Below are 57,671 nucleotides of genomic sequence, written 5' to 3'. Positions count from 1 at the left end.
TTTCTGAAAATGATATGGAGAAACTCAGCGAAGAAGTAGATGTGATTTTTTTAGCTTTACCTCATGGTGTAGCATCTAATGTAGTGACGGAAGAACTCTTAAATAAAGTAAAAGTCATCGATTTAGGTGCGGACTTTAGGATTAGAGATGTGGAGGTATACGAAAGTTGGTATACGAAACACGGAAGTGTACCATTGTTAGAAAAAGCAGTATACGGGTTATGCGAATTAAACAGAGAGGAAATTGTAAATACAAATATAATAGCCAATCCAGGTTGTTATACTACTTGCAGCATATTGTCCCTAGCACCTTTAATGGATAAAAGTTATATAGATAAGAAGTCTATCGTCATCGATGCAAAATCTGGTGTAACTGGTGCAGGTAGAGGTTTAGATCTTTCTACTCACTATACGGAAGCAAATGAGTCCATAAAAGCGTATAAAGTAGCTTCACATAGACATACGCCAGAAATTGAAGAACAATTATCTAACATTGCAAGAGAAGATATTAAGCTCCTCTTCACTCCACATCTCGTCCCTATGAATAGAGGGATTTTAGCCACTTCCTATGTGAGATTAAAGGAAGAAAAGAGCATTGATGAAATCTACTCAGTATACGAGGAATTCTATAAAGACAAATATTTTGTAAGATTATTGCCCAAGGGCAAAAACCCAGAGACGAGATGGGTTAAGGGATCAAACTATTGCGATATTGGTTTAAATATAGATAATAGGACAAATACTATAATTATTATCGGAGCGATAGACAATCTAGTAAAAGGTGCTGCCGGCCAAGCCGTACAGAATATGAATCTTTTATTTGGCTGGGAGGAAAAGACGGGATTGGATTATGTGCCAATGTTTCCGATTTAAAATAGGAAAGCAGAATACGGAAAGCGGAACTTGTAAAGTAAGGATGTTGAAAGGTTGGACCACTACCTCGCCTGAAGGCGAGCGTTGTTTTGGCTTACCCCTTACCATCTTGTAGCCTTATTCGAAAATTACAATTCTACATTCAGGGAATGTATTGCTACAAGATGAAATCTACAATTAAAATGAAAGAAGTGTGAAAATATGAAAATAGTTGAAGGTGGTATTATTGCACCTAAAGGATTTAAAGCGGGAGGTAAGTTTATAGGTCTTAAAAAGGCGAGAAAGGATTTAGCTATTTTGGTCAGCGACGCTCCCTGTAGTCTAGCAGCAGCGTTTACTACCAACAAAGTAAAAGCAGCTCCTGTTTTATGGAATCATGATATTTACAAAAATCATTCTACTATAAAGGCATTGGTGGTAAATAGTGGAAATGCCAACTCTTGTACAGGTAAAAAGGGTGTAGAAGATGCCCAAACCATGGCTCAAACTATGGCTAATTTAATAGGGGTTAATGAAAAAGAAATTTTAGTAGCGTCTACAGGGGTCATTGGCGTCTCTATGCCTATTGAAAAAATCGTCAAAGGAATTAGAGAGCTATACCCTGAAGTAGATAATGACGTCTTATCTGGAGTCCATGCTGCAGAGGCTATTATGACCACCGATACAGTTATCAAAACAATCTCCGTTAAAGTTGAAATCGGAGGAAAAGAAGTACACATTGGTGGTATGGCTAAAGGGTCTGGGATGATTCATCCTAATATGGCGACGATGCTCTCTTTTATAACTACAGATGTAAACATTGACCAAGGGTTGTTTAGAGATGCCTTAAAAGAAATTACTCAAGACACCTACAATATGATCTCTGTTGATGGGGATACAAGTACCAATGATATGGTTATGGCAATGTCCAATGGCATGGCAGATAATCCGAAAATAAATGAAAAAAATCAAGATTATGAAGTTTTTTACGAAGCCTTCTTATATGTGAATAAGCACTTAGCTCAATCTATTGTAAAAGATGGAGAAGGGGCAAGTAAATTTATTGAAGTAACAGTAACTGGAGCAAAGAGTAAAGAAGATGCGAAGGCAGTAGTCAAATCCATTCTAACTTCTAATTTAGTAAAAACAGCTATGTTTGGAGAAGATGCAAACTGGGGTCGTGTTATTTGCGCAGCAGGCTATTCGGGAGCAGATTTTGATCCCGATAAATCTACCTTATACTTTATGAGCGGTGGAGAAAAAATATTGCTTACAGAAAAGGGATTACCTGTAAGTTTTGATGAAAATAAAGCTTTTCATATTCTAAAAAACAATGAAATACAAATTCTTCTAGAGCTAAATGAAGGGCAATACGCTGCTACAGGTTGGGGCTGTGATTTAAGCTATGAATATGTAAAGATAAATGGTGAATATAGATCATAACGCTGGTAGTAGAGAATGGTTTTTAGAAATAAAAATAATACAGTATAAACACAATAGATTAGGAGTTTAAAATGGATAAGTCGATTATAAGAGCTAAAACCTTGGTGGAAGCTCTCCCATATATTCAAAAATTTAATAATAAAATCATTGTCATAAAATATGGCGGAAGCGCCATGATTGATGAGGAGCTAAAGATGTCTGTTATTAAGGACATTAGTTTGATGAAATTAGTAGGAATCAAACCTGTGGTCGTCCATGGCGGAGGTAAAAAAATCAGTGAAATGTTAGTGAAAATTGGCAAAGAACCCAAATTTATTCAAGGTCTCCGAGTTACAGATGATGAAACTATGGAAATCGTTGAAATGGTACTCTCTGGCAATGTGAATAAAGAGATCGTCCAGTTGTTTGAAAAGCAAGGCATAAAATCAGTAGGTATTAGTGGAAAGGACGGAAGAAGTATTATTGCTAAGAAAAAACTTCTAGATGGCGTAGATATCGGTTGGGTAGGAGAAATTGACACCATTCAGACAGAGTTGATTACAGCAATAATTGAAAAGAACTTTATTCCTGTCATAGCGCCTATTGCTTGCGACGAAGACAATAACACCTATAATATCAACGCAGACTACGTAGCTGGAGCCATAGCTGCTGAATTAGGTGCAGAAAAATTGATTTATTTAACAGACGTAGAAGGGGTCTTAAGAGATGTAAAAGACAAGACCAGCCTCATATCAAAGATTAAAGTAGATGAAATACAGAAATACAAAGACGACAAAATTATACAAGGTGGGATGATTCCTAAAGTAGATTGCTGCGCAGAAAGCATCAAAAATGGAGTAGCTGGAGTACATATACTAGATGGGCGGGTCGAACACAGTATTCTATTAGAACTTTTTACAAATTCCGGTATAGGAACAATGTTAATGCCGTAAAAAGTGCCGAAGGCACTTTTTAGGCGGTAAGGTGGTCAAATATGCGACTTACGTCGCAATGAATAGTGAACAATGAACGAAGAACAATTAACAGTATAAAATCAAACAAGTAATCGCATATTTGTAATGTTCAATATTCATTTTTCATTGTTCAATTAATATAAATTCTTATAGTATGTGGTGTGTACTTAAATAGCTAGATTGGCGAGATCCTTCGCTAGCGTACTGGATGGCTCCTAACGGAGTCTAAAACTTTTCTCGGCTATAGGCGAGTTTTGCTTTTCCCGTCCAACTATAAATAGTTCAGCTTTCACCAAAAAAATATAAAGTATATATATGTAAACGAAAGGACGATTATTATGGAAAATAAAACCATTACAAAAGGTAACGAATATATTATGAGCTCTTATTCTCGTTTTCCACTAGTATTGGAAAAGGGCGAGGGAGTTTATTTGTATGATGATAAAGGAAAGAAGTACTTAGATTTTGTAGCTGGTATTGCTGTGAATTGCTTGGGGTATGCTCACCCCGCTTTTGTAAAGGCTATAACAGAACAACTTCAAAAGATGAACCATGTTTCCAATCTTTATTGGACGAAGCCACAGGTCGAAACAGCTGAATTGTTGGTAAAATACTCTGGGCTAGATCAAGTGTTTTTCTGCAATAGTGGAGCAGAAGCGGTAGAATCGGCATTAAAATTAAGTCGAATTTACAGCGAAAAAAACAAAGGACAGGATTGTTACGAGATCATCGGCATGAATAAATCTTTTCACGGCAGAACTATGGGGGCTCTTTCATTGACTGGTCAAGAGAAATATCATGCAAACTTAGCTCCTTTGCTCCCAACGGTAAAGAGAGTAGAGTTTAATAATCTTCAAGACTTAAAATCTCAAATTTCAGAGAGGACTTCTGCTATCATCTTAGAGCCTATTCAAGGAGAGGGTGGCATATATCCTGTAGATATTGATTACTTAAAACAAGTAAGAAAAATCTGTGATGAGCAAGATATTGTCTTAATCTTTGATGAAGTACAGACAGGAATTGGACGTACAGGTAGCTTATTTGCTTATCAAGAATTAGGTGTGGTGCCAGATATTGTCACTTTTGCAAAAGGTTTAGGAAACGGAATTCCTATAGGTGGTATTATTGCTAAAAAGAAATTCTCTAAAGAATTTACACCAGGTACTCATGCATCTACTTTTGGTGGAAACTCTATCTCTACTACTGCTGCAAAAGTAGTCTTGACAGAGATTATGGAAAATGGAGTATTAGAAAGTGTTAAAGAAAAAGGAAATCATTTGAAGAAATCCTTAGAAGAATTAAAAAATTCCTTTGACACTATAGTAGATATAAGGGGAATGGGTCTAATTCAAGGAATTGAAGTGACAGCACCTGTTGGAGTTATTGTTAATAAAGCCATGGAAAAGGGACTGCTCCTAGTATCTTCAGGAGCCAATGTAATTCGTTTTGTACCACCACTTATTATTACAATAGAACAAATTGACGAAGGTATAGCAATCCTAAAAAGCGTGCTGGGGGAAATAGAATGAAATCATTCATCTATTTAGAAGATGGAACAAAATTAGAAGGCAAAACTTTTGGCGTTAATAAAACGGTAGTGGGAGAATTGGTATTTAATACGGGAATGACAGGGTATGAGGAAGTCTTGACGGATCCTTCTTATAAGGAACAAGTAGTTATTATGACTTACCCATTAATAGGAAATTATGGCATTAATAAAAAAGACAAAGAATCATCAACAATTCATTTAAAAGCATTTATTGTAAGAGAGTATGCAAAAATACCAAACCACTACGAGAGCTATGAAACCCTTGATCAATTCTTAAAAGAGCATGATATTCCTGGAGTATATGATGTGGATACCCGAATGCTCACAAAAAAGGTTCGCGAAAAGGGCAGTATGAAATGCTTAATTACCTCAGAAGAGCTAAAGAATCCAGAGGCGTTATTACAAGATTATGAATTTCCTAAAGATGTAGTTAAAATAGTATCTCGAAAAAAGAAAGAGTGTTTTCCGGGAAGAGGAATAAAGGTAGGTATTTTAGATTTAGGACTAAAGGATGGAATTATAAATCATTTACAAAAAAGAAATTGCAGTATAAACATTTATCCTTATGACACAAAAAAAGAAGAGATTGTAGAGGATGGCATCGAGGTATTATTAATCTCTAATGGTCCAGGAGATCCCAAGAATTGCACTGAAGTCATTGAATTAGTAAAGCAGTTAACAGGTGTTATACCCATATGGGGGATTTGCTTAGGACATCAAATACTGGCATTAGCATTAGGTGGAGATACCTATAAAATGAAATTTGGTCATAGAGGAACAAATCACCCAGTGCAGGACATTACAACTGGAAAAATACTAATCTCTTCTCAAAATCATGGCTATGCAGTAGAGGAAAATTCGCTTCCTTCCTACGTAGAAAAAACCTACATGAACATTAATGATAATACATTAGAGGGGTTTGCATATCCTAAATTTTCTATAAAGGCTGTTCAATTTCATCCAGAAGAAGGACCTGGCTCTATTGACGGACATAGTATATTTGACGAATGGCTACATAATTTGAAAGCAGGTGAAGACTATGCCTAAGAGAACTGACATTAAAAAGGTTTTAGTAATCGGTTCTGGCCCTATTATTATTGGTCAAGCGGCTGAATTTGATTACGCAGGAACTCAAGCTTGTAAGGCTTTACGAGAAGAGGGAATGGAAGTAGTATTAGTCAATAGCAATCCTGCTACGATTATGACAGATGAAAATATTGCAGATCGGGTATATATAGAACCGATTAATTTAGAAGCGATTACTTATATTATTGATAAAGAAAGACCAGATGGCTTACTTGCTACTATTGGAGGGCAGACAGGGCTAAATATGGCAGTAGAACTAGAAAAAGCAGGTGTGCTAGACAAGTATAAGGTTCGATTGCTTGGAACATCTTTAGAAGCTATTGAAAAAGCAGAAGATCGTGAAAGCTTTAAAGCTTTAATGGAAGAAATAGGAGAGCCTATTCCTAGCAGTGAAATTATCTCTACTGTAGAAGACGGTGTGGCTTTTTCAAAAAAGATTGGATTTCCATTGATTATTCGACCTGCCTATACTTTAGGGGGTACAGGGGGAGGCATTGCCGAGAGCGAAGAAGAACTTCGTGAGATTGTTCATACGGGAATTATGTTTAGCCCTATTAATCAAGTCTTAATTGAACAAAGTGTGGCTGGATGGAAAGAGTTAGAGTACGAAGTCATGCGAGACAGCAACGACACTTGCATAATCATCTGCAATATGGAAAATATAGATCCTGTAGGAATACATACTGGAGATAGCATCGTTGTAGCTCCTTCTCAAACCCTAACAGATAATGAGTATCATATGCTTAGAGAATCTGCTCTTAAAATCATTCGAGCTTTAAAGATTGAAGGTGGGTGCAATATTCAATTTGCCCTAAACCCTAAGAGTAAAGAGTATATTGTCATTGAGGTTAACCCAAGAGTAAGTCGATCTTCAGCCCTAGCGTCAAAAGCGGCAGGCTATCCTATTGCAAAAATTGCCGCTAAGATAGCAGTTGGACTACAACTTCACGAAATTGACAACGCTGTAACAAAAAAGACAAAGGCTGCCTTTGAACCTACTTTAGATTATGTGGTTATTAAGATACCAAAATGGCCATTTGATAAGTTTGAGTATGCTAATCGGAAATTAGGTACCCAAATGAAGGCTACTGGAGAGGTGATGGCTATTGACCGTAACTTTGAAAGTTCTTTTCTAAAAGCAGTTATCTCATTAGAAGGCAATATTATTTCTATGAGAAAACAAGATTTAGAAAAATTAAGCAATAAAGAAGTAGAAGATTTATTTTATGTTGCAGATGACAGTCGAATCTTTACAATCTTTGAAGGTCTTCGAAGAGGTATCTCGATTGATAGAATTCACGAAATTACTGCAATAGATGAGTGGTTTTTAAACAAGTTTAATAACATCATCAATGTAGAAAAGGAAATGATGAACCAGCCATTAAATTACGAGTTACTTTATAAGGCTGAGAAATTAGGATTTACAGATAAGGAAATTGAAATTTTATCTGGTGAAAGCAGCAAGGTCATCGATGCCATTCGAAGAGCTCATCATTTATATCCGGTATATAAAATGGTTGATACTTGTGCTGGAGAGTTTGAATCTTCAACCCCTTACTATTATTCTACTTATGAAACAGAAGATGAAAATGTCATCAGCAAAAAAGAAAAAATCATCGTCATAGGATCAGGTCCAATTCGAATTGGTCAAGGAATCGAGTTTGATTACTGTTCTGTTCATGCAGCTTGGGCTATACAAAAATGTGGCTATGAGTCTATTATTATCAACAATAATCCTGAAACAGTCAGTACAGACTTTGATACAGCAGATAAATTATATTTTGAACCATTATTTATTGAGGATGTGTACAATGTCATTCGAAGGGAAATGCCCAAAGGTGTCATTGTTCAATTTGGTGGGCAAACATCATTAAACTTAGCTGAAAAGCTCATGAATCGGGGAGTTCAGATTCTGGGGACATCAGTTAATGCCATTGACGTAGCTGAAGACAGAGAACGCTTTGACCGATTGCTCCAAGAGTTGAATATTTTACGTCCAAGAGGAACAGCCGTTACAAGTAAAGAGGCAGGGATAGCAGCTGCAAAAGAAATAGGTTATCCTGTACTCGTCCGCCCATCTTACGTCATAGGGGGAAGGGCTATGCAAGTGGTTTATGATGAATCAGAACTCGTTAAGTACCTGAAAGAAGCAGCTCGAATTTCTACAGAACATCCTATACTTATTGATAAATATATTTTAGGTAAAGAAGTGGAAATTGATGCTATTAGCGATGGAACGGATATTTTAATACCTGGTATTATGGAGCATATCGAAAGAACAGGTGTCCATTCAGGAGATAGTTTTAGCGTATATCCTCCACAAAATATGAGTCCAGGTGTAGTAGAAAAAATTGTAGATTATACAAAGCAAATATCACGAGCCTTAAATGTAAAGGGCTTAGTTAATATTCAGTTTGCTATTCAAAATGAGGAAGTTTATATTATAGAAGTCAATCCTAGAGCATCTCGAACAGTGCCAATTATGAGCAAGGTAACAGGTGTGCCAATGATTGATTTAGCCATGAATGTTATTTTAGGAGATAAATTAGAAGATTTATCTTATGGAATTGGACTTAGGGAAGGTGGCAAATTAATTGCTGTAAAAGCCCCGGTATTCTCTTTTCAGAAGCTACTAGATGTAGACCCTGCTTTAACTCCTGAGATGAAATCTACAGGTGAAGTATTAGGGGTAGACCAAAAATATGAGCTGGCATTGTTAAAAGCATTTTTAGGTGCTGGATATAAGTTTGATTTAAAAGGTAAGGTTCTCTTTACAATTAATGAAAGAGATCTAGCAGAAAGCATAGAATATGGAAAAGAATTTAAAACTTTAGGTTATGATATTCTCGCTACAGACCATACTTATAAGTATTTTAAAGACAATGGTTTAGAATCAGAGATTATAAATAAATCTCAGATAGAAGAAATTAAGGGGCAAATCAAGAGTGGGGAAATCTGCGCAGTTGTCAATACGCCAACAATAGGAAAAGACCCAGATAGAATAGGATTCCAAATTCGTTCTTACTGCCAAATGTTAAATGTACCGTGTTTTACGAGCTTTGACACCGTAAATGCGTATATTATAGCATTAAAGGCATTAATGGAAAATAAGGATATTACTTACGATACTATAGGGGAATACCTCTAAGTTGTAAGTTGTAAGATCTACGTTCTATGTAAAAGCCCTTAGGTATTCTTTTGGGGAAAAACAAAACAGCCCCATAAGGGGCTCAAATAATAAGTAGAAGGTGGGCTACATTTAAATGTGGCTCACCTTCTTTATCATTGTGGTCACCATCGGTGGACATATCTTTTACTTAGAACTTAAAACATACAACTTAGAACTGAGCTATGCTCTTTGTGAATGATTTCTATATCTCTTTCGTTCCAGTTCCGTCAATAATTTCTTTCGAATACGAATGGCATCTGGAGTGATTTCTACTAGTTCGTCGTCGTTGATGAATACGAGTGCTTCTTCTAAACTCATGATTTTCGCTGGTGCTAATTTTATAGCATCATCTGAGCCAGAGGCACGGACATTTGTTTGTTTTTTTGCTTTTGTTGGGTTTACAGTCATATCATCGTTTCTAGAGTTTAAGCCGATAACCATGCCTTCGTATACTTTAGTACCTGGTTCAATGAAGAGCTCTGCTCTTTCGGCAAGATTGTTTAAGGCATACCCCATAGCTTCTCCGTCAAATTGAGAAATCAGTACTCCATTTGTTCTTTGTGGAATATCACCTTTATACTCTTCAAATCGCTCAAATCTTCTTACTAATGTTCCTTCACCTCTGGTGTCATTGATGAATTCACTAGCATAGCCAAGTAAGCCTCTTGTAGGCACGAGATATTCGATGTCTGTGTATTCTCCTTCACCAGACATAGATTCCATTACACCTTTTCGTACATTCAACTTTGAAATAACGGTGCCGGAATATTGTTGAGGAACAGAGATTATTACCTTTTCAATAGGCTCTAATAATTTGCCATTTTCTCTTCGCATGATAACTTCAGGCTTAGAGGCACTTAATTCATAGCTTTCTCTTCTCATGTTTTCCATTAAAATGGATAAATGTAATTCGCCACGACCAGAAACCTTGTACCCATCTGTTCCCTCAATGGACTCTACCTTTAACCCTACATTGACCTCTAATTCTTTTTCTAATCTGGCTTTCAAATGCCTTGTAGTGACATATTTCCCGCTTTTCCCTGCAAATGGAGAGGAGTTAACTAGGAAGTTCATAGATAAAGTAGGCTCATCAATATGAATCATTTCCATGGGTTCGATCTTGTCAATTTGGCCAATGGTTTCACCAATAGTAATATCCGGTATACCAGATATTACTACGATATCGCCACATTCTGCCTCTTTTACGGAAGTTCGGCTCAGTCCTCTGTATACAAATACTTGATTTACTTTACCTTTACCAATAGTACCGTCAATTTTTGCGATATCTACAGTTTGTCCTTCCTTAATAACACCTTTATAAACTCGACCAATTCCTAATCTTCCTAAGTAATCGTCATAGGCAAGAGAGGATATTTGTAATTGGAGGTTGTCCTCTGTCAAGTCAGGGTAGGCATCTACGTGTTCTAAAATGGTCTCGAACAAAGGTATAAGTCCATTTGATTCATCATCCATTTCTCTTTTTACAATTCCCTGTTTGGCAATACCATATAGTATAGGGAAGTTTAGTTGTTCATCATTAGCATTTAGATCAACGAACAAATCAAAGACCATATCTACAACTTCTTCTGCACGTTGGTCTTGTTTATCTATTTTATTAATCAAGAGTATTGGCTTTAGACCCATTTCAAGAGATTTGTTTAATACAAAACGCGTTTGAGGCATGGGACCCTCACTTGAATCTACAAGAAGAATAACAGTATCTACTGTTTTGATGATTCGTTCAACTTCAGAAGAAAAATCTGCATGACCAGGAGTATCTACTATGTTTATTTTGATGTCATTGTACATAACAGAACAGTTCTTTGAATAAATTGTAATGCCTCTTTCTCTTTCTAAGTCGTTGCTATCCATAACACAATCTACGGTATCTTCATTATCTCTAAAAACACCGCTAGAGGATAAAAAAGCATCTACTAAAGTAGATTTTCCAGCATCAACATGGGCAATTACAGCAATATTTATTATTTTATTAGACTTCATTAATGTGCTCCTTTTTTTAAATTAACCTTATATAGTGTATACCCTAAGCAGCTTGATTACAAGTTTATTCTATTCAATAGTTGAATTTTTTTAAAAAAAATATAAAAAAATGGGAAATGAAGTAAGTATAGATACATATATATAGGTATACTTATCTATAGACAGCACTGATTTTGCTTACCATATGCGAGTAATGTCCGGTTTTTCTTGTCCCTATCAAGTTTGGCAAGGTATGTAGGGATTTTAAGGATTTAGAAGCCTGCAACCTATGATATTCTACCTTAACTACCTTATAAAAATCATAATAAATCTAATCTATTATGAAAATGTTAAGATTTGCTATTCATATTTTAGATATTTTGTTGTATAATAACAATGTAGAAACAATGAGTTCCTGAGATGTACGGCATACTCTAATATTTTGAACCTACAATTTTTTACCGGGAGTTCTTGTTCTTATGATAATGTCAAGCCCCCTTGAGGGGAAGACAGAGGCATAAGGCGGGACACCCACCTAGACTAGTCTAGGCGTCAAAATTTAGAGGACGGCATTTTGGGACTCAGCATTTAAGCACCTTAGGGTGCTTTTTTATTTTTTGTGTAAGGCAAAAATAAAAAAGCACAGTCGTCATGGATGATTGCTAGGCGCTAGTGCTCTAGGCATCTACGATAGTCATTAATGAATCCAAAGGGAATTCAGATAAGATAGGGACTAATCTTTTCTTTTTTCCTTTATTTGTGTATAATTCTTATAACTAAGGAGGAATTATGTCGAAATATAGTGAAAATTATCGTACTTATGTGTATACAGTAAAACTCCCCGTAAAAATTAGAGCTAGAGATTATCTTGTAGAATACTGTAACTACTCTTCTAGATTAGTTCGCAAGATTAAGAGAGAAGGAGAAATCTTAGTTAATGACCAAGAGGTTACCTTGTCTTATTTTATAACAAAAGGTGATAAGGTCATCGTTTACTTAGGCGAAGAGAATATTGATGCAGAGCCAGAAAATATTCCTATAACTATTGTTCATGAGGATGAGGACATACTGATTTTAAACAAAGAACCAGGTTTTGTAACTCACGCTACATTAGGTCATCCTAGGGGCAATTTAGCAAATGCCATTGCTTATCATTGGCAAAATATAGGTGTACAAGCTAAAATTAGATTTGTCAACCGACTAGATCGAGATACTTCAGGTATTATTGTCATTGCAAAAAATAAATTTGCTCACCAATTTATTCAAGATGAAATGAAAAAAAATAAAGTAGAAAAAATATATTGGGCTATTGTAGAAGGTGTTGTTCAAGCTGAAAAGGATACAATTGATGCAGCAATCGGAAGGTCATATGAAGATTCTATTGAGAGAGTAATCATGCAAGAAGGGCAGAGGGCTATTACCCATTACCAGGTTATAAAGAGATTTAAGAATCACACTTTGATTCTGTTGCAATTAGAAACAGGAAGAACCCATCAAATTCGAGTCCACGCAAAAGGTATAGGTCATCCAATAATTGGTGACAATCTGTATAATCCCCATTCTATGGAATGGATACAAAGACAAGCCCTTCATGCAAAGAGTATAAAATTTCTACATCCCAGGACGAGGGAAATGATGAGGTTTGAGGCGGAGTTGCCTAAAGATATAAGTGATTTAGTTGCAAGTGAAAAATTGTAAATAAGGTGGTTAAGGCTTTTGCTTACCATCTTATAAAAAGGAGGTGCGTGTAATGATAAAAAAATTAATCTTAGTGATTTCCATCATCTTAATAGCAATCTTTGTCGCTTTCGGATGTAGTTATTCTCCTGTAGATGTGCAAGGTTATGAGTATAAACCTAATCAGAAAACTCAATACATATCATCAGATGGGGAACTTATTGAAGAGGCATATAATCAAAATAGAACTTATGTGAAATTGCAGGATATGCCACAGGACCTTAAAGATGGAATTATTGCGGTAGAGGATTCTCGCTTTTATTCACACAAAGGCTATGATCTAATAGGAATAGTTAGGGCTCTTTTTACCAATGTGAAAGAAGGAGAAATAACTGAAGGAGCTAGTACCATTACACAGCAATTAGCTCGAAATCTATTTGAAGATATTACTACAGAACAGACCGTCATGAGAAAAGTAAATGAAGTGTTGGTAGCAAGGCAGTTAGAAAAAAAGTACAGTAAAGATCAGATTTTAGAGATGTATTTAAATGAAATCTACTTAGGTTCTGGGACATATGGCGTTCAAGAAGCTAGTATAAAATATTTTGGCAAGGATGTAAAAGATTTAGATTTGGCAGAAAGTGCTATGCTAGCTGGGCTCCCCCAAGCGCCAAGTGCTTATGCGCCTGATGAACATTTTGAGCTGGCAAAGAAAAGACAAGAAATCGTCCTGAGAAGAATGGTTTCAGGAGAATATATTACGGAAGAAGAAGCAAATAAAGCTAAGGAAGCGGAAATTACAATTGTCAGTGCAGAAGTGAATGATGAGGATAAAGTAGACGGTGAATACAGAACTTTTATCAATCAAGTAGTACTAGAATATGTTCGGATTTTACAAGAAAGATATCCTGATAGAGAGATTACGCGAGAAGACGCAAAGGAAAGCATACAAAATGATGGACTAACGATTCAAACAACTCTCGATAGTAGGGTGCAAGCACTAGGAGTAAAGTCCATAAATGACGGTCTCCGATCCAGTGGCTTGGACAAACTAGCAACAGGTGCACTTGTGACGGTGGATCATTCTACAGGTGCTGTACTAGCATACTATGGAGGAAACACCGAAATTGATATGGCAAGTAAGCCTAGATCGCCAGCTTCTGTTATTAAACCCTTTATCTACGCCAAGGCCTTTGATGAGGGGTTACTAACGCCAAATTCACTTATAAAAGACGAGTCTATTACTATTGCAGGTTATACTCCCCGAAATGTAGATAATAAATTTGTAGGTTATCTTACGGCCAGGGAGGCTATTGTAGATTCAAGAAATATACCAGCAATTAAAACCATGAATGCCATTGGCGCCAACAATGCCTTAGAATACATTAAAAAGTTTGGCATTACAACGATTGCTCAAAAAGATTACAATAATTTAGCTATCGCAACAGGTGGAATGACAAATGGAATTACACCAATAGAAATGACTCAAGCTTTTAGTGCCTTTTCTAATGAAGGTGTTATTAATGAAGTTTATTTTATAAAGTCTATAACGGATACCAATAAAAAGGTAATCTATGAAAGGCAAGCTAGTGAAGAAAATAATTGGCAGATGATGAAGCCAGAAACGGCTCGTGAGATGAAAGATATCCTCGTTGACGTTGTTGGGCGAGGAACAGGCACAAATGCAAGAACTTCATATATAACTGGTGGAAAGACAGGGACGAGCAATGAGAATAAAGACCTATGGTTTGTTGGATTTACTGGAAATATAACGACCTCTGTGTGGATAGGCAATGTAGACAATAAATCCTTATCTGGAAGCAGCAGTAGATCTGCACAAATTTATGGTGAGTATACGAACAAATTAATTAAGGGAAATCTAATTCAGAAAAATAGTTTAGAGCCCGTTGATAACCATAATGATACTACATCTATCTTTATATTGTCACCCGATACAAATTATACTCAAGGACAGAGCATTTCCATTGGACAAGTGATCTCAATTGTCGTTCCAGTGGATCAAGTAGGCTATTTTGAGGACAAAAGAGTATATCCAGTAGAAATCGATAAAGAAAGCGGCAAGCTATTTGTAGAAGATCATTGCCCCGTACAGAATAAAGAAACCAGATATTACCTGATGGGACAGGGACCAACACAGACTTGTGATTTAGATCACCTTTGGGATAAAATCGAAGATTTCTTCAATCCCGTTCCCAAAGAACCAGAAAATGCAGAGGAACTAAATCTAGAAACAGAATCTCCAAACAGAGATGCTGATGACGATTGAACATTTAGATTTTGATTCTAAGTAAAGATACAGGTATAATAATTTTGTAGTCACCAGCGTTTAATACTTTGGTGACTTTTATATTCAAAAAGAAGGTGATTATGAAAATTCTTTCTTTATCTCGCGTATAGGTGAGTTCTTTTCACTTTTTCCACTACTACTATCTGATTTAAGCTTTCAATCAATCTAGTGCATAAATATTAACAAGATGAAAAGAAATTAAGTGTATACAAAAACCAGGAATACGATTACAGTTGTTATATAAGTCACAAATTGGAGTCGTTTTAGAAAAAGATATTGACATTGATGATATTGCATTTTGTTTTTGCAAAATATAAATGTACATTTTTAAATGTTAGAAGATTCAGAAAATAATAATAATATCTTTCCATTTTGTTCATTAGAAAATAGTTCAATTATAAATTAAAAGATCTTATAAAGAGAATAACTTTAAACATAAAGTCTTTTAAAAACAAGCAAAGTGGTATATAGTATAAGAGACCTTTTTATTCATCAAACAATAAAAAGGATGGTAAAATTTATCTTTTATACTACTAAGAAGTAATCGTTTTACACAAGTGACAACAAATTAACAAAAAACTCGTAAATATTTTATTTAAGTATTGACAAATACGTGACCAAAATATAAACTGATATTGTAAAGTTGTATATACAGGTTATTTGAGTATCTTAAAGGTCATGTTATTTAAAAGGAGGATTACAAAAATGAGTCATGAAGCTCTAAAGTTTGACAAAACCGCTGGTCCATTAATTGAAAAAGCAAAGCAAGATGGCGCTGAAACAATTTGGGACAGAGAAATTGCAATGAAATCACGTTGTGGTTTCGGTGAAAAAGGTATCTGTTGTAAAATTTGTCACATGGGTCCATGTAGAATTAGCCCAGTTGAAGGTAAGGGAGCACAAAGAGGTCTTTGTGGTGCTTCTGCGGACACAATCGTAGCAAGAAACTACGCAAGAATGGTTGCAGCTGGAACCTCTGCCCATTCAGATCATGCAAGAAGTCTTATTCACACATTACATATGACTGCTCCAGATGGTGACTATCAAATAAAAGATGAAGAAAAATTATTAAACCTTGCAAAAGAGTACGAAGTTGAGACAGAAGGCAGAGACATTTATGAGATCGCTCACGAAGTTGCAGAAATCGCTCTTATGGAATTTGGAAAGCCTTTTGGCACACAAAGATTTATCAAACGTGCACCAGAGCAAAGACAAAAAATATGGGCAGACTTAAATATTGAACCAAGAGCAATCGATAGAGAAGTTGTTTCTATCATGCACTCTACTCACATAGGTTGTGCTAGTGATTCAGAAAGTATATTTGAATTATCTATGAGAACTGCACTTTCTAATGGTTGGGGCGGATCTATGCTTGGTACTGAAGTAAGTGATATTATATTTGGTACACCAACTGCTAAAGAATCAGAAGCAAACTTAGGATGTCTAGAAGAAAATATGGTAAATATTCTTGTTCACGGACATGAACCAGGATTGTCTGAGATGATTGTATTAGCATCTCAAAATCCAGAATTAATTCAATTAGCAAAAGACAATGGTGCAGAAGGTATCAACTTAGTTGGTATGTGCTGTACTGGTAATGAAGTGTTAATGAGACATGGTGTTCGAGTTGCTGGTAACTTCTATCAACAAGAACTTGCAATTATTACAGGTGCATTAGAATCTGTAATCGTTGACGTACAATGTATCTTCCCAGCACTTGCAAGATTATCTGAATGTTATCACACTCAATTTATTGCAACTTCTCCAAAAGCAAAAATGGAAGGCGCTAGATTCATCGAGTTTGATGAAGAACGTGCATTAGAAATTGCAACAGAAATCGTTAAAGAAGCTGTTTTAAATTACAAAAACAGAGATAAAAACAAAGTATTAATTCCAGAAGACAAAAGCAAAGCCATAGCAGGATTTAGCATCAATACAATTGTTGGCGGATTAGATAAAGTTGTAAACAGCAATGTTGATCAATTAGGTACAGTAAAACCACTTGCTGACTGTATTATGGCTGGAGTACTTCGAGGTGCAGCTGGCGTTGTAGGATGTAATAATCCAAGAGTTGCTCACGACAATAGCCACCTTACAATCATGAAAGAAATGATTAAAAATGACATCATTGTTGTAACAACTGGTTGTGCAGCACAAGCAGCGGCAAAAGCAGGCCTAATGGAATTTGAAGCAAAAGAACTAGCAGGCAGAGGGCTTAAAGAAGTATGTGAAAGAGTTGGCATTCCACCAGTTCTACATATGGGATCATGTGTAGACAATACTAGAATTCTTCTACTTGTAAGTGAAGTTGCTAAGTATTTAGGCGTAGATAACTCTGTGCTTCCAGTAGTTGGAGCAGCTCCAGAATGGATGAGTGAAAAGGCTATCGCTATTGGTACTTATTTCGTTACATCTGGTGTAGATGTATTCTTAGGAGTGACACCTCCAGTAACTGGTTCAGCTAATTTCACAGATTTATTGACAAACAGAATTGAAGAAAAAGTTGGAGCTAAATTCTTCGTTAATGAAGATCCAATTCAACTTGCTCAAGCTATGATCGACCGTATAGAAGAAAAAAGAACTCGCTTAGGAATATAGGTGATTAAATGAAAATTGCTATTACAGGAAAAGGCGGAGTCGGCAAATCGACTCTCTCCGCCGCACTATGCAGAAGTTTTGCTGAATTAGGATACAATGTTCTTGCTGTAGATGCAGATCCAGATGCCAACCTTGCATTGGCATTAGGAATGGACACAGGAGATGCATCTAAAATCATACCAATTTCAGAAATGAAAGATTTGGTAGAAGAACGTACTGGAGCGCCAAGTGGAACTTACGGGTCTACATTTAAACTAAACCCCAAAGTAGACGATATACCTGAAAGGTATGCAACCATGTTTGATGGGATAAAGGTCTAGGTTATGGGTAGTGTAGATGCAGGCGGTACTGGTTGCGTTTGTGCTGAACACGTTCTTTTGAGAAATCTTATGACTCATCTAATCCTTAGGGAAAAAGACGTAGTCATTATGGATATGGAAGCAGGCATAGAGCATCTGGGTAGAGGGACTGCTAGTGGCGTGGATGCGTTTATTACAGTTGTTGAACCTGGTGAAAGAAGTATCCAAACGTACGACAAAGTAAAAAAACTTGCTGGAGACATCGGGGTAAGCAATGTAATGGTAATTGGAAATAAGATAACCGAAAAGGACGACGAGGAATTTATTAAAGGCCATGTAGGAGAAGACAACGCTTTAGGTTTTATCTACTACGATAAAAAAATCAGCGTATCAGACCGTGAAAATACATCCTCCTACAAGGCTAGTGAATCCCTTAAAACAGCAATCCAAGAGATTACTCAAAAACTGTTAGACAGTGTTAATTAATTTTAGTAAAGTATGGGATAGTAAAAAGGAGGATAAGCAGAATGAATCTGTTTAAGGTCATATACACAGGTGCAAACCAAGCAGTAGAACTAGCAGGTCAATTAGTACAAAAGGCAATCGATGAAAAGGGCAAAGATTTTAGCGTAAGCTTTCCAAATACAGCTTATTCATTGCCAGTAATTTATGCAGCTACAGGCAAAAAAATCACTACACTTGGTGAATTAGAAGCTGCAGTAGGCATAGCAAAAAGCTTAGTCAACGAAACAACTCACTTACAAGATGCTTTAACTGCTGGTCTTGGCACAGCTGTAGCATCAGAAATTATTGAAGCATTAAAATACGTATTAGATGATGAACCATACAAAGCTCCAATCCAAGGACATTTATCAGATGCTCAAGTAAGATCTCTTGGTGTACCTTTGGTAACAGGTGATATTCCTGGTGTACCAGTTATCATCGGAGAATGCAAAGATAGCGCTACAGCTGCTAAAATCGTAAAAGAATATCAAGAAAAAGGTCTTCTTACTTTCTTAGTTGGTAAAGTAATCGACCAATGTTTAGAAGAAGGCGTAAAAATGGGCTTCGACCTACGTGTTGTTCCATTAGGATATGATTTAACTGCTGTAATTCACGCTGTATCAGTAGCAATAAGAGCAAGTTTAATCTTTGGTGCAGTTGCTCCTGGAGATTTACAAGCACATAAAGAATACACTAAAAACAGAGTAAAAGCATTTGTAAACGTATTTGGCGATATCAATGAAATTTTAGTTTCTGCAGGTGCTGCTGCTATTGAATTGGGCTTCCCATGTGTTCTTGATGTTCCAGTTCCAGAAGTTCCTACACTACTTTTATACCAACCAGATCACGAAAAAACAGTTGCTACTTCGTTAGAAGCAAGAGAAATTAAAATCAAAGTTACAAAAATCGACGTACCAGTTGGCGTAGCTTCAGCTTTTGAAGGTGAAAGAATCCGTAAAGCTGATATGCACTCTGAGTTTGGTGGAAACAAGACAAAAGCATTCGAATTAGTTCGAATGAAAGACCTTAATGAAGTAGAAGATCATAAAATCGAAGTGATTGGACCAGACATTGACACTGCTGATAAAATTCCTTATAATTTGCCATTAGCTATTGTTGTAGATGTAGCTGGTAAAGCAATGCAATCTGACTTTGAACCAGTATTAGAAAGAAGATTGCACTATTTCATGAACTACACAGAAGGCGTAATGCATATAGGACAAAGAAATATCGCTTGGATCCGTATTGGAAAAGAAGCGTTTGAAAAAGGCTTCAGATTAAAACATATTGGTGAAGTTATCTACGCTAAAATGAAAGACGAATTTGATACAGTAGTAGATAAATGCCAAGTTACAATTTACACTGACGCTGATAAAGTAGCTGCTTTAGAAGAAGAAATAGCATTCCCAAGATACAAAGCTAGAGATGAAAGATTAGAATCTCTAACAGACGAAAGCGTAGATACATTCTACTCTTGCTCTTTATGTCAATCTTTTGCTCCAGCACACGTTTGTATCGTAACACCTGAAAGATTAGGTCTTTGTGGTGCAGTAAGCTGGTTAGATGCTAAAGCTACAAAAGAATTAGACCCAACTGGATCTGCTCAACCTGTACTTAAAGAAGGTTTAGAAGACGAAGTAAAAGGTATCTGGAAATCTATGAATGCTGCAGTAGAATCTATCTCTCAAGGTGCTGTTTCTAGAGTATCAATGTACTCTATCCTTGAAGATCCAATGACTTCATGTGGTTGCTTCGAGTGTATCTGTGGTATTGTACCAGAAGCAAATGGCGTAGTTATTGTAAATCGTGAATTCTCTGATTCAACACCAGTAGGAATGACATTTGGTGAGTTAGCATCTATGACTGGTGGTGGAGTTCAAACTCCAGGATTCATGGGTCATGGTAGACATTTTATCGCTTCTAAGAAATTCATGAGCGCTGAAGGCGGTATCGCAAGAATCGTTTGGATGCCAAAAGAATTAAAAGACGATGTGGCTGAAAGATTAAATAAAGCAGCTAAAGAATTATACGATATAGATAATTTCTCAGATATGATTTGTGATGAAACAATCGCTACAGATTCTGAAAGCATGTTAGAATTCTTACAACAAAAAGGACATCCAGCCTTGACTTTAGATCCATTAATGTAATTAATTGACCTCAAGAAGGTCTTGGCTATAGGGTCGCTGAGTGCAGCGACCCGTTAGTTATTTCAAGCAAAAAAAAACAAAAATATTGTATTAAAATGTATTATTAAAATATAGTAAAAATGCAGATAAAACTTGTCTATTAGGGTGAATATTTGTTATAATAGATATGGTTAATATAATGTTGTTTTGCGAGAGTTAATTATAAAATTGACATAAGGTGCACTATACACCATTTTACAAAATAAGGAGGCAAAAATATGTACAAAAGAATTGCCGTTGCTGGGAAAGGCGGTACTGGTAAAACTAGTTTGACTGGTTTGATTATCCATTATTTAGTTCAAGCTGGTAAAGGTCCTATTTTAGCAGTAGACGCGGACTCCAACTCTAATCTTAATGAAGTTTTAGGAATTGATGTAGAACAAGATATTGGCAGCATACGAGAAGAAGCTAACTGGGCTGAAAGAAGAGGGACGCAAATACCTGCAGGAATGACAAAAAATGAATATCTAGAGTATCAGTTAAACTCCGTTGTTAGTGAAGGTAATGGTTTTGACATGTTGGTCATGGGTAGAACTCAAGGAGAAGGCTGTTATTGTTTTGTTAATGGTATTTTGAAGCGCCAAATAGAAAAATTATCAACGAACTATAACCATGTTATAATCGATAATGAAGCAGGTATGGAACATATCAGCAGAGGTACTGTAGGGAATATGGACTTGTTATTATTAGTAAGCGATTACTCCAGAAGAAGCATACAAGCTGTTGGTAGAATTCAAGTGCTTGCAGAAGAATTAAAATTAAATATTCCAAAAGTTGGATTAATAGTTAATAAAGCGCCAAATGGTGAATTGACAGATTCCATTATGGAGGAAATTCAAAATCAAAACTTGAATCTACTCGGTGTTGTGCCATTAGATCCAGCGATTTCAGAATATGATGCAAAAGGTATCCCGTTAGTACAAATGCCTGATGATTCTATATCAAAACAGGCATTAAAAGATATACTAAATAAACTAGAACTTATTTAAAAGGAGGTTCACACATTGGCTTACAACAAAGTTGCAAAAAAGTATAATGGAAAGATTAGTGAAGTAGTAATTGGTACTGGTGACAAAGCCATAACTATCGGTGGAAGAACTGCATTACCACTACATAGTTTTGATGGAGCAGAAGGCCAAACACCAAAATTAGGATTAGAAATTCTTGACACTGCACCAACAGATTGGATTGACGCTTTTAATGGTATTTATGGCGATGTTCAAAACGACGCTTCTGCTTGGGCAAAATTAGTAGAAGAAAAATATGCTCCAGACTTCATTTACTTAAGATTTATAGGTGCTGACCCATCTGGAGACAATAAAAGCGCTGCAGAATGTGCTGAATTAGCAAAGAAAGTTGCCGAAAGCATTTCTCTTCCACTAGCTATTGGTGGATGCAATAACGTTGAGAAGGATGCTGAAGTGTTTAAAGCAGTATCTGAAGCTCTTGAAGGAAAAAATATCCTAGTAGTTTCTGCAACAGAAGATAACTACAAAACAGTTGGAGCTGCAGCTGGATTAGCTTACAAACAAAAAGTAGGTGCTGAGTCTTCAGTTGATATCAACTTAGCAAAACAATTAAACATTCTTTTAACCCAACTTGGCGTAAAGAAAGAAGATATTGTCATGAATGTTGGTGCTGCTACAGTAGGTTATGGTTTTGAGTATGTAACTTCTACTATGGATAGAATTCTTTTAGCTGCACTAGGTCAAAATGATGTGACATTACAAATGCCAATCATTACTCCTGTATCTACAGAAGCTTGGTCTGTTAAAGAATCAATCGCATCAGAAGAAGATGCTCCAGATTGGGGTTCAACAGAAGAAAGAGGTATCCACATGGAAATTTCTACTGCTTCTGCTTGTATCGCTTCAGGATCTGACGCAGTAATTTTAAGACATCCAAAATCTTTAGAAACAATGAAAACTTATGTTCAAGGTATAATCGGATAATCATTTACATTAAGGAGGTATAACGATAATGGCTTTAAGTGGAATTGAAATATTTAAATTAACACCAAGAACCAACTGTAAGGAATGTGGTTTCCCTACTTGTATGGCATTCTCTATGAAAGTAGCATCTGGTGCAGTAGAAATTGGAAAGTGTCCACATATATCTGACGAAGCAAAAGAAAAACTTGCAGAGGCTACAGCTCCACCAATGAAAACAATTACTGTTGGAACTGGTGACGCTGAAAGAAAACTAGGTGGCGAAACAGTATTATTTAGACACGAAAAAACATTAGTAAACAGACCTTTGATTGCTGTTCAATTTGCTGATTCTATGGCTGATGATGTAGTTGATGCAAAAATAGCAAATATTCAAAAAGTTGATTACGAACGAATCGGCGAACAAATGAATGCAGAAGCAGTTAGTGTTAAGTTCGACGGCGATAAAGATAAATACATCAAGCTTGTTGAAAAAGTAGCTGCATTAAACAAGGTTGTTGTACTTGTATGTGCTGACGTTGCTGTTGCTACAGAAGCTCTTGCTCTTGTAAAAGCTGCAAAACCAGTTTTAGTTGGTGCAAACAAAGATAATATCAATGATATGGTAGCACTTGCAAAAGGCAATGGTGCAGTATTAGGATTATCTGCTGATACAGTCGAAGACATGTACAGCCTAGTAGAAGCTGCACACGCTGCAGACTACAAAGAGTTAGTATTAAATCCTAGCACAGCAAGCATGGCTAAAACATTCGAAAACACAATTGAAATCAGAAGAACAGCTATTACAGGTGGAGATAGAGTATTTGGTTACCCATCTATCGTATTTGTAAATGAATTAGCAGGTGGAGATCCATACTTAGAAAGTGCTTTAGCAGCTACTTATGTTCTTAAATACGGTTCTATTATCGTAGTAAATGACATAAATTATGCACAAGCATTACCTTTCTTTGGATTAAGACAAAACATCTTCACAGATCCTCAAAAACCAATGAGAGTTGAACCTAAAGTTTACGAGTATGCTAACCCTAAAGAAGATTCTCCAGTTCTTTTAACTGTTGACTTTGCTCTTACATACTTCGTTGTATCTGGCGAAATCGAACGTGCAAAAGCACCAGCATGGTTACTAATTCCTGATGCAGGTGGATACTCAGTATTAACTTCTTGGGCTGCTGGTAAATTTGGTGCAAGCGTTATCGCAAATGCAGTTAAAGAAACTGGCATCGCAGATAAATTAACAGTTAAGAAACTTGTTCTTCCAGGTAAAGTTGCTGTATTAAAAGGTGATTTACAAGAAGAATTACCAGGTTGGGAAATTATCGTAGGGCCAGAAGAAGCAATGCAACTTCCAAAATTCCTTAATGAATTTAAATAATAGGCACTAGTCTAATATAAAAAATTAAGAAAGTAGGTTTATTATGGCGAAATTTATGGTTATTGGGGAACGTATTCACTGTATCTCACCAGTCATTAGAAAAGCAATTGAAGAAAGAGATCCAGCACCAATTTTAAAAAGAGGTAAAGAACAACTTGATTGTGGAGCAACTTACTTAGATGCTAATATTGGTCCTGCAGAAAAAAATGGCGAAGAAATTATGCAATGGATGGTTCAAATTCTTCAAAATGAATTTGACAACGTGCCACTTGCATTAGATACAGCTAATACTAAAGCTATTGAAGCTGGTATTAAAGTGTACAATCGTTCAAAAGGAAAACCTATCGTTAACTCAGCTGATGCAGGCGAAAGAGCAGACAATATTAACCTTGCTGCTGCAAATGATGCTATGGTTATCGCACTTTGTAGTAAAGAAGGCGTTCCAAGAGATAACGACGAAAGAATGGCATATTGCCAAGAGATGCTTGAAAGAGGAATGGAAGCTGGCATGGATACTGATGACATGCTATTTGACCCATTATTCTTAGTAATCAAAGGAATGCAAGAAAAACAAGTAGAAATGTTCCAAGCTATTACTATGCTTACTGAAATGGGCTTAAAAACAACAGGTGGATTAAGTAATATTTCTAATGGTGCACCAAAAGCATTAAGACCTATAATGGATGCTTATATGATCGCAATGGCTATGCAAGCTGGTTTGACTTCAGCTATCGTAAACCCATGTGATGCAAAATTAATGGAAGCTATCAAAACTGCTGACGTTATTTTAGGCAATACATTATACGCTGATTCTTACTTAGAGCTGTAAGATTCATTAAAAAAGAATATGATTTATAAAAAAGGTGGTTTTAAAACCACCTTTTTCTATAAGAAAAAACAAGTGTATTATAAACACAGTTTGATAAGAGTCCTCTATAATTAAAAACATTCTTAAGAGTACAAAAAGATATTTATATATAAATGATTTAGACATTGCTTTCCAGAATGCAAAATCTGTATAATATAGACAGAGAGGATAATACATTAGTTTATTTAAGCTAGTTGTAATACTGGAGGGAATTATATTGGAAATTGAATTAAGATTACCTGAAGAGGTTAAGATATTTGAAGCAAATGAAAATGATATTCTCATAAATGTGATTCGAAATATAGGTGTACATATTGATGCACCTTGCAATGGAAGTGGAACTTGCGGAAAATGCAAGGTAAAACTCATTGAAGGAAAAGTTGGCACAATAGCAAGTGGTCATAGACTCACTGATGAGCAGTCACAGCAAGGGTTTATTCTAGCTTGCCAAAGCATCGTTACTGGCCCTATTATTGTAGAAGTTCCTAAAGAATCCATTTTAGAAGTAACACATATTCGGGTAGAAAAAAGAACCGATAAGGATTTAGCGAAATATTACAATTTAAGAGAAGCGTTTTCAAGAGAACATGGTTCCATGAGAAACTTAAGTATCTTAAATGTTCAATTAGATAAACCTAATTTAGATGACAATATTTCAGATGTAACGCGAATCAAAAAGTTTGTTGCAAAAGAATTAAACAATGATCATGTCCAAATAGGTGTTTTTTTGCTTAAAAAAATTCCACATGTCTTAAGAGAAAGCGCTTTTAATGTTTCTATTATTTATATAGAAGAAAAGGGTATCATACGAGTAATAGATATTAGACCACAAGGGGATACTCAAATTTACGGTATTGCAGTTGATATCGGAACTACTTCTGTTTCTGCTTGTTTGGTTGATTTAAATGATGATACTATTTTAGGAGAAGTATCCTGTGCCAATGCTCAATCTAAGTACGGCGCGGATGTAATTAATCGTATTGTATATTCTACCAAAAAGAATGGATTGAAAAATCTAAAAGAAGCTATAGTAGAAGAAAGCATCAATCCTCTAATAAATGAATTATGTAATAATCATAAAGTAAAAAAAGAGGATATATTGATATTTGCGGCTTCCGCAAATACCACTATGGCTCATTTATTTTTAGGAGTACACTCAGATGATCTTAGAAAAGAACCTTATATCCCTGCCTTTACTAGTACAGAAGATATAGATATTCGTGTAGATGATGCAGGATTAAGCTTAAATAAAGATGCTTTAGTTATTATTTCACCTTCTGTAGCGAGCTACGTAGGTGGAGATATTTCTGCTGGCGTTATAGCTGCAGGTATGAGAGAAAGTGACGAGAATTCAATTCTAATTGATTTAGGTACCAACGGAGAAATCGTATTTGGTAACAGGGATTTTCTAATGACTTGCGCTTGTTCAGCAGGACCAGCATTTGAAGGTGGAGAAATTTCTTGTGGTATGAGAGCTGCAAATGGTGCAATTGAAGCCGTTCATATTGATCCCAATACTTTTGTAGCTGAACTAGATATTATTGGCTCATGCGCTCCTTATGGCTTATGTGGTTCTGGTATTATTGATTTAATCTCAGAATTGAAGAGGGTAAAACTTATTGATCCTAGAGGACGTTTTATGAAAGATAAAAATACGGACAGAATCCATTTCGATGAATACGGTATAGGCAGATATATAGTTGCTCGTAAAGAAGATTACGATTTATCAGGAGATATTTATATTACAGAAGTAGATATTGATAATTTTATTCGTGCAAAAGCAGCAGTCTACTCTGCAACTCATGTCTTGTTGTCAAGTTTAGGGCTAGACTTTGATATGGTAAATGAAATTAAAGTAGCTGGTGGAATTGGAAGTCATATTAATATTGATAGCGCCATTAATATTGGTTTATTCCCTGATATTGATAAAGATAAATATGCTTTTATTGGAAACAGTTCATTAACTGGTAGCTATATGAGCTTAATCAATAAGAAAGCAAAAGAGTATATCGACGATACAGCAAACAATATGACTTATATTGAATTAAGCGTTTATCCAGGTTATATGGACGAGTTTATTTCTGCATCTTTTATACCACATACGGATTTAGTGAGATTCCCGACACATAATAAATAAAGATGCTCAGGTTGTCAGCAAAACCTTAAATACAAAAGCTGAATGTAAAAAGCGGAAACTTGCCTTTAGGCGAGAAAGGTAGGGGCGAATAATGTTTCGTCCCTTTTTTGTCACCATTTGTGGATTATTTCCTTTTGCTGGCCACCTTAAAGCTGACAACTTGACCATTTATATCCGTGATTGTGATGATGTTAATCATTGACTTTACATGAATTTTAGATTATCATATTAGAAATACATAAAAATACATAAAGGGGTGAGTCCAATATGAAAGCGGCAAAGATCATTATGAAGTGTTTAAAGGAAGAAGATGTAAACCTTGTCTTTGGATACCCTGGTGGAGCTGTTTTACCTCTATTTGAAGCAATACGAGAATCGAATATTGAGCATGTACTAGTTCGTAATGAACAATCCTTAGTTCATTATGCAAGTGGATATTACAGAACTACTGGTAAAGTAGGTGTTTGCATTGCCACTTCTGGTCCAGGTGCTACGAATACGATTACAGGGATAGCAACGGCTTATCTTGACTCCATACCGGTGATTGTCATTACTGGGCAGGTCAATACGGATTTATTGGGTACAGATGCTTTTCAAGAAGCAGATATAAAAGGTGCTACAGAACCTTTTACTAAGCATAGCTACTTAATAAAAGATCCAAACGAAATCCCAAGAGTCTTTAAAGAAGCCTTTTATCTTGCAAATAGCGGAAGAAAAGGTCCGGTACTAATTGATATTCCTCGAAACGTTCAAGAAGAAAATATAAAGTATCAAAAGTGTGAGGAAATCAATATTATCGGCTATCAACCAACTCTATTAGGTCATCGAGGCCAAGTGAAAAGAGCCATAAATAAAATAAAAGACTCTCAACGACCTGTCATTTATGCAGGAGGAGGGGTTATCCTAGCTGAGGCCGAAAAACAATTGCTAGAGTTTGCAGAAAAGAACAAAATACCTGTTATTAACTCATTGATGGGTCTTGGTAGCTTTCCTCAAGATAATCCTCTTTATGCAGGGATCGTTGGTAGCCATGGATACCAATATTCCAATAGAATTATTTCTAGAGCAGATCTACTTATAGTAATAGGTGCTAGAATGTCGGATAGAGCTACTGGTAGAATTCATCAATTAAATAGCAATTTACAGTATATTCACATTGATATTGACCCTGCTGAAATCGGAAAAAATATCGAAGCGATGGTTCCCATCGTAGGAGATGCAAAACTAATTTTACAAAATTTAACGACTAAAGAGATTTCTGTAGATACAGACAATTGGCTTGAGGAAATTGAATCTATTAGACAGGCACTTCCAATTAATATGGATATGCAGCCAGGGTGCAATTTTATTAATCCTAAAGAAATTATTTCAAGCATATCCGATATCACAGGCGACTCTGCTTGTGTTGTTGCAGATGTAGGTTTAAACCAAATATGGGCAGCTCTGTATTACAAATTAACAGCAAAACGAAGCTATTTTACATCTGGAGGCCTTGGAACCATGGGTTATAGCTTGCCAGCAGCTTCAGGTGTGAAAATTGGCAGCCCTCAAAGACAAGTTATCTGTATCATGGGTGATGGAAGCTTTCAAATGACATTAGGAGAATTAGCTGTCATAAGAGAACAAAATATTGGTATTAAAATTATTCTCTTTAACAATCAACGATTAGGTATGGTAAAAGGCCTACAGGATAACTTTTATGGAAAAAACCATAACTGCGGTGTTCATTTAGAATGTGAAATCGAGTTTACAAAGCTAGCAGAAGCCTACTCTATACCAGCTTATAAAGTAGAGACTATTGAGCGTTTTAGAGAAGTATTTAGTCAAGTTATGGAAAATAATGAGCCTTGTCTTATTCAGTGTCTCATTGATCCTGAATATACGGCATTTTAGGAGGAGTTTACATGAAAAAATACGTATTATCTTTATTAGTTGAAAACAACTCTGGCGTACTTAGCAGAATCGCAGGTTTATTTGCCAGAAGATGTTACAATATAGACAGTTTAACCGTAGGGAAGACAGAAAATCAAGAAATCTCAAGAATGACTATCACGGTAATTGGAGATGAACAAATATTAGAACAAATAAAAAAGCAGCTTAATAAATTGATTGAGGTAATTAAAATCGTCGAATTGACTCCAGGAGATTCTGTAAGTAGAGAATTAGTCTTTGTAAAAGTCAAGGCAGACAATACTACAAGATCAAATATCATACAAATATCTAATATATTCAGAGCTCAAATAGTGGATGTAGCTCGCAATAGCTTAATCCTGCAAATAACTGGAGATGAAGAAAAAGTAAAAGCCTTTATCGATATGGTTGAACCATTTGGCATCTTAGAATTTATCCGCTCAGGAGCAACGGGGCTTCAAAGGGGAGATAAAGTCTTAAGTATATAAAATCATTACAAATTTTATATACTTAAGACAATTGAAAATTACACGTACAAAAGGGGACATATTTATAAATATGCCCCCTTTTGTATTGTAAAAGTTTTATAATAATGTTATATGTTGGTTGCTCAACGCTGCTTTTTTACTTGGCGTAAGCCAATTTTACAAGCTTATCGTTAATAGTATCTCCCACAAATGCTAGATCTTCTGCGCTAAAATAAAAGGGCACATTATCGCTAAATAGGATTTGGGCGCTAGCAGAAAATTCTTCATCTTCGGCGTACATGATGATATCTAAGTACATGTTTGGTAAAAACATGACCCTATAGGAGAGATCTCCTAAGTCAAGGCATTCTGCATCTAGCTTTTCGAGAGCTATAGCTAAAAGATCAAATTTGTTTTTAAAAGTTTTAGCTAATCGTAGTAGGCACCTACCATAAAAATTGTGGTAATATAGATTTCCATCTTGAACGTCTCTATAGTTGATCATTTTGCCTGTGCCCTTAATATCTTTTCCTGAAAGAAGATATCGTAAAATCAAGGTCTTTAAAGGGTATTTAATATTAGGATTATCTTCATCTACTTCTCCAGAGAGAGAGGATACGGTATGGATATCACCTAGTAGATTTACTCTAAAAACTTTTTCTATCTCGTCAAAAATGACTCCTGAATTGCCTAATATGAATTCGCGGCTTAAGGCTTTAAACTCTTCTTTGTAATATTCATAAGGGATTTTATCTTTTCTCTTTTCAATAACAGCTTCTGGTTTCATAATTCACCTTCTTGTCATTCGTTTTGATAATATTATATCATAAAATATTTAGATTTATCGACTATTGTAGTAATTTTATGTTAAACTTAGAAGTAGAATAGGTATATTGTAAAAAGTTCGTAAAATATAATGTTTTGTGAATATTACGCAAATTAAGTTCTCGGTTTTATCTTTTTATAGTATAATATAATATAAATTTGTAGAAAATAATCTAAAATTGACAATTTACTAAAGTTAATGATAGAATTAACCGTAATTTGGCTTTTAGATACAAGGAGGTTTTTTGATGATAGATATAAGCAAATTGTCACAAATTATGGGAGATTTGGATGATGACACAGTAATACAATTTGTAGAAGATTTTATGAAATCTAATCCTACTCCAGAAGACGCTGATCAATTAATGACGGCAGCACAGGAAGGGATGGCTATTGTAGGAGATCGCTTCGAAAGAGGAGATTACTTTGTAGGCGATCTTATTTACGCTGGAGAGATACTCGCCGATGTAATTGATATGATTAGACCTATACTTGGTGAAGAAGGCAAAGAATTAAATAAAGGTAAAATTGTCTTAGGAACAGTCAAGGGTGATTTGCATGACATAGGAAAGAATATCTTTAGAATTATGGCTGAAGCTGAAGGATTTGAAGTTCACGATATCGGAATCGATCAATCAGTAGAAGCTTTTGTTGAAAAAGTAAAAGAAATACAGCCAGATATCGTAGGTTTGAGCGGAGTCTTAACACTTGCTCTAGATGCTATGAGATTGACCGTAGATGGATTAAAAGAAGCAGGCTTACGTGATGATATAAAAATTATTATAGGTGGAAACCCAGTAAGCAAAGATGCAAGCGATCAAATTGGGTCTGATGCATTTACTACAAATGCAGCACATGGGCTAAATATCTGTAAAGAGTGGATGAATGAAAAAAAATAACATATAAATTGTCTAGTCTTTTAGCCCCTAAAGGGGCTATTTCCTTTACCTAAGAGAAATAGCCCAAGGCTAAAGACTAGCGTTTATAGATTTCGACTTTATTCAAATACGTATTCTTCATATAATTCTTCGTAAAGCTTGGATTTGTAGCAATTTCTATGTGTATTGTATTTTTGGCGATTTCTATGCACTTTTCTTTTTCTTCTTGTGACAATAGGAAAAGTTGTGAGCCTGTAGCTGCTGCATTTCCAATAGAGTATACTGGAACTCCCTCAAAATAAGGAATCAAGCCTATAAGTTGAGCTCTATCCATATTAATATAATTTCCGAAAGCTCCTGCCATAAGAATTTCTTCAAGATCTTCGCCCTTTAATCCAGCTTCTTCAATAAGCATAGTACAACCTGTAAAAATAGCTGCCTTTGCTAATTGCACTTGACGAATATCATCTTGTGTCAATACAATAGGTTTACGATTTTTCGTTTCTTCGCCATGTGCTATGATAAAAGCTTTTTTGTTATGGATACTTATAATTCGATTTGCTAAATTAGCTTCTTTTACTTCATCTGGATTTACAAAGGCACCTCTTTTATTAATGAGGTTATTGCGAAGTAATTCAGCAACAATATCGATAATACCCGAGCCACAGATCCCAATTGGAGGGACTTGTCCTATGACTTTGTAAACAATATTTCCATTATATATTGTAACTCTTTCAATTGCGCCTACAGTACCTCTCATGCCATACTCAATTCCATAACCTTCTAAAGCAGGCCCAGAGGCCATAGAAGCAACTTTATAATATTTGTCTTTTCCAACGGCAACCTCACCATTCGTACCTAAATCGATAATCAACCTATTTTTTTCATCCTTTGGTAAGGACAAAAGCACTGCTGCTGTATCGCCTCCAACATGGCCTCCTAATAGGGGCAAGAAGGTAATAACTCCATTTGGATTGATTTGAATCTTTAGTTCTTTAGCGTTAGCAATAATCTCATCATGAGTAGTACTTGAAAATGGTGCGAGACCAAGATATTGAGGATTTATTTCAAAAAACAAATGTTGCATCGTGCTATTACCACAAAAGTTTGCTTGATAAATAGAACTTTTGTTAATTTTATTTTTATCACAGAATTCGACAATAATTTCATTTACAGTTTCAATTACTAATTCATGTAATCTTTTTAAACCATTAGGCTCCTTAATCGCATACTCAATTCGTCCAATGACATCACCAGCAATACTAGTTTGTTTATTTAATTGCGAGCTAATACCCAATTGCTCGTACGTAGTTAGATCATACAAATAAGCTACGATTGAAGTAGAGCCAATATCAAACGCTAATCCGTATAAATTCATATTTTTATCACCCCGTAGGACATCAACAATGGCATAATCATAAGCGACCAGATTTATGCCAGTTGAATCGTGAAAAAGATTAGAAATTTTTTGTAAAATATGTATAGAGGGTCTATCAAAGTCCATTTCAAGTTTAGTGCAAAGGGTTTCCCAGTCGCTTTCTCCAATAGACGTTTCTAATTTAGATGTATCTACAAAATAAAATTTTAGAGGCGGATTAGGGTGTATATCTTTTAGTACAGTGGTCGTAAGAATTTGGGCTGAGGAATCTTGACTAGTAATCATTATATTAAGATTTTCATATACTTTTGTCGTACAAGCTAATACGCTTTCTGTTTTTTCATTTGTTTTAATATCCACCCTACACTTACCACACTTGCCTTTTCCACCACAGATTAAATTGAGGGGCTCACCAATTAAGGTGCATACATCCGAAATAGTAGAATCTTTGTTTGTTTGTATGCTTTTATTCAGTAAAGGAAAATTTACGGTTATAGGTTTTGACATAGAGGTCTCCTTTTTATAAAATGTGCTAAATGTATTATATTATAAAAAAAAAATTTACACAATGCAAAACCGTGAAAAGTACATTATTATTGCTTTAGAGCTGATTTTAAGTAAAGTTAAGGAAAACATTAATGTTGACAATAAAAAACTCTTTTGATAAAATAATGACAGATGAAAAACTGAGTCATTTTACAAATTTATAAAATGTATTAAATGTATCATGTTAAAGGTTAGATTTCTAACATGAAAAAAACCTTGAATAGTAGGTTCTTACAGCCTTAGAGCTTGTTTTAAGTTAAGTATTAGACGAACATATACATTGACAATAAAAATCTCTTTTGATAAGATAATGGCAGAACATAAATAGGAATAGTTTTACAATATCATTGAATGATTGTGAATAATTTTTCAAAAATTGTGAATACTTTGCAGTCGATACCGAAAGCGTAGGGGGCAGTTATATTGATCATCATCGGTGAAAAAATAAATGGTGCTATACCCGTCGTAAAAAAAGCCATTGAAGAAAAGGATGCTGAATTTATAAGAAATCGGGCGATCAAACAGGCAGAAGCTGGAGCCGATTACATCGATATTTGCGCATCTACAACACCTGATATAGAAATAGATACTTTAAAATGGCTTATTGAAATTGTACAAGATGCAGTAGAAGTACCTATTTGCATTGATAGCCCTAATCCATTATTTATTAAAGAAGTTTTTCCATTAATTAAAAGACCAGGTATTATTAACTCCGTTAATTTAGAACTTATACAAGGAACAAATCAAGACAAATGTGATATCCTTTTTCCCCTCATTGAAGGGACAGACTGGCAAGTAATTGCATTAACATGTGATAGCGAGCATGGCACTCCACAAGATGTTGCTACAAGAGTTAAAATTACAAAAGATATTGTTGAGAAAGCAGCAAAATATGGAGTTACTCCAGATAAAATACATATAGATCCGCTGGTAATGGCTTTATCCACAGACAATAATTCACTACTTAATTTCATAGAAAGTATACAAGAAATCAAAGCGATTTATCCAACAATCAAAGTTACTTCAGGTCTAAGTAATATTTCATTTGGCATGCCTGTAAGGAAAATCATCAACCAAAATTTTATGACCCTAGCGATTTATTCGGGTATGGACTCTGCTATCATGGATCCTTTAAATAAAGGCATGATGGGTTCTATATTCGCCACGGAAGCTTTATTAGCGAAGGACAGACACTGTAGAAAGTACAATAAGGCGTTTAGATGTGGAAAGATTGGCTAGACTAAATTTGTTATACCATTTATGGTAGATATATTCTGTCGTGAATCGATAGAAAAAAAACTATTAGGAGGAGTATAATAATGGGATTTAAAAGTGATATTGAAATTGCACAAGAAGCAAAACCACAGGATATTAGAGAAATTGCTGCAAAATTAGGTTTAGTAGAAGATGACTTGGATTTATACGGAAAGTATAAAGCAAAAGTTGACATCAACTTATTAAAGAAACCTTCAGGTAAGAAATCAAAATTAATCTTAACAACAGCTATTAATCCTACTCCTGCAGGAGAAGGTAAAACGACTACAACAATTGGTGTAGCCGATGCTTTACAAAGCTTAGGTAAAACAACTCTAGTTGCATTAAGAGAACCATCTTTAGGACCAGTTTTTGGTGTAAAAGGTGGAGCAGCTGGTGGCGGTTACGCGCAAGTAGTTCCAATGGAAGATATCAACTTACATTTTACTGGTGATTTCCATGCTATTGGTGCAGCAAACAACTTATTAGCTGCAATGGTAGACAATCATATTTTCCAAGGCAATACATTAGACATTGATGTAAGAAGAGTTGTTTGGAGAAGAGCTGTCGACATGAACGATAGACAATTAAGAAATATTGTCAATGGTTTAGGTGGAAAAGCTCAAGGGATGCCAAGAGAAGACGGATTTGATATAACAGTTGCTAGTGAAATTATGGCAGTATTCTGTTTATCAAAAGACATTATCGATTTAAAAGAAAGATGTGCAAGAATCGTAGTAGCATACAATAGAAAAGGCGAACCAGTTACTGCTGGAGACATCAAAGCTCAAGGTGCTATGGCTGCACTTCTAAAAGACGCTTTAAAACCAAACTTAGTTCAAACTTTAGAAGGAACACCTGCATTCGTACACGGCGGACCATTTGCTAATATCGCTCATGGCTGTAACTCTGTATTAGCAACTCGTTTTGCTATGAACTATGCTGATTACGTAGTAACAGAAGCTGGTTTTGGTGCTGACTTAGGAGCAGAAAAATTCCTTGATATTAAATGTAGATTAAACGATTTAAAACCAGATGCAGTAATCATCGTTGCTACAGTTAAAGCATTAAAATACAATGGTGGAGTTGCTAAAGCTGATCTTCAAGAAGAAAATCTTGTGGCATTAGAAAAAGGTATTCCAAACTTATTAAAACACGTTGAAAATATTACACAAGTATTCAAATTGCCAGCAGTTGTTGCAATCAATGCATTCCATACTGATACAAAAGCTGAACTAGATTTAGTAGAAGCTAAGTGTAAAGAATTAGGTGTAAACGTTGCTCTTTCTGAAGTATGGGCTAAAGGCGGCGAAGGTGGAGTAGAATTAGCTAAGGAAGTCATCAGACTTTGTGATATTGAAAGCGATTTCCAATTTGCTTACGATTTAGAAGATTCTATCAAAGATAAAATCAAGAAAATCTCTCAAAAAATATACGGTGCAGATGATGTAACGTTCTCTGCAAAAGCTGAAAAAGAAATTGCAAACTTCGAAAGATTAGGATTTGGCAATATGCCAATATGTATGGCTAAAACCCAATACTCATTAACAGACGACCAAACTGTATTAGGTAGACCAACAGGTTTTAAAATCACTATCAGAGACCTTACTGTTTCTGCAGGTGCAGGATTTATCGTTGCATTAACTGGTGAAGTAATGAAAATGCCAGGTTTACCAAAAGTACCAGCAGCTGAAAAGATTGATGTTGATGAATTCGGTACTATTGGCGGTTTGTTCTAAGGCGAATAGAAGAATTTAATATCTAAGATGAAGGTTTACACCTGTATACACCTTAGTGTACACTTCCACGGTGTAAACCTTTATTTAAGTAACATTTAACTTACGAGGGGGATACTTATATGAAAATGATCGATGGCTCATGTGCTGAGTTTACAGATAAATTAGCATCAAAAGTTGCAGTGCCTGGAGGCGGTGGTGCTGCAGCATTAGTTGGTGCTCTAGGAACAGCACTTGCTAGTATGGTAGTAAATTTAACATTAGGAAAAAAGAAATACGCTGAGTTTGAAGAAGTGAATAAAGAAATTATGGCAAAAGCTCTTAAGATTCAAGAAGAACTTCTTGAAATGGTAGATCAAGATGCAGAAAACTTCTTACCATTATCCAAAGCTTATGGGCTACCTAAAGAAACAGAAGAAGAAAAGAAATATAAAGAAGAAACTCTTGAAAAATGCCTGATCGTAGCTTGTGGTGTTCCAGTAGACATTGTTAAGAAGGCATACGAAGCAATTTTACTTCATGAAGAATTAGTAGACAAAGGTTCAAAGTTAGCAATAAGTGATGTAGGTGTTGGGGTACAGTGCTTAAGAGCTGCTTTGATTAGTGGATGGTTAAATGTACTCATTAATATTAATATGATTAAAGATGAAGCGTATGTAGCAAAAATCAACGAAGAAATAAGACCATTGGTAGCAAAAGGTACAAAAATAGCAGATGAAGTCTACAGTAAAGTAGAAGAAATGCTATAAAATAGGAGGCTTATTATGGGAACGTTATTAGATGGAAAAGTAGTAGCAGCTAGTTTAAAAGAAGAAACTTTAAAAGCAGCAAAAGAGTTGCGTGAAAAAGGAACTGCTCCTAAATTGACAATCGTAAGAGTTGGAGCAAATCCAAGTGATTTATCATATGAAAGAGGCGCTCTTAAGAGAATGCAAGGCTGTAATATCGATACAGAGGTAAAAGAATTACCAGAAGATATTACACAAGAAGATTTCATTAAAGCGTTGAAAGAAGTAAATGAAGACAAAAATACTCATGGTATTTTAGTGTTTAGACCACTTCCAAAACAATTAGATGAGGAAGTAATTAAGTACGTTATAGCTCCTGAAAAAGACGTAGACTGCTTTAGTCCAACAAATGTTGCGAAAGTAATGGAAGGAGACCAAACAGGTTTTGCGCCTTGTACTCCTACTGCAGTAATGGAGATCTTAAGCTACTACAATGTAGATTTAAAAGGAGCAAAATCAGTTGTTCTTGGAAGATCTATGGTAGTTGGTAAACCTGTAGCTATGTTATTATTAGGACAAAATGCAACAGTAACAATTACTCACTCAAAAACAAAAGAATTACCAGCTGTATGCGCTGAAGCTGATGTTTTAATAGCAGCTATCGGTAGAGCAAAAATGGTTACTGCTGATTATGTAAAAGAAGGCGCTGTTGTTGTAGATGTAGGTATCAATGTAGACGAAGAAGGTAAATTATGTGGAGACGTAGACTTTGCTGATGTTGAAAACAAAGCTTCTATGCTTACACCAGTACCAGGGGGCGTTGGTTCAGTAACTACATCTGTATTAGCAAAACATGTAATTAAGGCTTGTACTTTACAAAATAAATAGTAATAATAGTTGAAAAAGCTATCGCAAGAGATTTTCATTGCGATAGCTTTTTTGATATAATTAGTCAGAGGGTTGGTTCGTTGGACGTTTGGTCGGAAAATTTTTATAACAGAAAGCGGAAAACTTGCCTTTAGGCGAAGAAATGTTATAATCTAGCGCCTAGCTTCCCACCTCTCAAAGGATAGGAAACGACGCTCTCGTCGTTCCGTAATGTTGGTCACCATTGGTGACTGGAATTTCCACATTCCACAAAATAAACAAAAGGAAGTGATTCTAATATACATTGAAACACATATGCACATCTCTTTAGATGGCATGGACGGCGCAGCTTTTCGTAAAGAAATAAAAAGTAGTAAAAACAAAGCAGAAGAGCTTATTCGCAAGAACGTACGAGTTTATAAAGAACGTGGAATAATAGCCATACGAGACGGTGGCGATCCTATTAATTTATGTGCTATTACTCGCAGAATTGCTAAGGAAGAGGGGATTATTTACAAGACTCCTATTCATGCTATTTATAAAAGAGGTCATTATGGTAGTTATATTGGAAAGGTTATTGATGATATAAGAGATTTTAAAGCGGTTTTTTCAGAAATGGAAAAGGATCAACCTGACTTTATCAAGATTCCCTTATCAGGTATGATGAATTTTGATACTTACGGGGAGGTAGGAGATCTAGCATTTAATGAAGAAGAATTAGACTATATGGTTAAATTTGCTCAGGATAAAGGGCTCCCTACTATGGTTCATGTAAATTCAAGAGAAGGAGTACAAAGGGCTATTAAAGCAGGGGTAGACACAATAGAGCACGGTTACTATATGACAGATGAAGAGTTATACGCTTTAAAGGAATCAAAAACCATTTGGGTTCCAACATTAACTCCATTAGGCAATATTTGCTTTAGTGGAGATGAACGTCATAAGGAACAAATAAAAACTATAAAGAGAATATTTGATGAACAAAGTAGAAATGTAAAAAAAGCCTATAAAATAGGTGTTAAACTAGCGATAGGAAGCGATGGCGGAGCCTACAAAGTTTATCATGGACAAGGCTTCTTAGATGAATTAAAATATATGAATGAAGCTGGCATTGAATTAGAGGAATTAAAACGAATAGGTTATGAAAATGGAAAGAAAGCACTGGGAATAAGCTAAAAGCGAAATGACGAAAAAATCAAACTTACCTTTAGGTTAGAACGTGTCGAACTTCCTACATTTTAACGCAATAAACTAGAGAACGATACCCCGTCGTTCCGGATAACGATCACCATAGGTGATCAAAGTTTAGCTTTAATTCCCTTCTTTAAGATATACATCATAAAACATAGAACTAAGACGGAGGTTGTCCATGAACAAATGCATTTTTTCCTGGTTTGGATTTGTTTTGCCTTTGCAGGAGAGGTTAATATTAATTAAAGATACGGGTTTTGATGCTACTTGTCTTTGGTGGGAAGATGAGGTTTACCCGAAAACAATACCTGTTGATCATATGCCTGCTATGGTTAAGGATGCAGGCTTGTTTTTAGATAATATCCATTGTCCCTATATAGGCGCTGATCGGTTTTGGAGCGAAAGCAAAAGTGCTCGCCAGAGAGAAATGGATACTTATTATTCCTATATAGAAGCTTGTGCAAAACATGAGATTCCACATATGATTATGCACGTTAATGATGAAGACCCTGTTATAGAAAGCACAGCGCTTGGTCTTGACAGTATGATTCATTTAGTAAGAAGAGCAGAAGAGTACGGTGTAAAATTAGTAATAGAGAATACTTTAAATAATGATATAATACATATGTTGTTAAGTGAAATTCCTTCCAAGAATTTAGGCCTTTGTTATGATTCCTCACATGATTGGATACAAGGGCAGAGTTATGGTGATTTATTAGAAAAATGGAAAAATAGACTTTACTGTACGCATTTGTCGGACAACAATGGGAAAGAAGATAAACATTGGATTCCAGGAGATGGAGAAGTCTGTTGGAAAAAAATTATTCCTAATATTATAAATTCCCAGATTGACTCCATTACAATGGAATTGTTATCAAGTAAAATAAAAATTGAAGATCCTAAGGAATATTTGAAGACAGCATATGATTCATTAGAACAAATTATAAAATGCTAAGAACGAAAGCTACGACTCAACATGGATTAGTGGTTACCACTTCAAAATCGACTATGTCGATTTTGAAGTCGCGCCATTCGTCAAATGAATGCTACGCATTCATTGCGTAGACATATAATTAAAATAAATCAATTAATTGTTATAATAAAACCAAAATGTGTCAATTATAAAAATATACAGGTATATTATTCCTATTGCTTTGATAAAAATTTGCAAAAATTTTAAACATGTGTTAATATATAAAAACTAAACAAATGAGAATGGATGAAGTGTATATGAGGTATAGAAAAGGATTTGAAACAAAAGAGAACATTATTAATGTATCAAGAAAGCTCTTCTATGAACTTGGGTATACAAAGGCAACAGTTCAAAACATAGCTGATACTGCAAATGTACCCTTAGGATTGATTCCATATTACTTTAAAACAAAAGATAATATTGTTTTGGAGATTAATTCTAAGTTCTATATTGAGATTTACGAATTTGTCAGTGGGAAATTGCGCATTAGAAAAAATTCCTATTTAAAATTATTTTTAGTAACGTCAATTTATTACAGAATCATTTTAAGTGATGAAAACAACAAAAAATTCTTCTATGAAGTATTAAGAAATAAGTCTAATTTTAAAACATTAAGCTTCAGTACAGAAAGATTGTTTACCCTTATGAATAAAGAAAACAATAAGAACTTCACTGAGCGAGATTTAGACACTATAAAAATTGCCGAATTTGGCGCACGGCGCGAATTGTTGTTAAGCTATTTTGAAGGTAAATACGATGTAGATCTTGAGTATTTAGTAGGCGTATTATCTAGCGTTACTGGTAGATTATTTGGTATTGATGAAAATATAATCGCTGAGTACAAAGAAAGAGAACATACATTCAGCCAAGAGTACGATTATTCAAATATTAAGTTTCTTGTTTAAAAAAAGCTTGTTTCCGAAAGGAAACGAGCTTTTTTATATGATCAGCAAAAATTCAACTTCTAAAAGCTGAATGCAAAATTTTAAAGTCACGATTAGTAGTTAAAATCTTGGGGGTTATTTTTTAACGAAACTCCTGATCCAGTCATCAGCTTACAAGCCACCTATGGTGGCAAAGGTTTTACTTAGAATTTAAGAGTGTTCTCGCTTCTCCAATCATATATAAAGAACCTACAAAAATAAACAATTCATCTTCAGAGCCATTTAAAGCTATTTCTACGCCCTCTTTTATTGTTTTTAAAGGAGTCACATTTATTTCTGGGGATATCTTCTTGATATGATCAGCTAACTCTTGTGATGACATTGCTCTTGGGTTATTTGGCGTTACCGTGTATACTTTGTCAGAAATCGCCCTTAGCTTGTCAATCATAGGATTGTAGTCTTTGTCTGCTAAGACTCCAAAGAATAATGTAATCTTCTTGTCTAAATATGTTTTAACCGTATTTACAAAGGAGTCGATGCCATTTTCATTGTGTGCACCATCAACGAATATAGTAGGATTTTCTCGCAAGAGTTCGAACCTACCAGGGAAGCGTACGCTAGACATTCCACGTTGAATAGACTCGATAGAGATATGGTATCCTTTTTCTTTTAGAACATCTAAAGCCGTTAAGGCAGTAGCACAGTTTAAAATCTGATGATTTCCAAGTAGGCTTAGTTTAAAGTCAAATGCTTCAAAATTTTTATTACCTTTAAAGGAAAGCTCTTGCCCTTTTAGAGAAGCGCTCTTTGACTCTAGTATGCTTGGATTAGCTGGATGAAACTCATTGTTTCGCTCTACACAAATTTCGCGAATTTGTTTTTCTACTAGCTCACCTTGTGGATATAAGACCACATGTCCATTTTCTTTAATGATACCTGCTTTTTCAAAGGTGATTTCTTCTAATGTATTGCCAAGGTATTGCATATGATCTAAAGCAATAGATGTGATGATCGATACTTCTGGCGCTTTAATGATATTTGTTGCGTCAAAGCGACCACCCATTCCTACCTCTAAAGTTACCATATCTACTTTTTCTTCGTAGAAGTACTGAAGACCGATAGCAGTGACCACTTCAAACTCAGAAGGATGTGGATAACCATCACTCAGCATTTTATCTATGGATTCCTTCACCATTCCAGCAACTCTGCCTAAATCCTCTTTTGGAATATGAGCGCCATTGATTTGGATTCTTTCTGTAAATTCTTCTAAATATGGTGAAATAAACAAACCAACTTTATAGCCTGATTCTTTTAAGACATTGCTGATCATATTACTTGTAGAGCCTTTTCCATTGGTACCAGCAATGTGCACATATTTTAATTTGTCCTGAGGATTGTCCATGTATTCTAATAACTTTCCAATATTATCAAGACCCAATTTGATACCAAAAGCATAAGTGCCATGAATAAATTCTAAAGCTTCATTATAATTCATTTTAAATAACCTCCTGTTTTTTAACAATGGCAGAACAATTGTTAAACGATTGTTCTTTATCAGAAAATTTCTACTTTTTGCCACCAGCTCTTGCCTAGCTATAGTGCGTGACCTTAAAGGTTTTACTTAGAACTTACAACGTAGAACGAAAGTACCCAAGGAACTAGTTCATCCATTGTTCATTTCGATTGATTGGCTTTCTTTTTTTGACTTGAGAAACGCCCACTTTGTTTCAGCAGTAATAATGGCCGTAAAAATCAAGGCTGAGCCTACAATCATATTAGGACTAAATAGATCGCCTAAAAAGATTACAGACATAATGCTACCAAAGAAGGATTCTAAGCTAAGCAACAAAGCCGCATGGGATGGGGTAGTATATTTTTGCGCTATATTTTGAATGAGATAAGCCATAAATGTACAAAATAATCCCAAGAACAGTACTTCATATATTCCGTTATTTGGAATAAATAGTATAGGATCATTAGTAGCAAACATAATTACTAAAGAAAGTATAAAGGCTACACCTAACTGAATGACTGTAAGTTTTATAGGATCGTGTTTTTTTGCGTATATACCAACGGTTACCATATGACAAGCGAAGAGCAATGCACATAATAAGGTAAGTACATCTCCCTTGTTTAATACAAAGCCTTTGTTTAAATCAAGTGTTAATAAACCAATACCTACAATCATTAAAATAGCAGCAAAAACACTAAATTTATCCGGTCTTTCTTTACTAGTAAGCCAAAATAAAAAGGGAACCATCACTACATTAGTACCAGTTAAAAAAGCTTGTTTTCCTGCTAATGTATACTGTAAGCCGATGGTTTGCGTAGTAAAGGCTGAAAATAAAAAAAGTCCAATAATAAGCCCTGCTTTTAAGTCTTCTTTATCTATAGTAATGACTTTCCTATAAAATAATATTCCCGTTAGTAAAGCTGCAATGCCAAAGCGAAGGGTCATAATATACATAGGAGACAAAGCGTCTAAAGCGTTCTTTACAGCAACAAACCCACTTCCCCATACAAAGGCAGTTACTAGTAAGCTTAAATCGCTTAATAACATTTTCTTGTTGTTCATATAATAACTCCTCGTATAATATGTTTAGGCTCATTATTTAATGGTCTAAACATATTTATTTTTTATTGTTAATTGAGATATCCTAAGGCTAGAATGTAGTTATAGAATAATTAGCGAAGGATAATTCTTTCACTCCTTTTTTTTCATAGCGCAATTTCACGGAAGATACGCCTAAAGAATATTTTAGCACAATATAGATCAGTTAGATATTAATTTGCATTATTTTGTAGAATAAATTCTGTTTCGTATAGAGAATTCAATAAAGGAAAAAATGTATTGAAGTCTTCAGATTTTTCTTTGAGAGTTACATCAAAAACCACAAAGACAATTTGCAACATAAATATGATATACTATTCGTATTAGCAAGTGCCAACGACTGAAGCTGCAAAGCAGCTGAGGCAATCTGCGGTATAAATATCATATTTAAAATAATATCCTTACTAGAGGAGGGTTTTTTTGCTAGAACAAAAAGATATAAGAAAAGTACTAGAATTATTAGAAGAAGAGTACCCAGATGCTGCTCCAGCTCTTCATTTTACAACGCCATTTGAGCTGTTGATTGCAACCATTCTTTCTGCTCAGTGTACAGATGTTAGAGTAAATATCGTAACAGATCAGCTATTTGCCGAGTACAATACGCCAGAAGCGATACTAGGGTTAGGGCAGCCTAAGCTTTTAGAGTATATAAGAACCTGTGGTCTTTCTAACTCAAAGAGCAAAAATATTATCGCTACATGTGCTATATTGATGGATGAGTATAATAGTCAAGTGCCAGATGCGATTGAAGAGCTCATAAAGCTTCCAGGAGTTGGGAGAAAGACGGCAAATGTAGTTGTAAGCAATGCCTTTGGAAAAAATGCTATAGCGGTGGATACTCACGTATTTCGGGTGTCTAACCGAATTGGTTTAGCACAGAGCAAAGACGTTCTTCACACAGAAGAAGATCTAATGAAAAATATCCCTGAGGAAAAGTGGTCTACTGCACATCACTGGCTAATCTTTCACGGAAGAAAAGTATGCAAGGCCAGAAAGCCCCTATGTGAAGACTGTGTAATAAATGAATTATGCCTATATTATAAAAATATAATTTCTAATTAAACTAAATTTTTTATATTTAATATGTAATCGCATTTAATTAGAAAATTAGAAACAAAAGGCAAAGAATACCTCGCCAAAAGGAGAGGAAATTAAACTTGAGCCTTCTATTTTCCACTATAAGTATTTTATATTGAAATTTTATGGGTTTTGTGTTAGCATAATCTTATAAAATAAAATAGCTCTATAAGGTGCGAATGCTTAATAGGGAAAGTGGTGAAAAACCACTACAGCCCCCGCTACTGTAAGTGTGGACGAAACTCTGATACATACCACTGTCTAAACGACGGGAAGGAAGAGTGGAGATTGAAACACGAGTCAGGAGACCTGCCTTAAGAAACTAGGAACTATCGGGGAGGATGGTGTTGAACGTGTTTAATATGAAAACCTTCTCAAATGTAGAAGGTTTTGTTGCGTTAAGAAACAAATAACAGTAAATCAATCGGAGGTAAAAAATGAAAACATTAAAAAAAGTACTAATACTAATGCTCGTGACATTAATGACATTTACTTGGACGGCATGTTCAAATGATAAACCACAAGAAGAGTCGAAAAAAGAGGGAAATACAACAACGGAATCAAGTGACGGTACGGAAACTACATATCCATTTGTATTTAAGGATACTGCAGGTGACGAAATTACCCTTGAAAAGGTACCTGAAAGAATTGTTTCTGTATCTGCTTCTATTACAGAGACGCTCTTTGCTGTAGGCTTAGGGGATCAGATCGTAGGTAGAGATGAATTTAGTAATTATCCTGAAGAAACAAAAGAGATTAAAGTTGTAGGAAATTATGTAGAACCGAATACGGAACTTATCATCGATTTAGAACCAGAGGTTCTCTTTGTATCATCACCTATGCCTGAAGATGCAACACAACTTATCAAAGCTGCAGGGATAAAAACAGTTGTCATTTCAGATCAAACAGATGTAGATGGTGTTTTAAAAAACATCCAATTAATTGGAAAGATTGGAAATGTTCAAGAGACTGCAAATAAACTAGTAGAAGACTTAGATATTGCTCGTAAAGAAATTACAGATAAAGTCAAAGACACAAAAGAGAAAAAGGTATTTGTTGACATACAAGGTTTTGTTTCAGTAGGGCCAGACACTTTCATCGATTCTATGTTACAAGAAATCAATGCGGTGAATATTGCAGCAGACTCTGGTACAGCATGGCCAACTTTAACATTAGAAAAAATTGTAGAAGAAAATCCTGATGTTTACATTTCATTGTATCCTACTGTTAAAGAAGTAAAGGCTAATGGAGGTATTCAATCCGTTACTGCCGTAAAAAATGATAATATCATCCACTTTCCATGGGGAACAGAAGAAAATAACATTTTATCTCGCTCCGGTCCAAGAGTGATGAAAGGTTTAGAATTTTTAGCAAAGGCAATTCATCCAGAAGCGTTTGAAAAATAGAAGAGCGCCTTCGGCGCTTTAGTCACTATCCATAAGTGGCTAGCATTAGGATATTTCTTTAGGGTCACTTTGCCACTGAAGATGGTAACGGTTCATAATTTAGGAATTACCTACTTTATAAAATCATAGGGTAATCAACGATTGCCCTATAGATGTATTACTTTGACCTAAGGATATACATAAGGGGAAAACATGAAAAAACTAATTCGAAAACACTCATTAATCACAATAATTATTTTAGCCTTTATTACTATTCTAGTTTGTACTAATTTAGGTGTAGCAAATATTTCAGTAGGGCAAACATTTCAGGTATTGTTGCACAAACTTTTTAATATTGGGAATGTAGAAGGAATTAAGGCATCTACTATAGCCATCATATGGAATATACGACTGCCCAGAGTAATACTGGCTTTATTAGTAGGAGGCGCCTTGTCTATTTGCGGTGTTGCATATCAGGGAATCTTCAAAAACCCTATGGCAGACCCATTCTTATTAGGGGTCTCTTCTGGTGCTGCGCTAGGTGCATCTATTGGCATCGCTATGAACCTAAGTTTTAATGGTAAAGATCTTGTTTCTATACTGGCTTTTATCTTTGCTTTACTTACCTTATTATTAGTTTACAATATCTCTAAAATAGGCAATAAAGTACCTATACCTACATTGCTGCTTAGTGGTGTGGCCATGTCTCAATTTTTATCTGCAGTAAATTCTGTTCTTATGATTTTTTCGGATAAGATGAGTCAAATCATCTATTGGACTATGGGGTCTTTCAATGGAAAGAGTTGGGAACAAGTTTTGATTATCATCCCTTATGTAGTTATAGGGTTTATTATTCTTTATGGCTTACATAGTCAGATGGACATTATGCTCATAGGTGAAGATAGTGCTTCCCAGTTAGGCGTAAATACGGACCAACTAAAGCTTGTCGTATTGGTAATTACTGCGTTAATGACAGCTGCTACGGTTAGTATCACAGGAATTATCGGATTTGTTGGATTGATTATACCTCACGTAGTTCGAATCTTTGTCGGTCCAAAGCATAAAAAATTGTACCCCTATTCATTTTTGCTAGGTGGCATTTTTCTAATATTATGTGATACGGTAGCAAGAAGTCTGATGACTCAAGAAATACCTGTAGGCGTTATTACAGCTATTTTTGGTGGACCGTTCTTTATATATCTTCTTAGACAGAGAAAACGTGGAGGCATATAGTATGAAAAAAGAAGTATTGAGAATACAGGACTTAGAAGTAGCATATGGGGAGAAAAAAATTATAAATGGGCTAGGTTTTTCTGTCTATAAAGGTGAATTTGTAGGAATTATTGGGCCTAATGGTACGGGCAAATCTACCTTAGTCAAAGCGATTACGGATATTATTCCAAAGAGTAGTGGTTCTATTCGCATATTAGATCATGAGAGTACAAGCGTATCCAAAAAAGAACTAGCCAAACTTGTAGCAGTAGTACCTCAAGAGTTTAATATCGAATACGAGTTTACAAATTTAGATATCGTCATGATGGGCAGAAATCCTCATATAGATCGAAAACATAAGAAATCTTCAAAGGACTTTGAAATCGTCCAAGAAGCTATGGAAATGACCAACACATGGCGTTTTAAGGATGCATTGTTTAACGAGTTAAGCGGTGGTGAGCGCCAAAGAGTAGTTGTGGCTAGAGCAATCGCTCAACAAGCGAATCTAATACTACTAGACGAGCCTACTTCTCATTTAGATGTACATCATCAATTAGAGATTATGGAATTAATTCATAAACTTAAAGAGAGCAGAGGGGTTACTGTAGTAGCCATTCTCCACGATATTAATTTAGCAGCTCGATTTAGCGATCGACTAATACTTCTTAACAAAGGAAAAGTTTTAGCAGAAGGAAGTCCTGATGAAGTTATCCATGAAAAATATTTGTCTCAATTGTACAAAATGGAGATGATTATTCGAGAAAATAAGATTATTGGCAAGAGAGAAATTGTACCTCTTCGGGTTATCAAAGAAAAGGTAGATAAACAAGATACGAGAGTACACGTACTTTGTGGTGGAGGCTCAGGAGAAGAAATTTTAGAAAGATTCAATTCTCTCGGAATGATCTTATCTGCAGGCGTACTTAATAAAGGGGATAGCGACTGGGAAATGTGCAGAATATTAAATATTCCTGTAGTAGACGCCCCACCTTTTTCTGCAATGACAAAAGAACAAGGACAATTAAATTTAGAAATGCTACATCAGGCCGATTATGTTCTCGTCAGCAATATGCCTTATGGAAACGGTAATCTAATTAACTTAGAAATTTTAAGGGATGTAGATAAACCTATTTATTTTATAGATAAAAATGAGCAGTATGATTATACAGAAGGTAAGGCAACAAAAATTATAGATGAACTAAAGAAAAAGAATAATTTTTATATTATAGACCATTATGAAAAATTTTTAAGTAATTTTAATTTGGAGAGTAAAAGATGAAAAAAAAGAATATTATGTTTCAAGGTACGGGTTCATCCGTAGGAAAGAGCATTTTAACAGCTGGAGTATGTAGAGTACTAAAAGATATGGGCTATAATGTAGCACCTTTTAAATCTCAGAATATGGCTCTTAATTCCTTTATAACGAAAGATGGAAAAGAAATGGGCAGAGCTCAAGTTGTACAAGCCGAAGCAGCAAGAATTGAGCCTATGGTAGAAATGAATCCAATCCTATTAAAACCATCTTCAGATGTTGGATCGCAAGTAATCGTCATGGGAGAGGTATATCAAAATATGACGGCAACAGAATATCATAAAAATAAGCCTGAGTTTAAGAACATCATCAAAGAAGCTTATGATAAAGTAGCAGAAAAATATGATGCTATTGTAATTGAAGGTGCAGGAAGTACAGCAGAAATCAATTTACGAGAAAACGATTTAGTTAATATGGGCATGGCAGAAATGGTAGATTCTCCAGTTGTTCTCATTGGAGATATTGATCGAGGTGGCGTTTTTGCCTCTATTTATGGCACTTATATGTTGCTAGAAAAAGAGGAACAAGCGAGAATGAAGGGCTTTGTTATTAACAAATTTAGAGGAAATGTAAAACTTCTAGAGCCTGGAATCAAGATGTTAGAGGATAAAATAAATATCCCTTGTCTTGGGGTTATTCCTTATTTTACACTACATATAGATGATGAGGACAGTGTTTCCCTTGGATTATCTTATCAGGCGAAAAAAGATATCATAGTAGGCGTTCTCCGATTGCCCCATATTTCGAATTTTACAGATTTTACGCCTTTTGAAATGGATGAAGATGTAGAAGTCAAGTATATAAAATCCCCATTGGATTTTAAAGATATTGATTTATTGATTGTGCCAGGCAGTAAAAACACCATTGAAGACATGGTTTACTTAAATAATACAGGCATGGCGAAAAAGATTTTAGAGTATCATAAAAGCAATAGACCTATTATTGGAATATGTGGTGGCTATCAAATGCTAGGAAGTCAAATCATAGACACTGGTAATAATGAATCCTCTGTCCTCAAGACAAATGGTCTTAGCTTATTTAATACAAGCACAGTTATTTCTAACCAAAAAAGAACAGTGCAAGTAAAAGGAACCATTGATATTTCCTTTATGGGAGAAAAACTAAAAGCAGATGTAAAAGGCTATGAAATCCACATGGGTGTTACGAAGTTTAACGAAAGCCATCAACATTTTGTACAATTGCAAGAAGGTCACATGGATGGGGCGATTAACCAAGAAGAAAATGTACTGGGAACTTATTTGCACGGTATTTTCGATAACGATAAATTCAGAAAAATTCTCTTAGACAATATCCGTAGACAAAAGGGAATCGAAACAAAAGACCAAACACTATCCTTCGAAGAATTCAAAGAAACCCAATACGTAGAATTAGGAAAGATTATAAAAGAGCATTTGGATGTTGATAAGATTTTGGAGATTATGAGTGAGTTTTGAGTAATACTTGATTGAGTTATAATTATATAGGTTTGAATCAGTTGAAGGCTAAAATTTTTTAGTTGAACGGGAAGATCTTTAATGAATAATGAACATTGAACAGTACAAATATGCGACTCCTGTTGCCTTTTGAATTGTTCATTATTCATCGTTCATTGTTCACTATTCATTGCGACATAAGTCGCATATTTGCGAAAGGAGCACATATATGGGACGTATTACATTTATTACTGGAGGTGCTCGTAGCGGTAAGAGCACTTATGCAGAAAGAATCGCTAAAGAGAGCAATAAACAAATTGCCTATATTGCAACTTCTATACCTTTTGACGATGGTATGAAGAGCCGAATAAAAAAACATAGGGCCCAAAGACCAAAAGAATGGGCTACTATTGAAAAATATCGCGATTTCAATGAGGTCGTTGAGCTACAAGATTATCAAGAAGCAGATATACTATTAGTAGATTGTGTTACCGTTATGATCAACAATCTCATGTTTTACTCTGGCTTAGATTTTGATACATGTGAAGTAGAAGAAGTAGATGTATTAGAAAAAGAAATCATTGAAGAGGTAAAAAAACTCTTGGATTTATCTCATGAAAAAGACATGATCATCGTAACAAATGAATTGGGCATGGGTTTAGTACCTGCTTACAAAATGGGTAGTTACTATAGAGATATAGTTGGAAGAATCAATCAGTATATTGCATCTAGGGCCGATGATGTATATTTTATCGTCAGTGGACTACAGACGAAGATTAAATAAGGTGATGATCTTGTGAGAAAATTCTTTATAGCCTTAAGTTTTTATACTAGGCTACCAATACAAATTAAATCGGAAGTTAGTGAAGAAGATTTTTATTCCTCTATGAAGTTTCTACCTGTAGTAGGTCTGGTAATAGGTCTTGTTTTATATGCTTTATGGTATCTATTAAAAGACGTAGAAGGACAAGTTAGCGCCTTTCTGCTGGTATTTTTGTACATATGGCTTACTGGCGGGCTTCATATTGATGGATTTATGGATACATTAGACGGAGTACTCAGTAACCGGAGTAGGGAAGAAACTTTAGAAATTATGAAGGATAGTCGGGTGGGAGCATTTGGTGCAATTGGACTATTGCTTTTAGTATTAGGCTATTTTATTTCTTATCAATTTGTGGATGGATATGCTATTATCATTGCCCCCATAATTGGAAGGACAGGAGCCCTTTTTTCTGCATCTTTTAGTGAGTCTGCAAGAAAAGGCAATAGCTTAGGTAAAGGATTTATGGAGCGAATGGGTAGGAAGGAGAGAGTTTTTGGTCTTGTTTTCTCGGCAATAATCATCTTATTATTTGATTTCCTTTATTTTATTCCATTTGTCTTGTGTATTCTTATGAGTGCTTATTTTATAAAGTACTTTAAGAATATATTAGGAGGAATGACAGGGGATACCGTAGGTATGATGATCGAGTTAAATCAAATTGTCTTTCTTTTTGCATCTTATCTCACATGGTATTTCGTCGGTTAATAAGTGGTAAGGAGGAATTGTAATGGAATTTATCTTAGTTCGCCACGTAGAAACTACTGGAAATTATGAAAATAAATTTGTAGGTGTTACAGAGGTGGAATATACAGAAAGAGGAAAAGAACAATTTATTCAGCTAACGAATGCCTTAAAAGAATATAAGGTTAATCAGATTTACTCAAGTCCTATCTCTCGTGCATTAAAGATTGCAAAAAAGGTTGGAGACGACACGTCAACAGAGGTAAAAGTAATGGATGAACTATCAGAGATGAACTTTGGCATATTTGAAGGTTATCACTTTCAGGATATTCTTAAGGAGTATAAGGAACATTGGGATGAGTGGCAAAAGGATTATTTACATTACTGCATCCCAAAAGGAGATAGCCTTCAATCCTTCCACAGTAGAGTAGTCTCTTTTATTGATACCATAAAAGAAGAAGAAGGTTCATGTATGATTGTATGTCACGGAGGTACGGTACAAAGCATCATGACTCATCTTTTAGATCTACAAGTTCTCGACCGCTGGCACTTTCACGTACCTCTGGCAGGAATTGTAGAGATTTCTTATACACAAGGTTATGGCATGCTAAAGACGTTGACAAGTGCAGCAAGGTAAAAGCATTGCAGCCGCTAGTTATTAGCACAGGGGTATTCCCTTTAGGTCATTTCGATATGAAAGTTAGGGTTGGTCTTTAAGTTTGTATCATATAATAAGGCAGGATCACTATAGTTTAATAAAAAGCGCCTAAGGCAAAATGCGGAAGGCGTTTTTTTGTGTGCGCCTTAAGGATTGAACAATCGTTCAACTATTGTTCAATCAGCTTTTTTTGTAACACTTAACCACATAAATTTATATATTAATATTAAGTTGTTACAGGAGGTACATATATGAATTATGAGATGATTGACTGTATTGATGCAGGGACACCCTATTGTCCTTGTCATTTGGCGGAAACCAATGAATGTATCCTTTGTTCACAATTACAAGGAAAAGAATTTTGTGATTGCAAGAATTGGAAAGGGACTTGTATTTATCAGGAACTTATTTGGAATAACAAGGAGTCTAAAGCGGAGCGAGAAACGTATAAAGGCGTAATTGTTCAGAAAAGGGAAATAGAAAAGGGCTTAGTAGAATTTGTAATTCAAACAAATCATGAATTGTGCAAAGAACTGTGTTCTCCTGGTAGCTATGCGTTCTTAAGGACACCAGAAACTACAGAATACTTTGATGTTCCTATATCCATCGTAGAGAGCGATATTGAGAACAATAGGCTTCTTATGATTATTGATATTGAAGGAATTAAGACAAAGAAAATTTATGAGAAAGAAGAAGGCGATACATTACTAGTAAAAGGTCCATTTTGGAATGGCGTTTTAGGTTTAAAGAACGTAGGGGCTTGTAAAAACAAAAATGTCCTTTTAGTAGCTCGGGGGATTGGATTGGCTCCAATGATTCCAGTACTGAAAAAACTCTACAGACAAAATAATAATATATCTCTCATAATCGATAAGGGAAAATACGAAGATGTATTTATTAAAGATTTTTTGCATAAATACCCTTGTAATGTATTAGAGATAGAAACTCTTTATAAAGGGAATGTAACCCAAGGTTTTGCGGAAAAGCTAGAAGCTTTTATTGAAAATAATAAGATAGGGCATATTCATATTTCTGGGCCAGATATATTGATTCTACAGATATTAAAAAATATTAATGGGAGAACGAAGACATCGTGCTGTAATAATGCAAAAATGTGCTGCGGTCAAGGAGTCTGTGGAGCGTGTACCACAAGATTCGAAGGACACGTAGTAAAAAGATTATGCAAATTACAAACAGACCCAGAGTATATTTTTGAAGGGAGAAGAAATATATGAAAGTTGTAATAATAGGTGGTGGCTGGTCTGGATTAGCAGCTGCAATAACGGCAAAAAAAGCAGGTGCAGATGTAGAAATTTATGAAAAGACAGATTTAGTCCTAGGTTTAGGTAATATTGGCGGAATTATGAGAAATAACGGAAGGTATACCGCAGCAGAAGAATTGATCGCATTGGGTGCAGGAGATTTAATTTCTATGACAGATAAAGCGACAAGGCATAAGAATATCGATTTTCCAGGCCACGAACACGCTTGGTTGTATGATGTAAATAGTATAGAGCCTATGGTAAAAGAATATGTAGAAAACATGGGCATCAAAATTTTCCTTAAAACTAGGGTTATTGATGTGAAAAAAGAAGAAGATAATATCGTGGGAATTGTCTTATACGATGGAAGTTTTGTCTCTGGTGATGTATTTATAGAAACCACAGGCTCTACTGGACCCATGGGCAATTGTTTGAGGTATGGAAATGGCTGCTCTATGTGTATTCTTAGGTGCCCTGCATTTGGCCCTAGAGTAAGTATTAGTTCAAGAGCTGGAGTCCCTGATTTACAAGGGGAAAGAGAAGAAGATATTTATGGTGCTTTTAGCGGATCTTGTAAGCTTGGAAAAGAGACTTTATCACCAGAAATTATAAAACAATTAGAGAAGACAGGAGTAGTTGTTCTAAAGGTTCCACCAGAAGATGTAAACATGGATAAATTGAATCAAAAGGTATGTCAGCAGTACGCATTAAAAGAATTTGCTGAAAACGTGGTTTTATTAGATACAGGTCATGCTAAATTGATGACTTCCTATTATCCTCTTGAAAAACTTCGAAAAATCAAAGGTTTAGAAAAAGCTCAGTATATGGATCCATATGCAGGGGGAAAAGGAAACTCTATCCGTTATCTATCTGTAGCGCCGAGGGAAAATAATATGAAAGTAGCTGGATTAAATAATCTATTCTGTGCAGGTGAAAAATCAGGTTTATTTGTTGGTCATACGGAAGCCATATGTACAGGGTCTCTTGCAGGTCACAATGCAGTCAGATGGTATCTTGGAATGCCTCTTCTTATTTTACCAAGGAGCATAGCCATTGGAGACTTATTAGCTTATGAAAGTGAAATGACTAGCACCGTTGAAGGAAAAAGAAAGAGATATACATTCGCAGGTGCGGGTTATTTTAATAGAATGAAGAAATTAGGCTTATATAGCATTGAGAGGGAAGAGATTAGCAGTAGAGTGAAGAAAGCAAATTTAGAAAATATATTTGCTCAAAGATTAATATAGCATAAGATATTATTTTATAGAATTAAGATTATAGACTAATACCCTGTGCATAAAATATTTTTTAAATATTATAATAAAAATAATAAGGTGGCCTTTGGGACCTTATTATTTTTATTTTTTTGAATATTTTATATATAAACTTTATAATGATATAAATAAGATCTAAGTTTTAAATTCTGAGTTGTAGGTAAACCATCTAAACAAATACTTTAACTTAGAATTTACGACTTAAAACTAAATTTGGGGGTATTGCTATGGTAGATATAACGAATATATTAGAAAATGCAACTGTCGACCTATTATTTCGTTTTAAAGAAGAGTCACCAAATCTAATAAGGCTAAATCGCAATAATTTTGCAGATATTATAAAGGCAGCAGATCGTCAAGGACAATTAAAGGATGCGGAAATAGATATGTATCTACGAATGCTTTCAGATGAAGATTTTATATCTATTATTGTGCCAGCAATTGAGAAAGGACAATTTCAATGGATAAAAGAAGAGAATTACAGTTTATTAGTTGAGGACTACAAATCTTCTAAGAAAAAAGATTATTTGTTTATAAGTGAAAAACATTTGACTAGATTACTAATTAAAACGTATATAAGATACGAATGGATTTTAAAAGCAATGGCTATAGATTATGCAAAATATCTTGATGGAGATTTGATGGAAACCTATAAGGAGTATTTTGAAAGCAATAATCGAATTATTGAGTTGATCTTATTAGAGGGTTATTATGACGAGAGCGCAAATCGCTGGAAAATAGATTGGGAACACAATACTTTAATTTATTCCTTTGGCAAAAAGGAAGTGATTTGGACAAAAGGAGAAGCAGAAAATCGATTTGAAGAGTTAATATAGCGATCGTTGGTTGGACGGCTCGACGGGAAAACCTTAAAGGCAGAAAGTTAGAAGGTTGGAAAAAGTAATTAGTTGATTAGAAAAGAAAAACCAGCCTTCAGCTGATTTTGCTACTTTTCGCATTCAGCGCATTTAAAAAAGATTCGCGACGAGATGAAAAGCTAAAAAATTAGTTTGAAAATCTATATTGTGGAGGTTTTATTATGAGGATGTATGATATTATTCTGAAGAAACGAGAAGGGGAAGAGCTCTCTACGGAAGAGATCAATTATTTTGTAAAAGAGTACACCAAGGGAACCATACCCGACTATCAAGCATCTGCTCTTTTAATGGCTATATTTTTAAAAAAGATGTCCCGTAGAGAAACAGTTGATTTGACTAAAGCGATGATGAACTCAGGAGATGTTTTGGATTTGTCTCAAATAGAAGGGGTCGTTGTGGACAAGCACAGTACAGGAGGAGTAGGGGACAAAACTACTTTGATTCTAGCACCATTAATCGCTTCTTGTGGTGTGCCTATGGCGAAGATGGCAGGTAGAGGATTAGGTCATACAGGAGGCACAATTGACAAATTAGAGTCGATAGAAGGATTTAATACTCAAATGTCAGAAGAAGATTTCATTCAACAAGTAAATAAAATAGGCGTAGCCATATCAGGTCAAACAGGTGATTTAGCACCAGCCGATAAGAAAATATATGCATTAAGGGATGTAACAGCAACTGTAGATAATCTATCTCTTATTGCTAGTAGTGTAATGGGTAAAAAATTAGCCTCCGGAGCGCAGGGGATTGTCTTGGATGTTAAGACGGGAAATGGCGCTTTTATGAAGACAGAGGAAGATGCTGTAGAATTAGGAAAGATCATGATCGATATTGGCACGGATATGAGAAAAGACGTAGTAGCAATCATATCTGATATGGAGCAGCCTTTAGGTAGGACTGTGGGAAATGCCATAGAAGTAAAAGAGGCTATCGAAGTTTTACAAGGTGGAGGTCCAGAGGATCTAGTAGAATTGTGTCTTGTATTAGGCTCAGAACTTCTATTATTAGCAGGACTTAATGTAACACGCGAAGAAGCTAGAAACCTTATTAAAGATAAAATCAAGAGCAGAGAAGCTTTTAAAAAGTTCGTAGAGCTTGTTAAAGCCCAAGGGGGAAAAGAAGAGCAAGTACTCCATCCTGAAATGTTGCCTAAGGGAAAATATGAAATAAAATTTCTTTCAGATAAAACTCAGTACATCTCTCATATAGAAGCAGAAAAAGTTGGATTATGCGCTTTACTATTGGGCGCTGGTAGAGAAAATAAAGAAAGCAAAATCGATTTAGGTGTTGGGATTTACTTAAACAAAAAAGTTGGTGAACAAGTAAACAAAGGCGAAGCTATTGCTACAATCTACGCCAATGATGAACAAAGAGGAAAACAAGCAATAGAAAAACTTAAAACATGTTATCAATACTCTGATACACCAGTAGAAGAAAGAAAGCTTATTTATGGTATATACTATAAAAACAATATAGATTAAAAGTAGAACTTAGAGGGAAAGTGCAAAGTGCTTTCTAAGAAAGGTATATTCTCAATGAAAATAACAGAACTAAAGACACAAAAAAATGGAACATTTTATAATCTCTTTGTTGATGGAGAATTTTTGTGTTCTGTAAATGATGAACTCATTTTTTTACATCACTTGTCCGTAGGAAAGGAGATCGATAAAGAAGAACTTACAGAGATTATAAAACAGGCAAATTTAAAAAAATCTTATAATGTAGCAATAAAATATTTGGGTTTTCGAATGAGAACAGAACAAGAGGTAGAAAATTATCTTTTGGGCAAAGAATTTGATGAAAATACAATTCATATAACTCTAGAAAAACTAAAGGATTACAAGTTTATTGACGATGCTCAATACATTAAAATATATATAAAAGGCAAAATTAGTGAAGGACACTCTAGGAACAAAATAAAGTATTACCTCATAAAAAAAGGTTTAGAAGAAGAATCGGTTATTGCACAGTTACAATCAAGCTATCCACATGATTTAGAGATAGATTACTTAGAAAAACAAATGGAAAAAGTTGCTGATAAATACAGTCAACTGCCTTATCGGGACAAAGTGGCAAAAATCAGCCAATACTTTCTACAAAGGGGCTATCAATCAGAAGATATAAGGACAGTAAGTAACAAGATTATTTCCCGGGAAACAGAATTCGACCAAGTATTTATGGATCGACTCGAAAAATTGGGAAACAAGTACATAGAAAAGTACAAAAGAAAAGGTCTTGATGAGCGAGAAGTTCGACAAAAAACCATGGAAGCTTTGTATCGAAAAGGATATGATGTAAATGTGATTAAGAGATGTCTTGATTCTGTAGGGGAAGATGATTAATAAAAAAGCGGGAAGCGGAATGTGGAAAGAGAAACTTTTTATTTGTTGGACGGAAAAAACTTTTTTCCCTTTCGGCGCAAAATCCTCCAGGATGCTCAGGTGCTGTGAGCAATTGAAAAATTAGAATTGCTGATTTCATCCTGTTACACTTCT

General features: G+C 35.2%; 45 protein-coding genes, 1 other RNA gene and 1 riboswitch (1 of these 47 running past the window's edge). Of the genes, 41 read left to right on the top strand and 5 right to left on the bottom strand.

Annotated elements, in window-relative coordinates:
* The 6 genes from argC to carB form a co-directional block, all read left to right on the top strand.
* Nucleotides 1–872: the 3' portion of an N-acetyl-gamma-glutamyl-phosphate reductase gene (gene argC, locus Q7P22_RS08785; RefSeq protein WP_303863265.1), read on the top strand. The gene continues 169 nt to the left of window position 1, outside the view; 872 of the gene's 1,041 nt are visible here — the last part of the coding sequence; the start codon falls outside the window, past its left edge; the stop codon is at nucleotides 870–872.
* A gap of 201 nt (nucleotides 873–1,073) precedes the next feature.
* A complete protein-coding gene (gene argJ, locus Q7P22_RS08780; RefSeq protein WP_303863263.1) occupies nucleotides 1,074–2,294 on the top strand; it encodes a bifunctional ornithine acetyltransferase/N-acetylglutamate synthase in 1,221 nt (406 codons plus the stop codon).
* 71 nt (nucleotides 2,295–2,365) lie between these two features.
* Nucleotides 2,366–3,226: an acetylglutamate kinase gene (argB, locus tag Q7P22_RS08775; RefSeq protein ID WP_303863261.1), complete on the top strand. Its 861-nt coding sequence runs from the start codon at nucleotides 2,366–2,368 to the stop codon at nucleotides 3,224–3,226.
* 359 nt (nucleotides 3,227–3,585) lie between these two features.
* Entirely contained in the window at nucleotides 3,586–4,776 is a 1,191-nt protein-coding gene (locus Q7P22_RS08770; protein ID WP_303863259.1) for an acetylornithine transaminase, read from the top strand.
* Nucleotides 4,773–5,843, top strand: coding sequence for a carbamoyl phosphate synthase small subunit (locus Q7P22_RS08765; protein ID WP_303863256.1), 1,071 nt, complete (start codon nucleotides 4,773–4,775; stop codon nucleotides 5,841–5,843). The genes Q7P22_RS08770 and Q7P22_RS08765 overlap by 4 nt, the downstream gene beginning before the upstream one ends.
* Nucleotides 5,836–9,030, top strand: a complete 3,195-nt coding sequence (carB, locus tag Q7P22_RS08760) for a carbamoyl-phosphate synthase large subunit (RefSeq protein WP_303863253.1) — start codon at nucleotides 5,836–5,838, stop codon at nucleotides 9,028–9,030. The genes Q7P22_RS08765 and carB overlap by 8 nt, the downstream gene beginning before the upstream one ends.
* 201 nt (nucleotides 9,031–9,231) lie before the next feature.
* Here the strand turns inward: carB and typA are convergent, their stop codons facing one another.
* A complete protein-coding gene (gene typA / locus Q7P22_RS08755; protein ID WP_303863250.1) occupies nucleotides 9,232–11,052 on the bottom strand; it encodes a translational GTPase TypA in 1,821 nt (606 codons plus the stop codon).
* Between the two features lie 388 nt (nucleotides 11,053–11,440).
* On the opposite strand from typA, the gene ssrS reads away from it, so the two are divergent.
* The 14 genes from ssrS (at nucleotide 11,441) to ilvN (ending at nucleotide 29,331) form a co-directional block, all read left to right on the top strand.
* A non-coding RNA gene (gene ssrS, locus Q7P22_RS08750) (6S RNA) lies at nucleotides 11,441–11,615 on the top strand.
* Between the two features lie 205 nt (nucleotides 11,616–11,820).
* Nucleotides 11,821–12,729, top strand: a complete 909-nt coding sequence (locus Q7P22_RS08745; protein WP_303863247.1) for an RluA family pseudouridine synthase — start codon at nucleotides 11,821–11,823, stop codon at nucleotides 12,727–12,729.
* Nucleotides 12,730–12,781: 52 nt separating this feature from the next.
* A complete protein-coding gene (locus Q7P22_RS08740; RefSeq protein ID WP_303863244.1) occupies nucleotides 12,782–14,995 on the top strand; it encodes a transglycosylase domain-containing protein in 2,214 nt (737 codons plus the stop codon).
* Between the two features lie 726 nt (nucleotides 14,996–15,721).
* A complete protein-coding gene (gene cooS / locus Q7P22_RS08735) occupies nucleotides 15,722–17,614 on the top strand; it encodes an anaerobic carbon-monoxide dehydrogenase catalytic subunit (RefSeq protein ID WP_303863241.1) in 1,893 nt (630 codons plus the stop codon).
* Between the two features lie 8 nt (nucleotides 17,615–17,622).
* A complete protein-coding gene (locus Q7P22_RS14970; RefSeq protein ID WP_369695511.1) occupies nucleotides 17,623–17,934 on the top strand; it encodes an AAA family ATPase in 312 nt (103 codons plus the stop codon).
* A gap of 3 nt (nucleotides 17,935–17,937) precedes the next feature.
* On the top strand, nucleotides 17,938–18,399 hold the full coding sequence (locus Q7P22_RS14965) for a hypothetical protein (RefSeq protein ID WP_369695510.1): 462 nt from the start codon (nucleotides 17,938–17,940) through the stop codon (nucleotides 18,397–18,399).
* 41 nt (nucleotides 18,400–18,440) lie between these two features.
* Entirely contained in the window at nucleotides 18,441–20,567 is a 2,127-nt protein-coding gene (gene acsB / locus Q7P22_RS08725) for an acetyl-CoA decarbonylase/synthase complex subunit alpha/beta (protein WP_303863239.1), read from the top strand.
* A 257-nt stretch (nucleotides 20,568–20,824) separates the two neighbouring features.
* The gene (locus Q7P22_RS08720; RefSeq protein WP_303863237.1) at nucleotides 20,825–21,595 is read left to right on the top strand and encodes a carbon monoxide dehydrogenase accessory protein CooC; all 771 of its coding nucleotides are present in this window, start codon (nucleotides 20,825–20,827) and stop codon (nucleotides 21,593–21,595) included.
* Between the two features lie 15 nt (nucleotides 21,596–21,610).
* Nucleotides 21,611–22,558: an acetyl-CoA decarbonylase/synthase complex subunit delta gene (gene acsD, locus Q7P22_RS08715; protein ID WP_303863234.1), complete on the top strand. Its 948-nt coding sequence runs from the start codon at nucleotides 21,611–21,613 to the stop codon at nucleotides 22,556–22,558.
* 28 nt (nucleotides 22,559–22,586) lie between these two features.
* On the top strand, nucleotides 22,587–23,927 hold the full coding sequence (gene acsC, locus Q7P22_RS08710; protein WP_303863231.1) for an acetyl-CoA decarbonylase/synthase complex subunit gamma: 1,341 nt from the start codon (nucleotides 22,587–22,589) through the stop codon (nucleotides 23,925–23,927).
* Nucleotides 23,928–23,970: 43 nt separating this feature from the next.
* A complete protein-coding gene (gene acsE / locus Q7P22_RS08705; RefSeq protein WP_303863228.1) occupies nucleotides 23,971–24,756 on the top strand; it encodes a carbon monoxide dehydrogenase/acetyl-CoA synthase methytransferase subunit in 786 nt (261 codons plus the stop codon).
* Nucleotides 24,757–25,012: 256 nt separating this feature from the next.
* A complete protein-coding gene (acsV, locus tag Q7P22_RS08700) occupies nucleotides 25,013–26,932 on the top strand; it encodes a corrinoid activation/regeneration protein AcsV (protein WP_303863225.1) in 1,920 nt (639 codons plus the stop codon).
* Nucleotides 26,933–27,199: 267 nt separating this feature from the next.
* Nucleotides 27,200–28,825, top strand: coding sequence for a biosynthetic-type acetolactate synthase large subunit (gene ilvB / locus Q7P22_RS08695; protein WP_303863222.1), 1,626 nt, complete (start codon nucleotides 27,200–27,202; stop codon nucleotides 28,823–28,825).
* A gap of 11 nt (nucleotides 28,826–28,836) precedes the next feature.
* Entirely contained in the window at nucleotides 28,837–29,331 is a 495-nt protein-coding gene (gene ilvN, locus Q7P22_RS08690; protein WP_303863219.1) for an acetolactate synthase small subunit, read from the top strand.
* Nucleotides 29,332–29,467: 136 nt separating this feature from the next.
* Here the strand turns inward: ilvN and Q7P22_RS08685 are convergent, their stop codons facing one another.
* Nucleotides 29,468–30,097 (bottom strand): DUF3786 domain-containing protein, encoded by a 630-nt coding sequence (locus Q7P22_RS08685; protein WP_303863216.1) that lies wholly within the window; start codon nucleotides 30,095–30,097, stop codon nucleotides 29,468–29,470.
* 286 nt (nucleotides 30,098–30,383) lie between these two features.
* Between Q7P22_RS08685 and Q7P22_RS08680 the strand changes: the two genes are divergently transcribed.
* The gene (locus Q7P22_RS08680) at nucleotides 30,384–31,034 is read left to right on the top strand and encodes a B12-binding domain-containing protein (RefSeq protein ID WP_303863213.1); all 651 of its coding nucleotides are present in this window, start codon (nucleotides 30,384–30,386) and stop codon (nucleotides 31,032–31,034) included.
* 76 nt (nucleotides 31,035–31,110) lie between these two features.
* Here the strand turns inward: Q7P22_RS08680 and Q7P22_RS08675 are convergent, their stop codons facing one another.
* Complete coding sequence (locus Q7P22_RS08675; RefSeq protein ID WP_303863210.1) at nucleotides 31,111–32,898, bottom strand: ASKHA domain-containing protein; 1,788 nt, start codon at nucleotides 32,896–32,898, stop codon at nucleotides 31,111–31,113.
* Between the two features lie 462 nt (nucleotides 32,899–33,360).
* On the opposite strand from Q7P22_RS08675, the gene Q7P22_RS08670 reads away from it, so the two are divergent.
* The 7 genes from Q7P22_RS08670 (at nucleotide 33,361) to Q7P22_RS08640 (ending at nucleotide 40,591) form a co-directional block, all read left to right on the top strand.
* A complete protein-coding gene (locus tag Q7P22_RS08670) occupies nucleotides 33,361–34,176 on the top strand; it encodes a methyltetrahydrofolate cobalamin methyltransferase (protein ID WP_303863208.1) in 816 nt (271 codons plus the stop codon).
* An 80-nt stretch (nucleotides 34,177–34,256) separates the two neighbouring features.
* Nucleotides 34,257–35,930 carry a formate--tetrahydrofolate ligase gene (locus Q7P22_RS08665; RefSeq protein WP_303863205.1) on the top strand — a complete coding sequence of 558 codons (1,674 nt, stop codon included), beginning with the start codon at nucleotides 34,257–34,259 and terminating at the stop codon, nucleotides 35,928–35,930.
* Between the two features lie 125 nt (nucleotides 35,931–36,055).
* A complete protein-coding gene (locus tag Q7P22_RS08660; RefSeq protein WP_369695512.1) occupies nucleotides 36,056–36,676 on the top strand; it encodes a cyclodeaminase/cyclohydrolase family protein in 621 nt (206 codons plus the stop codon).
* 15 nt (nucleotides 36,677–36,691) lie between these two features.
* Nucleotides 36,692–37,543: a bifunctional 5,10-methylenetetrahydrofolate dehydrogenase/5,10-methenyltetrahydrofolate cyclohydrolase gene (locus tag Q7P22_RS08655; RefSeq protein ID WP_303863199.1), complete on the top strand. Its 852-nt coding sequence runs from the start codon at nucleotides 36,692–36,694 to the stop codon at nucleotides 37,541–37,543.
* Nucleotides 37,544–37,753: 210 nt separating this feature from the next.
* Nucleotides 37,754–38,698, top strand: coding sequence for an amidohydrolase family protein (locus Q7P22_RS08650; protein WP_303863196.1), 945 nt, complete (start codon nucleotides 37,754–37,756; stop codon nucleotides 38,696–38,698).
* 193 nt (nucleotides 38,699–38,891) lie between these two features.
* Complete coding sequence (locus tag Q7P22_RS08645; protein ID WP_303863194.1) at nucleotides 38,892–39,668, top strand: sugar phosphate isomerase/epimerase; 777 nt, start codon at nucleotides 38,892–38,894, stop codon at nucleotides 39,666–39,668.
* A gap of 275 nt (nucleotides 39,669–39,943) precedes the next feature.
* Nucleotides 39,944–40,591 carry a TetR/AcrR family transcriptional regulator gene (locus Q7P22_RS08640; RefSeq protein WP_303863191.1) on the top strand — a complete coding sequence of 216 codons (648 nt, stop codon included), beginning with the start codon at nucleotides 39,944–39,946 and terminating at the stop codon, nucleotides 40,589–40,591.
* A 178-nt stretch (nucleotides 40,592–40,769) separates the two neighbouring features.
* On the opposite strand, the gene Q7P22_RS08635 is transcribed toward Q7P22_RS08640, so the two are convergent.
* Complete coding sequence (locus Q7P22_RS08635; RefSeq protein ID WP_303863188.1) at nucleotides 40,770–42,065, bottom strand: folylpolyglutamate synthase/dihydrofolate synthase family protein; 1,296 nt, start codon at nucleotides 42,063–42,065, stop codon at nucleotides 40,770–40,772.
* A gap of 168 nt (nucleotides 42,066–42,233) precedes the next feature.
* Complete coding sequence (locus Q7P22_RS08630) at nucleotides 42,234–43,145, bottom strand: DMT family transporter (protein ID WP_303863186.1); 912 nt, start codon at nucleotides 43,143–43,145, stop codon at nucleotides 42,234–42,236.
* Nucleotides 43,146–43,601: 456 nt separating this feature from the next.
* Between Q7P22_RS08630 and nth the strand changes: the two genes are divergently transcribed.
* The 13 genes from nth to Q7P22_RS08565 all read left to right on the top strand — a co-directional run bounded on the left by nth (nucleotide 43,602) and on the right by Q7P22_RS08565 (nucleotide 57,518).
* A complete protein-coding gene (nth, locus tag Q7P22_RS08625; RefSeq protein ID WP_303863183.1) occupies nucleotides 43,602–44,243 on the top strand; it encodes an endonuclease III in 642 nt (213 codons plus the stop codon).
* A 169-nt stretch (nucleotides 44,244–44,412) separates the two neighbouring features.
* Nucleotides 44,413–44,590, top strand: a riboswitch (cobalamin riboswitch).
* Between the two features lie 105 nt (nucleotides 44,591–44,695).
* Nucleotides 44,696–45,664, top strand: coding sequence for an ABC transporter substrate-binding protein (locus Q7P22_RS08620; RefSeq protein WP_303863180.1), 969 nt, complete (start codon nucleotides 44,696–44,698; stop codon nucleotides 45,662–45,664).
* Between the two features lie 192 nt (nucleotides 45,665–45,856).
* Nucleotides 45,857–46,876 carry an iron ABC transporter permease gene (locus Q7P22_RS08615; protein WP_303863177.1) on the top strand — a complete coding sequence of 340 codons (1,020 nt, stop codon included), beginning with the start codon at nucleotides 45,857–45,859 and terminating at the stop codon, nucleotides 46,874–46,876.
* Nucleotide 46,877: 1 nt separating this feature from the next.
* Nucleotides 46,878–48,134, top strand: coding sequence for an ABC transporter ATP-binding protein (locus tag Q7P22_RS08610; protein ID WP_303863174.1), 1,257 nt, complete (start codon nucleotides 46,878–46,880; stop codon nucleotides 48,132–48,134).
* A complete protein-coding gene (locus Q7P22_RS08605; RefSeq protein WP_303863171.1) occupies nucleotides 48,131–49,621 on the top strand; it encodes a cobyric acid synthase in 1,491 nt (496 codons plus the stop codon). Before Q7P22_RS08610 ends, Q7P22_RS08605 begins: the two co-directional genes overlap by 4 nt.
* Before the next feature lie 208 nt (nucleotides 49,622–49,829).
* The gene (gene cobU, locus Q7P22_RS08600) at nucleotides 49,830–50,384 is read left to right on the top strand and encodes a bifunctional adenosylcobinamide kinase/adenosylcobinamide-phosphate guanylyltransferase (RefSeq protein WP_303863169.1); all 555 of its coding nucleotides are present in this window, start codon (nucleotides 49,830–49,832) and stop codon (nucleotides 50,382–50,384) included.
* A 12-nt stretch (nucleotides 50,385–50,396) separates the two neighbouring features.
* On the top strand, nucleotides 50,397–51,128 hold the full coding sequence (cobS, locus tag Q7P22_RS08595; protein ID WP_303863166.1) for an adenosylcobinamide-GDP ribazoletransferase: 732 nt from the start codon (nucleotides 50,397–50,399) through the stop codon (nucleotides 51,126–51,128).
* Between the two features lie 22 nt (nucleotides 51,129–51,150).
* Nucleotides 51,151–51,741 (top strand): histidine phosphatase family protein, encoded by a 591-nt coding sequence (locus Q7P22_RS08590; RefSeq protein WP_303863164.1) that lies wholly within the window; start codon nucleotides 51,151–51,153, stop codon nucleotides 51,739–51,741.
* 272 nt (nucleotides 51,742–52,013) lie between these two features.
* A complete protein-coding gene (locus tag Q7P22_RS08585) occupies nucleotides 52,014–52,997 on the top strand; it encodes a sulfide/dihydroorotate dehydrogenase-like FAD/NAD-binding protein (protein ID WP_303863161.1) in 984 nt (327 codons plus the stop codon).
* The gene (locus tag Q7P22_RS08580) at nucleotides 52,994–54,271 is read left to right on the top strand and encodes an FAD-dependent oxidoreductase (protein ID WP_303863157.1); all 1,278 of its coding nucleotides are present in this window, start codon (nucleotides 52,994–52,996) and stop codon (nucleotides 54,269–54,271) included. Before Q7P22_RS08585 ends, Q7P22_RS08580 begins: the two co-directional genes overlap by 4 nt.
* 254 nt (nucleotides 54,272–54,525) lie before the next feature.
* Nucleotides 54,526–55,134: a hypothetical protein gene (locus Q7P22_RS08575; RefSeq protein WP_303863154.1), complete on the top strand. Its 609-nt coding sequence runs from the start codon at nucleotides 54,526–54,528 to the stop codon at nucleotides 55,132–55,134.
* Between the two features lie 203 nt (nucleotides 55,135–55,337).
* A complete protein-coding gene (locus tag Q7P22_RS08570) occupies nucleotides 55,338–56,657 on the top strand; it encodes a pyrimidine-nucleoside phosphorylase (RefSeq protein ID WP_303863151.1) in 1,320 nt (439 codons plus the stop codon).
* Between the two features lie 54 nt (nucleotides 56,658–56,711).
* A complete protein-coding gene (locus Q7P22_RS08565) occupies nucleotides 56,712–57,518 on the top strand; it encodes a RecX family transcriptional regulator (RefSeq protein ID WP_303863148.1) in 807 nt (268 codons plus the stop codon).
* Nucleotides 57,519–57,671 lie beyond the last annotated feature (153 nt).

This window comes from Alkalibaculum bacchi (assembly GCF_937875145.1).
GTDB classification, from domain to species: Bacteria; Bacillota; Clostridia; order Eubacteriales; family Alkalibacteraceae; genus Alkalibaculum; species Alkalibaculum bacchi_A.
Note: the sequence above shows the minus strand (reverse complement) of the source record. Positions and strands in the feature narration are given on the sequence as shown.

Excerpts from the sequence above, each read along its gene's own strand:
- Q7P22_RS08675 (WP_303863210.1), bottom strand. The coding sequence starts at position 32,898 with ATGTCAAAACCTATAACCGTAAATTTTCCTTTACTGAATAAAAGCATA.
- Q7P22_RS08635 (WP_303863188.1), bottom strand. The coding sequence starts at position 42,065 with ATGAATTATAATGAAGCTTTAGAATTTATTCATGGCACTTATGCTTTT.
- Q7P22_RS14970 (WP_369695511.1), top strand. The coding sequence starts at position 17,623 with ATGAAAATTGCTATTACAGGAAAAGGCGGAGTCGGCAAATCGACTCTC.
- Q7P22_RS08610 (WP_303863174.1), top strand. The coding sequence starts at position 46,878 with ATGAAAAAAGAAGTATTGAGAATACAGGACTTAGAAGTAGCATATGGG.
- Q7P22_RS08585 (WP_303863161.1), top strand. The coding sequence starts at position 52,014 with ATGAATTATGAGATGATTGACTGTATTGATGCAGGGACACCCTATTGT.
- Q7P22_RS08620 (WP_303863180.1), top strand. The coding sequence starts at position 44,696 with ATGAAAACATTAAAAAAAGTACTAATACTAATGCTCGTGACATTAATG.
- Q7P22_RS08645 (WP_303863194.1), top strand. The coding sequence starts at position 38,892 with ATGAACAAATGCATTTTTTCCTGGTTTGGATTTGTTTTGCCTTTGCAG.
- cooS (WP_303863241.1), top strand. The coding sequence starts at position 15,722 with ATGAGTCATGAAGCTCTAAAGTTTGACAAAACCGCTGGTCCATTAATT.
- Q7P22_RS08590 (WP_303863164.1), top strand. The coding sequence starts at position 51,151 with ATGGAATTTATCTTAGTTCGCCACGTAGAAACTACTGGAAATTATGAA.
- Q7P22_RS08605 (WP_303863171.1), top strand. The coding sequence starts at position 48,131 with ATGAAAAAAAAGAATATTATGTTTCAAGGTACGGGTTCATCCGTAGGA.
- Q7P22_RS08575 (WP_303863154.1), top strand. The coding sequence starts at position 54,526 with ATGGTAGATATAACGAATATATTAGAAAATGCAACTGTCGACCTATTA.
- Q7P22_RS08745 (WP_303863247.1), top strand. The coding sequence starts at position 11,821 with ATGTCGAAATATAGTGAAAATTATCGTACTTATGTGTATACAGTAAAA.
- carB (WP_303863253.1), top strand. The coding sequence starts at position 5,836 with ATGCCTAAGAGAACTGACATTAAAAAGGTTTTAGTAATCGGTTCTGGC.
- acsE (WP_303863228.1), top strand. The coding sequence starts at position 23,971 with ATGGCGAAATTTATGGTTATTGGGGAACGTATTCACTGTATCTCACCA.
- Q7P22_RS08640 (WP_303863191.1), top strand. The coding sequence starts at position 39,944 with ATGAGGTATAGAAAAGGATTTGAAACAAAAGAGAACATTATTAATGTA.
- Q7P22_RS08565 (WP_303863148.1), top strand. The coding sequence starts at position 56,712 with ATGAAAATAACAGAACTAAAGACACAAAAAAATGGAACATTTTATAAT.
- Q7P22_RS08660 (WP_369695512.1), top strand. The coding sequence starts at position 36,056 with ATGATCGATGGCTCATGTGCTGAGTTTACAGATAAATTAGCATCAAAA.
- argJ (WP_303863263.1), top strand. The coding sequence starts at position 1,074 with ATGAAAATAGTTGAAGGTGGTATTATTGCACCTAAAGGATTTAAAGCG.
- Q7P22_RS08770 (WP_303863259.1), top strand. The coding sequence starts at position 3,586 with ATGGAAAATAAAACCATTACAAAAGGTAACGAATATATTATGAGCTCT.
- ilvN (WP_303863219.1), top strand. The coding sequence starts at position 28,837 with ATGAAAAAATACGTATTATCTTTATTAGTTGAAAACAACTCTGGCGTA.
- argB (WP_303863261.1), top strand. The coding sequence starts at position 2,366 with ATGGATAAGTCGATTATAAGAGCTAAAACCTTGGTGGAAGCTCTCCCA.
- acsB (WP_303863239.1), top strand. The coding sequence starts at position 18,441 with ATGAATCTGTTTAAGGTCATATACACAGGTGCAAACCAAGCAGTAGAA.
- Q7P22_RS08740 (WP_303863244.1), top strand. The coding sequence starts at position 12,782 with ATGATAAAAAAATTAATCTTAGTGATTTCCATCATCTTAATAGCAATC.
- Q7P22_RS08765 (WP_303863256.1), top strand. The coding sequence starts at position 4,773 with ATGAAATCATTCATCTATTTAGAAGATGGAACAAAATTAGAAGGCAAA.
- Q7P22_RS08630 (WP_303863186.1), bottom strand. The coding sequence starts at position 43,145 with ATGAACAACAAGAAAATGTTATTAAGCGATTTAAGCTTACTAGTAACT.
- ilvB (WP_303863222.1), top strand. The coding sequence starts at position 27,200 with ATGAAAGCGGCAAAGATCATTATGAAGTGTTTAAAGGAAGAAGATGTA.
- Q7P22_RS08570 (WP_303863151.1), top strand. The coding sequence starts at position 55,338 with ATGAGGATGTATGATATTATTCTGAAGAAACGAGAAGGGGAAGAGCTC.
- Q7P22_RS08615 (WP_303863177.1), top strand. The coding sequence starts at position 45,857 with ATGAAAAAACTAATTCGAAAACACTCATTAATCACAATAATTATTTTA.
- cobU (WP_303863169.1), top strand. The coding sequence starts at position 49,830 with ATGGGACGTATTACATTTATTACTGGAGGTGCTCGTAGCGGTAAGAGC.
- Q7P22_RS08650 (WP_303863196.1), top strand. The coding sequence starts at position 37,754 with ATGTTGGTCACCATTGGTGACTGGAATTTCCACATTCCACAAAATAAA.
- Q7P22_RS08680 (WP_303863213.1), top strand. The coding sequence starts at position 30,384 with ATGATAGATATAAGCAAATTGTCACAAATTATGGGAGATTTGGATGAT.
- Q7P22_RS08580 (WP_303863157.1), top strand. The coding sequence starts at position 52,994 with ATGAAAGTTGTAATAATAGGTGGTGGCTGGTCTGGATTAGCAGCTGCA.
- Q7P22_RS14965 (WP_369695510.1), top strand. The coding sequence starts at position 17,938 with ATGGGTAGTGTAGATGCAGGCGGTACTGGTTGCGTTTGTGCTGAACAC.
- acsC (WP_303863231.1), top strand. The coding sequence starts at position 22,587 with ATGGCTTTAAGTGGAATTGAAATATTTAAATTAACACCAAGAACCAAC.
- Q7P22_RS08720 (WP_303863237.1), top strand. The coding sequence starts at position 20,825 with ATGTACAAAAGAATTGCCGTTGCTGGGAAAGGCGGTACTGGTAAAACT.
- Q7P22_RS08665 (WP_303863205.1), top strand. The coding sequence starts at position 34,257 with ATGGGATTTAAAAGTGATATTGAAATTGCACAAGAAGCAAAACCACAG.
- Q7P22_RS08655 (WP_303863199.1), top strand. The coding sequence starts at position 36,692 with ATGGGAACGTTATTAGATGGAAAAGTAGTAGCAGCTAGTTTAAAAGAA.
- Q7P22_RS08685 (WP_303863216.1), bottom strand. The coding sequence starts at position 30,097 with ATGAAACCAGAAGCTGTTATTGAAAAGAGAAAAGATAAAATCCCTTAT.
- typA (WP_303863250.1), bottom strand. The coding sequence starts at position 11,052 with ATGAAGTCTAATAAAATAATAAATATTGCTGTAATTGCCCATGTTGAT.